Here is a 56,811-nt window from a genome sequence, read left to right on the forward strand (position 1 = left end):
ACACCGTGCCGTTGGAACTGACGCAGTCGGCGGCGGCCGACGGGCTCACGGTCACGGCGATGGTCGGCACGGCCGCCACCATGAACGTCAGTGCCGGCAGCCAGACTTTAATCAGTGAGCGGGACACCGCACCTGGCTCGGAAATCCATCATCGGCTGCCGAATGGCCGCAAGTTCCCCTCGCACTTGCGGATTGGCATCCAGATAGGCCGAAATCTGCTCGGTACGCTGCTCTTTCGGCTGCCCCTTCAGGCTGGTGAAGAAGGCGTTGACGGCAGGATGGGTGAACATGTAGGCCGACATCGATGCCGAGACTCCGGACATGATCCCGGTCATATCGCCGACCGAGCAGTACGGCGGCGGCGGTGGCGGCGGCGGATCCTCGGCGATCGCGCCCGGAGCCGTGGCCAACAAGGCGCCCGCGGCGATGGCCGTCGCAACTGCAGATCGAACGAAAACGGACATACCCGCTCCTTTACGTAGTCGGCTCTGACGCAAGCTGGATACCACGCTGGTCACCCCCGGCCACCGCGGTCACGGTCCGGCCGATCGCGGTCCGGCCGTTCTCGATCCGGTAGATCTTGGTTCGGGCGCGACGGCCCCTCGTCGAGCAGCGCTCCGGAATCATCGTTATCGCAGTACCATTCGAAATCGCACCATGGATAGGTGCTCTGAGGCGGTCCTTCTTGGTAAAAAGCCCCAGCCGACGCAGGGACCAAGAAAGACACAGTCACCCCGACTGTCAAGACCGAGAGATAAAACGCCTGGCGCATCACCATCTCCTACCAAGAATGTCGCAACGGCTCGCCAAGTGCAGGAGATATCCGCTGCGTGCGCACCCGCTCGCAGCCCATCCCGACTGTGCTGATCAGAACCTAGTGGGGCGACAGCGGGCAAACATCACCCACAATGGGGGAAATGGTCAGGCGGACACCCAACGCGGCCGCCGCCGCACCCCCGCTATGGGGGGCGACTACTCCCGTTGTGCGACATTAGGATTCACTGGGTCGTGAAATTGGGGGGCCGACATGTCAGCGCTGGAGAACAACTGGTCCGAGCCCGCTGCGCGCGCGATTCCCCCCGAAGGCTATTTCGAACTCGAACGCGGACGGTACGGTCCGGCTTTTCCGCGCACTCCAGCCTGCTACGGCTTCTCGATCATCGCCAAGGTCAAGGCCGGTCGCGAAGACGCCGTTCGCGCCCACGGCAAGCAGATCGAGGAGGCGGTCGCCGCCAGTCCCGATGTCTTGGCACCGCTGCGTCTGCACTACCTGCGCTGGGTCCTCTTCGACGTCGGATCCGGCCTGCACTTCCAGTACCAGGGCATCTTCGACACCGATTTCGACAAATACACCGAAGACGCCGTCCGACTGTTCAGCGCGACCGGAATCACCACGGTCTTCACCAATCTCGAGGGCTTTCCCGACGACTGGCAGACCAACTCGCAGGCGTTCATCGAGTTCGTCCGCGAGCATCACCATCCCAGCTTCTTGGAATACGGCGAATACCCGTACGTCACCGCTGAAGAGATCAAGAAGGCTCTGCGACTCAAGGCCGCATTCTCCGACATGCTCGACCAGATGCAGTGACACTCGACCTCGACGATATTCAGCACATCCTGCTGACCCGGACGCCGGCGATGACGGGACGCTATGAGTTTCTGTCGTTCGACACCGCTGCAGGCGGCCGAGCCTGGCTAACGGAATTGCTGGACCGGGTGCAATCGGCCGCGGACGCGCACGACACCATGGCGGACGCCAAGCGCTGGATCACGTTGGCATTCACACATAACGGCCTACGCGCGCTCGGTGTGCCCCCGAGTGCGCTGGCCTCCTTTCCCGACGAGTTCCGCGAGGGCATGGCCGCGCGCGCCGACATCCTGGGCGACACCGGCCCCAACGCGCCGCAGCACTGGGTTGGGGGGTTGGCCGGCGATGATGTACATGCGATCGCGATCCTCTTTGCTCGCGATGAGGCCGAACACCGCAGGTGCATCGGCGAACACGACAACCTGCTGGCTCGCTGCGACGGCGTGCGCAGCGTCTCGTTTCTCGACCTGAACGCCACCCCACCGTTCAACTACGCTCACGACCACTTCGGCTTTCGGGACCGGCTCTCGCAACCGGTGATGAAGGGGTCGGGCGAAGAACCGACACCGGGCTCCGGTGCACCGCTGGAGCCCGGCGAGTTCATCCTCGGCTATCCCGATGAGGACGGACCGGTCCACAACCTGCCGCAGCCCGAAGTGCTGGCACGCAACGGCAGCTATCTGGCATACCGCCGGTTGCAGGAACACGTCGGGGCGTTTCGCACCTACCTGAGCGACAACGCGACCACCCCGCAGGAGCAGGATCTGCTGGCCGCCAAGTTCATGGGTCGATGGCGTAGCGGCGCGCCACTGGTGCTGGCACCCACCATCGACGATCCCGAGCTCGGCGCAGACCCGATGCGTAACAACGATTTCAACTACGGTGAGATGGATCCACTCGGCTACGCCTGCCCACTGGGCTCCCATGCCCGTCGGCTGAACCCGCGCGACACCGCACACTACATGAATCGGCGCCGGATGATACGTCGCGGCGCGACCTATGGGCCGGCCCTGCCGGACGGCGCTCCCGAAGATGGTGTCGACCGCGGCATCGCGGCATTCATCATCTGCGCCAGTCTCGTTCGGCAGTTCGAGTTCGCACAGAACGTCTGGATCAACGACACGAGCTTCCATGAACTGGGCAACGAGCACGATCCCATCTGCGGGACGCAGGACGGCACCCTGGATTTCACCGTACCCAGGCGCCCGATACGGAAGGTGCACAAGGGCATCCCGGCCTTTACCACCCTCCGGGGCGGCGCGTACTTCTTTCTGCCCGGATTGCGCGCTTTGCGCTACCTCGCTGGGCTCGGGGATCGGGAGATGCCGTGACAACCCCGCGCGCTGCCCGCACCTACAACCAGGACCATGTTGCCCGCCGTCCCGGTCGAGGCAGGCGCATCAGTATCTATTGGACGTGGAGTTACCCCTGGGAGGCCCAGCGTGATCCGGCGGCGATGGCCAACCGCTACTCCACCATGACGGAAGTCCGCAATGCGGTCTATCCCGCCTACGAGACGCCCGAGTTCGAGGCGGACAGATTCCTCCAAGGTATCGCGGGCACACTGGAACTGTTCCACCGCTCGACACTGAGTTTTCAGGGTGTGGCCGCCGAGGTGACGGGCCAGCCGGTGGCGGTCTTCCAACGGGTCGACCAGGCCGGATATCCCCAGCCGATCGATGAACGGATCCTCGCCGACGCCGACACGCTGATGGTCTTCGGGCTTGACCACCTCACGTGCGGGTCGGAGTCGGGCGCTGCCGAGGTTGAAGCAATCCGAAGCTGGCTCCGGCGGGCGGGCACGTGCCTGCTGTTGGCCCCGCATCACGACGTGGGCTTCACCGAAGATCTGCTGCAACGACAGTTGGAGTACGAGCATCACGGTGACCCACTCGTGCCCCGTCAGCAGCGATTCAGTGCGTACACGCGTTCGTTGATGCGGGAATTGGGGATTCCGGTGCACAATATCTGGGGCTTGCGGCCGGCGGTAATCGCCGGCACCGCAGACATTGCACCGCTCACCGTTGCCCACGACCTCGATGGGCCGGGTCTGCTCCGTGGCGTTCCGACGTTGAGTTTCCACCCACATCTCCCCCACTACCAGCTCACCGCCCGAGAGGGCGACGGCCTGCGTGTGCTGGGCCGCCAACCGGTGGACCCGAATCGGCCACATCCATTCACCGCCGCGGGCAACACCGAGTTCAACGCGGTGATCTGGATGCCGCCGTCCGGCGACCGAACCGGCGACATCGTGATGATCGACTCGACGCACTTCACGACGCTGTTCGGCGGCACCGACAGTTTGCGCAATTTATGGCGAAACATCGCCGGCATGCCGGTCTAGCGAGTCAATTCGGGAGCAGACCAATGCGTTTCGCCTCGGCAACCGCCTCGGCGCGGGAGGCCGCAGCGAGCTTTCGGTAGATCGAAGCCACCTGACTCTTCACGGTTTCCCGGCCGATCATCAAGTCCTCGGCTATGCGCTGCAACGAGAAATGCGTCGCCAGATAGGGCAACAGTCGTAGCTCGGCGGTAGTCAGGGGTTTGTGGTCCCCGCCGGCCGCCAACATCCGAACCCGCTCCAGCCGGCGAAGCAACGCGACCGCATCGGGTTCGCGCCGGCCCGCGCGGTCACCCTTGTCGAGGTGCCGCAGCATCACGTCGCGGTCCCCGATGACTGCCGCAGACCATGCCAACAGGCCGTGTCCGAGCAGCGCGGTGCGCGCCGCGAGGTCGCCCAGATTATTCAGCAGGCGTTCGGTGATGGCGATCGACAACCGCGCTGCGGTAACCTCGCCGGCGCGTGCCTCACTCACCGCACTGGCGGAGTAGACGACGATCATCGGAACCACGTCGCTCAATTCATGGGCATCAACGATCCGCCGGGCGGCGGTGCAACGTGCCAGGCAGCCGGCGTCATCGCCCTCTCCGAGATCCAACAACCCCAAGTGCGCCAACGCGGCGGCCTCGAAGCCGGGCAGATCACCGAGCAACGGCAGCGCCGATTCAAGCAACGCCCGCGCTCGATCATTGCGTCCCAGCATGGATTCCGCGGCGCCCTTCATCACCGTCGCCGCGGCCCACCACGGATTCACCTGGTAGTCGCCGGCCGCACGAACCGTGTCGGCATGCCGTACCGTGTCGTGCACGCCGCCGACCCCGGTCATCGAACTCACCAGGGCGGCAGCGACTCTGACCGAGGGCGTGCAGTCGGCCAGCGGTTGTCCCCGGTCGGCTCTGCTCGCCAGCACGAGCGAGCGTTGGATCAGCGCCGCATCGCCGGTGGTGACCCCGAGCCACGCGCTGGCTATCGCGGCGTCGGGGTACTCAGCCACGATCCGCTCGTCCAGCAGACGCACGCGCCGGGCCAGCAGACCGGCCCGGCCGTCGAATCCGAGTCGGACCGCGTCACGGCCCACCAACGCCGCCGCGTACCGCCGATCGCCGACGGCCAACGCCTGCACCACTGCTGCGTCGAGGTCGCCCTGGCGTTCCAGCATCCGTGCGGCCCGCCCGGCCAGCACCCGGTAGCGGGACTGGTCCCCCGCTCGCAGCCGGGACCGCAGCAGGTCCCCGAGCAGACTGTGAAATCGGTACCACACACGTTCGGCGCCAATTGGAACCAGAAAGTGGTTGCCGGACGATCGGATCGATTCCAGCAGCCGCCCCGAGTCGCTGCGGCCGAGCACCTCATCCAGGCAGTCGCCGGAAAGCCGGTCCAGAATCGATGATTCCACCAAAAACGTCAGCGTGTCGGAATCGAGTCGACTCAGCACCTCCTCCACCAGGTAGCCGGCAACCAGTGGATCGCTGCCGGTCAGCGCGGCAGCATCGGCGCGGTCCCGCGTCGACATCGCCGCCAGCACCACCCCGGCCGCCCAGCCCTCGCACTTGTCCAGCACCGAGCGCAATACGGCGCCGTCGTCGCACCGACCTCCGACGGCGGTGAAGGCCTGCGTCGCCTCGTCTTCGGAGAGCGTCAACTCGGCGATCCCGATCTCGACCAGTCCGCCGCCGAGCCGGCGGCGGGCCAAAGGCACCGCCGGTGTGCTTCGACCCACCAGGACCGCCGTCAGCGTGGCCGGGCCCTCGGCGATCAACGCGGCCAGCGCAGCGCGGGCCGGCGACGCCGACAGTTCGTGGACATCGTCCACCACCACCACCAGCGGCTCGCAGTCCTCCAGCGCCTCGACCAGGGCCGGCACCAGCTGGGTGAGCGGATCGCGCCCCGGGCCGCGCAGGTAACGCAGCGCCGCCGGGTTCAGTGGCCGGACCCGATCCACCGCGGCGGCAATGTGCAGCAGCAGATGGATCGGATCCTCGTCGAGGGGGTCGAGTCGCAGCCAGGCGAACGGCCGCGGGTCGGCGTCATCCCACTGGGCGACCGCCGTCGTCTTGCCATAGCCCGCGGGTGCTTGCACCGTGACCAGGTCCCCGCCCCGGGTACCGAGTAACGACTTCACTATGGCGGTCCGGGCCACGACCCCCTCGGGCGTACCGGGCCGCCCGAGCGTGGCAGCCGGGATATGCGGCTGCCAATCCCCCGCGGTCACGAGGAAATCGTATCCATCCGACGGCGGCCGCCGCGCGATTACGCACGACCCGAGGATTTCCTGGAGAGTCCCTGGGAGTCCCCTGCCAATGCACGTTGTCGCACCCACTTGGCACGATGGTGTAATGGCCCGCCCCGTCGATCCGCTGGCCCGCTTCGGCGAGCTCACCCGGCACTGGTTCGCGGGCACCTTCGTGGCCCCGACACCAGCCCAGGCCCAGGCCTGGGCGGCGATCGCCGACGGCGACAACACGCTGGTCATAGCCCCTACCGGGTCGGGCAAGACGCTCGCGGCGTTCCTGTGGGCCATCGACCGGCTGGCACATTCCGACGGCGACGCCGCGGAAACCACACCGAGCACCCGGGTGCTCTACGTTTCGCCGTTGAAGGCACTGGCGGTCGACGTCGAACGCAACCTGCGCACCCCGCTGACCGGCATTTCGCGCATCGCGGAACGCGACGGGGTCGCGCCGCCGAGCATCAGCGTCGGAGTCCGCTCCGGCGACACCCCGCCGAACCGCCGCCGGGAACTCATCGCCAAGCCGCCCGACATCCTGATCACCACGCCCGAATCGTTGTTCTTGATGCTGACCTCGGCGGCCCGCGGGGCGCTGGCCGGGGTGCAGACGGTCATCGTCGACGAGGTGCACGCGGTCGCGGGCACCAAGCGGGGTGCGCACCTGGCGCTCTCGCTGGAACGCCTCGACGCGCTGCTGGACCGGCCCGCCCAACGGATCGGCCTCTCGGCCACCGTGCGCCCGGCCGAGGAGGTGGCGCGGTTCCTGTCCGGCGCCACCCGCACCACCATCGTCGCGCCGCCGGCGACCAAGACCTTCGAGCTCAGCGTGCAGGTCCCCGTGCCGGACATGGCCAACCTGGAGGACAACTCCATCTGGCCCGATGTCGAGGAACGCATCGTCGACCTCATCGAGGCGCACAACTCGTCGATCGTGTTCGCCAACTCACGGCGGCTGGCCGAACGGCTCACCGCCCGGCTCAACGAGATTCATGCCGAGCGGCTCGGACTGGGCCCCGACGCCGCGGACGGCACCAACCCCGATGTCGCGGGCGGCGCGCCCGCCTACATCATGGCCAGCGGCCAAACCTCGGGCGCCGAACCGGTGCTGGCGCGGGCCCACCACGGGTCGGTCTCCAAGGAAACCCGCGCCGAGGTCGAGAACGCGCTCAAGATCGGTAGCCTCAAGGCCGTCGTCGCCACCTCGAGCCTCGAGCTGGGAATCGACATGGGTGCAGTCGATCTCGTCATCCAGGTCGAGACGCCCCCGTCGGTGGCCAGCGGTCTGCAACGCATCGGCCGGGCCGGGCATCAGGTCGGGGAGATCAGCCAGGGCGTCTTGCTGCCCAAGCACCGCACCGACCTGATCGGGTGCGGGGTCACCGTGCAGCGCATGCTGGCCGGGCAGATCGAGGCCATGCGGGTACCGACCAACCCGCTGGACATCCTGGCCCAACACACGATCGCGGCGTGCGCGCTGGAACCGCTGGACGCCGACGACTGGTTCGACACGGTCCGGCGCAGCGCACCGTTTGCGACGCTGCCGCGCAGCGCCTTCGAAGCCACCCTGGACCTGTTGAGCGGCAAGTTCCCGTCGACGGAGTTCGCCGAACTGCGCCCGCGCATCGTCTATGACCGCGACACCGGCGCGCTGACAGCGCGACCCGGCGCGCAACGGTTGGCGGTGACCTCCGGCGGTGCGATTCCTGACCGCGGGCTGTTCACGGTGTATCTGGCCAGCAGCGCGGACACCGAGAAGCCCTCTCGGGTCGGCGAACTCGATGAGGAGATGGTCTACGAGTCGCGGCCCGGCGACGTGATCTCCTTGGGCGCCACCAGCTGGCGCATCACCGAGATCACCCACGACCGGGTGCTGGTGATCCCGGCTCCCGGCCAGCCCGCCCGGCTGCCCTTCTGGCGCGGCGACGGCATCGGCCGCCCGGCCGAACTCGGTGCCGCGATCGGCGCGTTCACCGGGGAGCTGGCCCGGCTGGACCGGCCCGCGTTCGAGCAGCGTTGCGGGGCGATCGGTTTCGACGGCTATGCGACCGACAACCTGTGGCAGCTACTCGACGAGCAACGCGGTGCGACCGGCACGGTGCCGTCGGACACCGCGCTGCTGGTGGAGCGCTTTCGCGATGAACTCGGCGACTGGCGCGTCATCCTGCACTCCCCCTACGGGCTGCGTGTGCACGGTCCGCTGGCACTCGCGGTCGGCAAGCGGCTGTATGACCGCTACGGCATCGACGAAAAGCCGACCGCCTCCGACGACGGCATCATCGTCCGGCTGCCCGATGCCTTAAACGGCCAAGAAACCGCCCCGGGCGCAGAGATCTTCGTGTTCGACCCCGACGAGATCGAACCCCTGGTCACCGCGGAGGTCGGCGGCTCGGCGCTGTTCGCGGCGCGCTTCCGTGAGTGCGCGGCCCGCGCGCTGCTGCTGCCGCGGCGGCATCCGGGCAAGCGTTCACCGCTGTGGCATCAGCGCCAACGCGCCGCGCAGTTGCTGGACGTGGCCCGGCACTACCCCGACTTTCCGATCGTGCTCGAGGCGGTCCGGGAATGCCTGCAGGACGTCTACGACGTCCCGAGCCTGACCGCGCTGATGACCCGCATCGCGAGCCGCCGGGTGCGGATCGCCGAGATCGAGACCGTCACGCCCTCCCCGTTCGCGGCGTCGTTGCTGTTCGGCTACGTGGGTGCCTTCATGTACGAGGGCGACAGCCCGCTCGCCGAACGCCGCGCCGCCGCACTGGCTTTGGACCCCACGCTGTTGGCCGAACTGTTGGGCCGCATCGAGCTGCGCGAGCTGCTCGACGCCGAGGTCATCGCCTCGACCGCCCGTCAACTGCAGCATCTCACCCCGGAGCGGGCCGTGCGCGACGCCGAGGGTGTCGCCGACCTGCTGCGGCTGCTGGGCCCGCTGACCGCCGACGAGATCGCGGACCGCGCGGCCGGCGTCGAGGTGACCGAGTGGCTCGACAGTCTGCGCGGCGCAAAACGGGCGGTGCCCGTCTCCTACGCCGACCGGCAGTGGTGGGTCGCGGTGGAGGACATCGCGCGGTTGCGCGACGGGGTCGGCGTGGCGGTGCCGGTCGGGGTGGCGGCGGCGTTCCTCGAACCGGTCCTCGACCCGCTCGGTGAGCTGCTGGGACGCTACGCGCGCACCCGCGGGCCGTTCACCACCGCCGACGCGGCGGCCCGGTTCGGGCTGGGCCCGCGGGTGGCCGCCGATGTGCTGGGCCGCCTCGCGGTCGACGGCAAACTGGTACGCGGCGAGTTCGTCGACGCACCCACCGACGTGCCACACGGGGATCAGTGGTGCGACGCCGAGGTGCTGCGCATCCTGCGCCGCCGGTCACTGGCCGCGCTGCGGGCCCAGATCGAGCCGGTGAGCACGTCCGCGTACGCCCGGTTCCTGCAGTCGTGGCAGCAGGTCGGCGGTCCGGGAGCCGGGGCACACACCCACACCGTGGTCGGCGTCGACGGCCTGGCCACCGTGATCGACCAGCTCGCCGGGCTGCCGATGCCGGCATCCGCGGTCGAGCCGCTGATCTTCGGTCAACGTGTCCGCGACTATCAGCCGGCGATGCTGGACGAGCTGCTGGCTTCCGGTGAGGTGGTGTGGTCGGGTGCCGGAGCCTTGGCCGCCGCCGACGGCTGGATCGCGTTTCACGGCGCCGACACCGCGCCGCTGTCGCTGCGGCCGCCGAGCGAGATCGACCTGACCGCGGCGCACCGGGGCATCCTGGCCGCCCTCGAGGGCACCGGCGCGTACTTCTTCCGCCAGTTGGCCGTCGATGGTGTCGACACCGAGACGCTCAAAGCGGCGCTGTGGGAACTGATCTGGGCGGGCCATGTCACCGGGGACACGTTCGCCCCGGTTCGGGCACTGCTGTCGGGCGATCGTCGGTCCGGGTCCCGCCGGGCCGCCACCCCGGCGCACCGGCAGCGCCGCGCGCCCCGGATGAAGAGCTACCGCATCGGGGTGAACGTCGGCGCGCATCCCCGCGATGTCGACCCCACCGTGGCCGGGCGCTGGTCGTTGCTGCCGATCGCCGAGACGGATTCGACGCTGCGCGCGCACTTTCAGGCCGATCAGTTGCTGGCCCGCCACGGCGTCCTCACCCGGGGTGCCGTGACCGCCGAGAACACTCCGGGCGGCTTCGCGATGCTCTACAAGGTGCTGGCCGTCCTCGAGGATGCGGGCCGCTGCCAACGCGGATACTTCGTCGAATCGCTCGGGGGCGCCCAGTTCGCGACGGCGACCACGGTGGACCGGCTGCGGGGCTTCGCCGACAACATCGACGACGAGCGCACCATCGGTGGCACCTCGGTGCTGGCGGCCACCGACCCCGCCAATCCGTACGGCGCCGCGCTGCCGTGGCCCAGCCGGGCCGCCGACACCGACTCCGCGCACCGCCCGGGCCGCAAGGCCGGTGCACTGGTGGCCCTCGTCGACGGCGCGCTGGCGTGGTTCATCGAGCGCGGCGGCCGCTCGCTGCTGACCTTCACCGGTGACGCCGGGGTCCACAACGCGGCCGCCGCAGCGTTGGCCGAACTGGTGACCCAGCGGCGCATTCCAGGACTGCTGGTGGAGCGCATCGACGGTGTGCCGGTTCTCACCGACCGCGATTCGGCGGCCTCGGCCGCGCTGATCGCCGCCGGGTTTTCCCGCACCCCGCGTGGACTGCGGCTGCGCTGATGCCCGAGGGCGACACCATCTTTCGGGCGGCCGGCCAGTTGCGCGCCGCGCTGGTGGGCAAGGTGCTGACCCGCTGCGATGTGCGGGTTCCGCAATACGCCACGGTGGATCTGAGCGGGCACGTCGTCGACGAGGTGCTCAGTCGCGGCAAGCATCTGTTCATCCGCGCCGGCGCATTCAGCGTCCACTCGCACTTGAAGATGGACGGCAGCTGGCAGACCGGGCGGGTGCGCGTCGCGCCGCACCGGATTCGGATCATCCTGGAAACCACCGACTCACACGCGGTGGGCGTCGACCTCGGGGTGCTGGAGATCCTGCCCCGCGACCACGACCTCGACGTCGTCGCGCAGCTGGGTCCGGACCTGTTGGGTCCGGACTGGTCCGCGGAGGTCGCCGCGGCGAATCTGCTGGCCGATCCGGGCCGACCGATCGGCGAGACACTGCTGGATCAGCGCGTGCTGGCCGGCATCGGCAACGTCTACGCCAACGAACTGTGCTTCGTCTTCGGGCTGCGGCCGCACACCGCGGTCGGCGAGGTGGCCGATGCCCTCCGGTTGGCGAAGCGGGCCCAACAGATGTTGTGGGCCAACCGACTCCGGGTGCAACGCTGCACCACCGGCGACACCCACCGCGGCCGCGAACTGTGGGTGTACGGCCGCGCCGGCGAGCCGTGCCGTCGGTGCGGGACGCCGATCCGCCACGACAGCGGTGGCGACCGGGTCACCTACTGGTGCCCGACGTGTCAGCGCTGAGTCAGACGGTGCACTCGGTGGCCGCCACCTGGGTGGCGATCACACAGGCCGAGGCGTTGGACAGTTTCCAGGCCCCGTCCTGGTTCACCCAGAAGATGTCGTGGGTGCGGGTTCCCATCACCGGCACCGACACCGCGAGCTGCGCGTCCACCCGATCGCCGTTGAGCGTGGGGTTCTGCACCCGCCAATCGAACAATGCGCTGTAGCGGTTCATCTGATTGGCGATGTTGTTGGCGGTGGGCACCGCGGCTTGACCGCCCTGCAACTCGGCGGCGCGCTGCGCGTCGGAGGCACCGGTGTTCAGCACCAGCTGCAGCTGCGACGTCAATTGGTCGGCTGTCGGGACCGCCGGGGCCGGGTCGGCCAACGCCACGCCCGCTCCACTCAAGGCTCCCGCGGCCAACACCGTCATCGCCGCCACCACTGCACGCATCTATTTGCCTCTCGTCCCGGTCAGGTCAGCGCTCACCAAACCACCTCGGACCCCGCTCGACAAGACCTACCCCAGTTACGTCAAAAGTGACAAAACTGCGCCCGGCTTCTCTCATAATCCCGACATGGTCTCGCTCATCGTTCACTTCGTGCTCGGCATTGCCGTCATCGCCTGGATCGTCCGCGCCAACCCACAGATCTTCGCCCGGGTCGAGGCGGAGCCACTGTTCTCGAAAATGGAGGTCACCTACTACGCGATCGGCATCGCCTCGATTGCGCTCGGCTACTACTTCAACCATCAGTTCGTGGCGACCTACGCCGTCGAGGGCGGCAATCCCATCTGGGGCCAGGGCAGCTGGCAGCAGTTCATCGCGCTCGGCTACACCAACCCCGCGGCGGCCTCGGCCAGCCAGGACTACACGATCATCAACGTGATCCTGCTGCCGCTGTTCACCATCGCCGACGGGCTACGTCGCGGCGTCAAGCACCCGTGGCTGTTCTTCGTGAGCAGTCTGTTCACCAGCTGCGCGTTCGCCTACGCGTTCTACTTCGCCACGATCGAGCGACAGCACCGCCAGCAGAACCTGCAGGCTCGCCGAGCGGCTGTCTAGGCACCCGTTTCCAGCCCGCGGATCACACCGGCAGCGCGAGCCGGAAGATCTTGCGCACCACCGACCCGAACTGCTTCGACAGCGACCCCGCGTTGTACGGAATCCCGTAGCGCTCGCAGATGTCGCGGACCTCATCCGAGATCTCCGCGTACCGATGCGCCGGCAGATCCGGAAACAGGTGGTGTTCGATCTGGAACGACAGGTTGCCGCTCAGGATGTGGAACAGCTTGCCGCCGGTCAGGTTTGCCGAGCCGAGGATCTGCCGGAAGTACCACTGCCCGCGGGTCTCGGCCTTGGTCTCCTCGACACTGAATTCACTGGTGCCGTCCGGGAAGTGGCCGCAGAAGATGATCATGAAAGCCCACACGTTGCGCATCAGGTTGGCCGTCATGTTCCCGGCGAACACCAGCGGCGCGAACGGCCCGGCCAGCAGCGGGAACGCCGCGTAGTCCTTGAGGGTCTGGTTCCTGGTCTTGCGCCAGATCTCCTCCAGCACTTCGCGTTTGTCGGTAATCCGGACCTCACCGGCGAGGATGCGTTCCGACTCCATCTCGTGCAGCGCCACCCCGTACTGGAACAGCACCATCAACAGGAACGCATAGACCGGGTTGCCCAGGAAGTACGGACGCCACTTCTGGTCGTCGCTCATCCGCAGGATGCCGTAGCCGATGTCGCGGTCCATGCCGACGATGTTGGTGTAGGTGTGGTGCATGTAGTTGTGCGAATGCCGCCACTGGTCGGCCGGGCAGGCGGTGTCCCACTCGAAGTCCCGACCCTGCAGCGACGGATCGCCCATCCAGTCGTACTGACCGTGCATGACGTTGTGCCCGATCTCCATGTTGTCGATGATTTTCGACAGACCGAGCAGCGCGGTGCCGGCCAGCCAAAACGGCGGGAAGATGCCGGCGAAAAGCAGTGCGCGGCCGCCGATCTCGAGCCCCCGCTGAGCCTTGACCATCCGGCGGATGTAGCCGGCGTCACGCTCACCGAGGTCGGCGATCACGCGCTCCTTGATGGCGTCGAGTTCGGCGCCGAACGCCTCCACCTGTTCGGGAGTCAGCCGCACCGTGGTGCCGCCGACCTGCTTCTCGATCACGCGATCGGCAGTGGGGGTGTTGATGACAGTGGTCATGATTGCCTCCTGGTCTGTTCTGAAGTGGCTACAGCGCGAGTTCGATGTCGCCGACAGGGACCGAGACGCAGATGCGGACGTCCTCGTCGTCGACGGTGGAAACCGCGCCGGTGGTCAGGTTCTTCACCGCACCACGGGTCTTGCGGCGCGTGCAGCTGTTGCAGATGCCCATGCGGCAGCCGCTCTCGGGCGTCAGGCCCGCGTCTTCGGCCTGCACCAGCAGCGGCCGACCGTCGTCCTCGACGGTGAGGTCGCTGTCCGTGAATGCGATCCGCCCACCGGGGGCCTGCTCCGATACGGCGAAGACCGGCGGCACGAAGCTTTCCGACCGGGCCTCGGGATGGTGGGCACGCACCGCGTCGACGAGGGTCTGCGGGCCGCAGACGTAAACCGCATCGGGTGCGGCCATCGCGGTCTGCAGGTGTCGGGCATCGAGGCGACCGGCGAGATCGCCGGAGCCTGAGCGGGTGTAGCCGTACAACACCCGGACATCGGTCATGGCGTTCAGTTCGTCGGCGTAGCAGACGTCCTGCGGGCCGCGGGCGTAGTGCACGAACGCCATCTCGTCGGCACCCCCGCGGGACCGCAGCGTCCGCAGCATCGAGAGCACCGGCGTGATGCCGCTGCCGCCCGAGACGAACAGCACCCGGCGCGCCGCCGGGTCCAGCGTGAAGTCGCCGGCGGGGGCGCCGAGCCCCACGACCAGGCCGGGACGGGCGTGTTCGCGCAGAAAGGTCGAGACCCGACCGCCCTGGTGGGCGCCGACGGTCAGTTCGATCAGCGCGGCGCCCTCGGCGTTGGCCGGCGAGTAGCACCGGGTATGGCGCCGACCGTCGATCTCGACCGTGACGCTGAGGTGTTGACCAGCCCGAAAGTCGGAGCACAACTGTGCGCCCAGGCGGTTCGGCTCCAAGGTCAGGGTGACGCTGCGGGACGTCTGCCGACGCACGGCCAGCACCGTGGCCCTGGCCTCGCGATTCGTCCAGGCAGGGTCCACCAGCTCGGTGTAACTGTCGACGCCGTGCGGTCCGGTCAGCACGCTCATCAGCGGTGATCGCAGCACCTTGTCGCGAATTCCGGGGTTCAGCAATTCAGTGAACATATGTACACCGTGACGTAGCGGGCGGCGCCGCGTCAATGAATTCGGGGCCCGTTGTGGTAGGTTTCACACTCAGTGAACAGTCGTACTCCCAAATCACATTCTTCGCGGTCGGGCCGCTCGCACGGCTCCCGATCCCGCGACGTCGTCTCGCGGATCGAACGCAAGGAAGCCACCCGCCGCGCGATCGTCGAGGCCGCGCTCAAACTGCTCGCCGAGGACAGCTTCAGCGCCCTGAGCCTGCGGGAGGTCGCCCGCGCGGCCGGGATCGCGCCGACGGCGTTCTACCGGCACTTCGACTCCATGGAAGCCCTGGGCCTGGTGCTGATCGACGAGTCGTTCCGCACGCTGCGCGACATGTTGCGCGGGGCGCGGGCCGGCAAGCTCGATCCGACCCGCATCATCGACTCGTCGGTCGACATCGTGATCAGCGGCGTCACCGAACGTCCCGATCACTGGCGCTTCATCACCCGGGAACGCTCCAGCGGGGTTGCGGTGCTGCGTTATGCGATCCGCACCGAGATCCGGCTGATCACCTCCGAGCTGGCCATCGACCTCACCCGGTTTCCGGGCCTGTCGGGCTGGAGCAGCGAGGATCTGAACATCCTCGCGATGCTGTTCGTCAACGCGATGATCTCGATCGCCGAAGCCCTGGAGGACGCCGCGGACGCCGCCGCCATCGAGGAGATCCGCCGGATTGCCATCAAGCAACTCCGGCTCATCACGGTCGGCGTGAACGGCTGGCGCAGCGGCGACTGACGTCACCGCCGGGCTCGCCGAGCGCGCGCTCAGGGCGTCCGCGCGCTCACGAACCGCCGCCGGAGGCCGGTGAGCGGATCGTCGAACTCCAGCGCGTGGGCCACCAGCCGCAGGGGTGTCGAGAAATCGTCCGGCGCAACCTCTTCGATCGTCGGATACAACGGATCGCCGACGATGGGCAGGCCGATCGAGGCCAGGTGCACCCGCAGTTGATGGGTCCGGCCGGTCTTCGGGGTCAGCCGGTACCGGTCGCCGCCGAGCGCCTCCACCAGCGTCTCGGCGTTGGGCTCGCCGGCCTCGATCCCGGCCTGCAGCACCCCGCGGTGTTTGACAATCCGGTTGCGGATCACCGTCGGCAGTTCCACCCCTGGATTCCCTTGCGCCACCGCAAGATAGGTCTTGTGCACCGCGGCGCGGGTGAACATCGTCTGATAGGCACCGCGGACCTCGCGACGGGTCGTGAACAGCAGCACACCGGCGGTCAACCGGTCCAGTCGGTGCACCGGACTCAGCTCGGGCAGCTCGAGTTCGCGACGCAACCGCACCACCGCCGTCTGCACCACGTGCCGACCCCGCGGCATGGTGGCCAAAAAGTGCGGCTTGTCCACCACCACGATGTCGTTGTCCCGGTACAGGATCGGGATGTCGAACGGGACCTCGACCTCCGCGGGCAGGTCCCGGTACAGGTAGACGTGCGAGTTGGGCGGCAGCACCGTGCCCGCCGTCACGACGCTGCCGTCGGCGGCGCGCACCTCGCCACCGAGCACCTTGGCCGCGGCCGCCTCGCCGAACCGGTCGGCCAGTTCGACCAGCACGGCACCGCCGCGCAGTCGCACCCGGGCCGGCCCGATGCCGTCCCGCGCCGGCAGCGGTGCGGGTCTGCGCCGACGGCTAATTGAGCGGCACCGGTTCGAGGATCTCGGCACGCGCCTCGGGGGCCGACGCCCGCAGCGCATCGGCGGACTCGTCGTCGGGTTGGGCCTGCGACTGCACCTCGGCCTCGACGCGGGCGATGTAGGTCGCCACCTCGCGCTCCACCTCGGCCTCGGTCCAACCCAGATACGGGGCCACCACCTCGGCCACCTCGCGGGCGCAGTCGACGCCGCGGTGCGGGTACTCGATGGAGATCCGCATCCGGCGCGCCAGGATGTCCTCGAGGTGCAGCGCGCCCTCGGCGGCGGCGGCATAGGCCGCCTCGACCTTGAGGTACACCGGCGCCTCGGTGATCGGTTCGAGCAACCCGCGGTCGTCGGCGGCCAGCGCCAACACCTCATCGATCAGCGAGCCGTAACGGTCCAGCAGATGTCGAATCCGGTACGGGTGCAGTCCGTTTCGCTCACCCACATGCTCGGTCTGGTTGATCAGCGCGAAGTATCCGTCGGCGCCGACCAACGGGACCTTCTCGGTGATCGAGGGCGCCACCCGGGTCGGGACGAACTCCGCCGCGGCGTCGATCGCGTCGGCCGCCATCACCCGGTAGGTGGTGTATTTGCCGCCCGCGATCGCGACCAGTCCGGGTGCGGGCACCGCCACCGCGTGCTCGCGGGACAGTTTCGAGGTCTCGTCGCTCTCCCCGGCCAGCAGCGGACGCAAACCGGCGTACACGCCGTCGATGTCGTCGTGCGTCAGCGGGGTCGCCAGCACGGTGTTGACGTGGTCGAGGATGTAGTCGATGTCGGCCTTGGTGGCGGCCGGGTGGGCCAAGTCGAGATTCCAGTCGGTGTCGGTGGTTCCGATGATCCAGTGCGTGCCCCACGGGATCACGAACAGCACCGACTTCTCGGTACGCAGGATGATCGCGACCTCGCTGACGACGCGGTCGCGCGGCACCACGATGTGCACCCCCTTGGAGGCCCGCACCCGAAACCGGCCGCGCTGCTTGGACAGTGCCTGGATCTCGTCGGTCCACACCCCGGTGGCGTTGACCACGACGTGCCCGTGCACCTCGGTGACCGCTCCGTCCTCGGAGTCTCGGATCCGCACGCCGATGACGCGGTCTCCCTCGCGCAGCAGCGAGACCACCTGGGTCGAGGTCCGCACCACGGCGCCGTAGTGGGCCGCGGTGCGCGCCACGGTCATGGTGTGGCGGGCGTCGTCGACGACGGTGTCGAAGTAGCGGATGCCACCGATCAACGAGCTGCGCTTCAGGCCGGGGGCCAGCCGCAGTGCCCCGGACTTGGTCAAATGCTTCTGTGCGGGAACCGATTTCGCCCCGCCGAGCTGATCGTAGAGGAAGATGCCCGCCGCCATGTACGGCCGCTCCCACCAGCGGTTGGTCAACGGGAACAGGAACGGCAACGGCTTGACCAGGTGCGGCGCCAGCGTCGTCAGCGACAGCTCGCGTTCATAGAGCGCCTCGCGCACCAACCCGAACTCGAGCTGTTCGAGGTAGCGCAGCCCACCGTGGAACATCTTCGAGGACCGGCTCGAGGTGCCGGAGGCGAAGTCGCGCGCCTCCACCAGGGCCACTCGCAGCCCGCGGGTGGCGGCGTCCAGGGCCGCTCCCGCGCCCACCACCCCGCCGCCGATGACGACGACATCGAACTGCTCGGCACCGAGGCGTTCCCACGCCCGGGCGCGCTGGGCCGGGTTCACCACCGATTCCGTCTCCGGATCGCTCACCGGATCTCCTAGCTACTCGGGCAGTACCGGTCTCAGGCTACGTGCTGACCGCGTCGGCTGTCCTGCGCGAGGGTGCGCAGACCCGGTGCGCGCAGCGGCGTGTCGGCCGGGGACACGCCCGCTCGCGGAGGATCGGGGGAATGGGGGGAGGCCTCAGTCCAGGTCATCGTGGGCCATCAGGCGGCGGGCGGCCTCCACGATCGAGCCCGACAACGACGGGTACACCGACAGCGTCTGCGCCAGATCCGTCACCGAGATGCGGTTCTGCACCGCCAGCGCGATCGGCAGGATCAGCTCCGAGGCGATCGGCGCCACCACCACCCCGCCGATCACCACACCGGTGGCGGGTCGGCAGAAGATCTTGACGAAACCGTGCCGCAGCAGCGACATCTTGGCGCGCGCGTTGGTGTTCAGCGGCAGCATCAGGGTGCGGGCCGGCACGCTGCCGTCGTCGATCGCGCTCTGCGGGATGCCGACCGCACCGATCTCGGGGCGCGTGAACGTCGCTGCGGCGACCGTCCGCAACCGGATCGGGGACACCCCCTCGCCGAGCGCGTGGTACATCGCGATGCGGCCCTGCATGGCCGCCACCGACGCCAACGGCAACAGGCCGGTGCAGTCACCGGCGGCATAGATACCGGCCGCCGGAGTGCGGGAGACCCGGTCGACCGGGATGTAGCCGCCGGGGTTGAGTTCGACCCCGACGCGCTCGAGCCCGAGGCCGGCGGTGTTGGGCACCGAGCCGACCGTCATCAGCGCGTGGCTGCCCTCCACGGTTCTGCCGTCGGCGATGTTGACCCGGACTCCGGTCGGGGTCCGCTGCACGGAATTGGCCCGGGCGTTCTTGACCAGCGTGACCCCGCGTTCGGCGAACACCTCCTCGAGCACCGCGGCGGCGTCGCTGTCCTCGTGCGGCAGGATCTGGTCCCGGCTGGCGACCACGGTGACCGTGACGCCGAGTTCGGTGTAGGCGTTGCAGAACTCCGCGCCGGTCACCCCGGAGCCCACGATGATCAGGTGCTCGGGCAGCTCATCGAGGTCATAGAGCTGCCGCCAGTTCAGGATGCGCACCCCGTCGGGTTCGGCGTTGGGCAACACCCGCGGGCGGGCCCCGGTCGCGATGAGCACGACGTCGGCCTTGAGCACGCCGGTCCGGCCGTCGGCCGTGGTCACCTTGACCCGGTGGTGTGCCATCCCCGCGATGTCGTCCACCAACTCGGCGCGCCCGTTGATCACCGTCACCCCGTTGTTGAGCAACTGGTTACCGATGTCGGCCGATTGGGACGCCGCGAGCGTCATCGCGCGGTTGTTGAGCTGACTCAAGGTGATCTTGGCGGCCTCGATGCCGAGGTCGAAGCCCAGGCCGGCGGCGCGCCGCAGTTCGGTGCGCACCCCGGTCGAGGCGATGAAGGCCTTGGACGGCACGCAGTCGAAGAGCACGGCGGCGCCGCCGATCCCGTCGGAGTCGACCACGGTGACGTGGTTGGCGTCCTTTCCGTACCCCGCGGCCACCAGTGCCGCCTCATAGCCGGCCGGCCCGCCGCCGACGATCACGATGCGCCTCACCACAGCTGCTCCACGGCAATTAACCTAGGCCAACCCGGGCCCCGGCGTGGCGTGGGTGTGGATGTCGGCCGACCTTCGATCGCAGGCCGTCTAAGCTTTCCCCGTGCCGCTCTACGCTGCCTACGGGTCCAACATGCATCCAGAGCAGATGCTGGAACGGGCGCCGCACTCGCCCATGGCCGGAACCGGCTGGTTGCACGGCTGGCGCCTGACGTTCGGCGGTGAGGACCTGGGCTGGGAAGGTGCGCTGGCCACCGTCGTCCAGGACCCGCAGTCGAAGGTCTTCGTGGTGCTCTACGACATGACCAAGGAAGACGAGGAGAACCTCGACCGCTGGGAGGGCTCCGAACTCGGCGTGCACAAGAAGATCCGGTGCCGGGTGCAGCGGGAGTCCTCGGACACCACCACCGATCCCGTGCTGGCCTGGCTCTACGTGGTCGACGCCTGGGAGGGCGGCATCCCGTCGGCCCGCTACCTGGGCGTGATGGCCGAGGCCGCCGAGATCGCCGGGGCACCGCCGGAGTACGTGCACCAGCTGCGGACCCGGCCGGCCAGCAACATCGGGCCGGGCACCTAGGCGCCCACCCCGATCGAGTCAGACGTCACGCAGGGAAAGTGCGAGTAACCTCCGGCGTGAGTTCTGCCTCGATGCACGTCAGGTCTAAAACGCGGCGCTCTGATCCACGATGTTGGCCATCACCCGCACCCCGACGGCCAACGCGCGCTCGTCGAGGTCGAAGTTCGGCTGATGCAGATCCAGCTGGGGACCGTCGCCGCTCCACACCCCCAGCCGCGCCATGGCCCCCGGGATTTCCTCGAGGTACCAGGAGAAGTCTTCACCGCCGCCGGATTGCCGGGTGTCGGCCAGGGTGTCCGGGCCCAGCGCCTCGATCGCGTGCGTCATGATCCGGGTCGAGACTTCCTCGTTGACCACCGGCGGCACCCCGCGGCGGTATTGCAGGGTGTGTTCGATACCGAGCGGGGCAAGCAGACCCGAAACCGTCTCGGCGACCAGGTTTTCCAGCTCGAGCCAGGTCTCGCGGCTGGCGGTGCGTACGGTCCCGGCCAGCGTGCCGGTCTGCGGGATCGCGTTGGCGGCGACCCCGGCCCGGACCGCGCCCCACACCATCACGGTGCTGTGCCGCGGATCGACCCGCCGCGACAACACCCCGGGCAGCCCGGTGATCAGGGTGCCGAGACCGTACACCAGGTCGCCGGTCAGGTGCGGCCGCGACGTGTGGCCGCCCGATGAGTTCAGGGTGATCTCGATCGAGTCGGCCGCCGACGTGATGGGCCCCGGCGTCGTCGCCACCCGACCGACCGCCAGCCGCGGGTCGCAGTGCAACGCGAAGATGCGCGACACGCCGTTGAGCGCCCCGGCGGCGATCGCGTCGATCGCCCCGCCCGGCATCAGTTCCTCGGCGGCCTGAAACAGCAGCCGCACCCCGACCGGCAGTTCCGGCGCGGCGGCCAGCGCCAGTCCGGTGCCCAGCAGGATCGCGGTGTGGCCGTCGTGGCCGCAGGCGTGGGCGACGTTGGGCACCAACGAGGAGTAGACCGCACCGGTCCGCTCGGCCATCGGCAGGCCGTCCATGTCGGCGCGCAGTGCGATCCGCGGCCGATGTTCGGGGCCGATGTCGCAGGTCAGGCCGGTGCCACCGGGCAGCACCTTGGGGTTCAGGCCGGCGTTGGCCAGCCGTTCGGCCACGAACTGGGTGGTTTCGAATTCCTGGCGGCCCAGCTCGGGATGGCGGTGCAGGTGCCGGCGCCAGGCGACCAGGTCGTCGAAATTGGCCGCCAACCAGGCTTCGGCGGCCTCGGCGGCGCTCACCGAATTCATGAGGCCCGCCGCTGCAGCAGCTCGAGCACCCGGTCGGCCTGCTCGGGCGTCTCGGCCAGTCGCACGACGGTGCGGGCCAGCAGCACCGCTCCGTCGATGACGGCCCGGTCGCCGCTGGGGCTGGCGGCGGCCGCGGTGAAGGCCGGTTGATGCACCGAGGCGCCGCCGGCCTCGACCCCGATGATCGGATGGATGCCCGGCAGCAGCTGGGTGACGTTGCCCATGTCGGTGCTGCCGAGCGGGAATGCGGCCTCGACGTCGCTGGGCAGCGGCGAGCGGCCGGCGCGTTGCATCTCGGCCCGGAACGCCTCGGCCAGCCAGCGGTCCGGGCTCAGCTCCCGGTACACCGGGGAGACCGGGACCACGTCGTACTCGCAGCCGGTGCCGACCGCCCCGGCCAGGAAACAGCCCGCCACCTTGTCCTCCAGGTCACGCAGCGCGTCGGTGTCGTCGGCGCGCAGGGTGTATCGCAGCTCGGCGCGGGCCGGAACGATGTTGGGTGCCTGTCCCCCGTCGGTGACGATGCCGTGCATCATCTGACCGGGCCGCAGATGCTGGCGAAGCAGGCCGATCGCGACCTGCGTGACGGTCACCGCGTCGGCGGCGTTGACACCCAGAAACGGCGCCACGGCCGCGTGCGCCTCGCGGCCGTGATAGGTCGCCGTCACCTCCGTGAGCGCCAGCGAACGCGCCGCCGCGATGTCGAGCGGGCCCGGGTGCACCATCACCGCCGCGGCGATGTCGTCGAACACGCCCGCCTCCAGCAGCAGCGCCTTCCCGCCGCCGGACTCCTCGGCCGGGGTGCCGATCAGCACGACGGTCAAGCCCAGTTCGTCGGCCACCTCGGCGAGCGCGAGGGCCGCCCCGACGGCCGCGGCCGCGATGATGTTGTGTCCGCAGGCGTGTCCGATCTCGGGCAGCGCGTCGTATTCGGCGCACACCCCGATGGTCAGCGGACCGCTGCCGAACGACGCCCGGAACGCGGTCGGCAGACCGCCGGCGCCCGGCTGCACCGCAAAGCCGCGTTCGGCCACCAGAACCTGGGCCTTGGCGCTGCTGCGGTGCTCGTCGAAGGCCAGCTCGGGTTCGGCGTGGATGGCGTGCGAGAGCGCGATCAGGTCATTGCGATAACGCCGGACGGTGTCCTCGACGGCCTCGGCGCACGACGATGCGGAGACAGTGGACATCATTGCAGTATCGCACTGGCCGGTTAGGCTCACTGCCCGTGACCGCCGATCCCTCCCGGTTGGCGACCGACGCCGCCGCCGCCATCGCCGAACGCACCGGCGTCGCCCACCACGATGTCGCGGTGGTGCTCGGCTCCGGCTGGGCCCCCGCCGCGCAGACGCTCGGCGAGCCGACCACCGCGATCGGGATGTCCGAGCTGCCCGGCTTCACCCCGCCGAGCGCGGCCGGCCACCGCGGCCAGGTGCTGTCGTTGCGGGTCGGGGCGCAGCGGGTGTTGGTGCTGCTCGGACGCATCCACGCCTACGAGGGTCACGATCTGGCACATGTGGTGCACCCGGTGCGCGCGGCGTGCGCGGCCGGCGCGGGCACCGTGGTGTTGACCAACGCCGCCGGCGGTCTGCGCGCGGACCACGCGGTCGGTCAGCCGGTGCTGATCAGCGACCACCTCAACCTCACCGCACGCTCCCCGCTGGTCGGTGCGCAATTCGTCGACCTCGTGGACGCGTATTCGCCGCGCCTGCGGGCGCTGGCCCGCGACATCGACCCATCGCTGACCGAGGGCGTGTACGCCGGTCTGCCCGGGCCGCACTACGAGACCCCGGCCGAGATCCGGATGCTGCGCACCCTCGGCGCCGACCTGGTCGGCATGTCGACGGTGCACGAGACGATCGCGGCGCGCGCCGCCGGAGCGCAGGTGCTGGCCATCTCGTTGGTGACCAATCTGGCCGCCGGGATGACGGGTGCGCCGCTGAGTCACACCGAGGTGCTCGAGGCGGGGCGTCAGTCGGCCACCGCGATGGGCGCCCTGCTCGCGGCGGTGCTGGCCCGACTCTGACGGCCGAACCCGCGCCAGCGGCGCGACGAACAACATCGCCGGGAAGCCGGGGTCTGCTGCACAATCGGGCCCATGCTGACTTTCGGTACCGCCGGGTTGCGCGGCCCCATGCGCCCAGGACCCGACGGGATGAACGTCGCCACCGTCACGACCGCGACCTGGGCGGTGGCCCAGGTCCTCAAGGAGCGACGGCTGGGCGGCTCGACCGTCGTGGTGGGACGCGACGCCCGGCACCAGTCCGCGGACTTCGCCCTGGCCACCGCGGAAGTTTTTGCCGCCGAGGGATTTTCGGTCGCGCTGCTGCCGGACCCGCTGCCCACCCCGGTGCTGGCCTTCGCGGTGCGCGAACTGAATGCGGCCGCCGGGGTGCAGATCACGGCGTCGCACAACCCGGCCGGCGACAACGGCTACAAGGTGTACTTCGAGGGCGGCATCCAGATCGTGTCCCCCACCGACGCCGAGATCGAGGCCGCGATCGCCGCGGCGCCGCCCGTCGACGCCATCGGCCGGACACCGGTGCTGCCGACCGGAACCGAGCTGTGGCAGCGCTACGTGGCGGCCGCCGCCGACGTGCGCCGCGGCCAGGGCGCGGTGCGGGTGGCGTTGACGCCGATGCACGGCGTGGGTGGCCACACGGCGTTGGCGGCCCTGCGCCGGGCCGGCATCGACGACGTGCACGTGGTGACCGACCAGTTCGAGCCCGACCCCGACTTCCCGACCGTGGCATTCCCCAACCCGGAGGAGCCCGGGGCCGCCGACGCGGTGCTGGCGCTGGCGGCCGAGATCCGGGCCGATCTGGCCATCGCGCTCGACCCCGACGCCGACCGGTGCGCGGTCGGTGTTCCCACCCCGGCCGGTTGGCGCATGCTCTCGGGCGACGAAACGGGGTGGCTACTGGGCGATTACGTGTTGTCGCAGCTGGCCGCGGACAGCCGCGCCGACTGCGTGGTGGCCAGCACGGTGGTGTCCTCGCGACTGCTGGGTGACATCGCGGCCGCCTACGGCGCCGTCCACGTCGAAACCCTGACCGGCTTCAAATGGCTGGCGCGCGCCGACGCCGACCTACCCGGCAAGCGACTGGTCTATGCCTACGAGGAGGCCATCGGGCACTGCGTGGATCCGGCGACGGTGCGCGACAAGGACGGCATCAGCGCCGCGGTGCTGGCCTGCGATCTGGTGGCGACGCTGGCCGCCGCGGGCCGCACCCCGCTCGATGTCCTCGACGAGCTGGCCCGCCGCCACGGCGTGCACCTGACGTCGGCGGTCTCGCTGCGGGTTCCGGACGCCGCCCCCGCGATGGCCGCGCTGCGCGCCGATCCGCCGCCCACCTTGGCCGGCTCCGCCGTCGTCGTCGCGGATCTGCTCGAGCGCGCCGGCCACGACAGCACCGACGCGGTGGTGCTGTCGGCCGTGCGCGGGGAGGCGGAGCTACGCATGACCGTGCGGCCGTCGGGCACCGAACCGAAACTCAAGTTCTACCTTGAGGTCAGCTGCGCGCCGGCCGAGGACCTCGAGGCAGCCCGCGCGTCGGCCGACGAACTCCGGGGCGCTCTCGTCGCCGCCGCGTACCAACTCGGTGCGCGGCTGATCGGCGGTTAGCGGGGCCCGAATTGTCGGTCGCCCGCGTCGCCCAATCCGGGGACGATATAGGCGATTTCGTTGAGGCCCTGGTCGATGGTGGCGGTGAACAGCCGGGCCGCGGGCGCCACTTTTTCCACCGCCGCCACGCCCTCGGGCGCGGCCACCACGCACACCAGCGTGATATCGGTGGCGCCGCGGGACTGCAGCAGCCCCAGCGTGTGGACCATGGAACCACCGGTGGCCAGCATCGGGTCGAGCACCATCACCGGGCGGTCGCCCAGGTCCGCGGGCAACGATTCCAGGTACGGCGTGGGCAGCAGCGTCCGCTCGTCGCGAGCCACGCCGACGAAGCCCACCTGCGCCTCCGGAATCAGCGCGTGCGCCTGATCCACCATGCCGAGGCCGGCCCGCAGCACCGGCACCAGCAGCGGCGGGTTGGCCAGTCGACAGCCCGTGGTGGGCGCCATCGGGGTCTGCACCGTGGTCTCGGTGCACGCGACGTCCCGGGTCGCCTCGTAGACCAGCATCAGCGTCAGGTCGCGCAGCGCCGCGCGGAAGCCGGCGTTGCCGGTGCGTTCGTCGCGCAGCGTGGTCAACCGCGCCGCGGCCAACGGATGATCCACGACGCAAACGTGCATAACCGAGAACCCTAAACGGTCTGGGGCGTGCGGGGACGCAAGAAACGCGCGGCCGCCAACCCCAGCACGAGGATGACGAGCGGCGGCAGCACCCACAACAGCGCCAGGAGCATCCCGGCGGACCCCGAACCGCTCAGCGACAGGCCCAGCGCCAGCACGAACAGCGCCGCGGTCGCGCCCACCGCGACGGCGGTGGCCGTCGTCGCGATGACCGCCGACCGGAAGATGCCGTGATAGCGCGCGCCGGTCGCCCACAGCAGCGCCAGCGGGATTCCGGCATAACCGAGACCGGCCCAGTTCAGCTGGCCGTAGCCGAACGAATGCAGCGCCGGGCGCAGCACCAGCACCGCGGCGATAGCGGCGATGACCACGCCGATGACCGCGATCCGGCGGGAATTCGGTGTCTGCATGGGGCCATTGTGGACCCGTGTGACACCGGGTGTTGGGCATGGGGTGCGCCCGGCGCCAGCCGGCGTCGTTATTCTGTGCCGCATGGCTGCTGACCTCGTACCGATCCGCCTCGGCGTGACCGCGGGCGACCTGTACACCCTGTGGGCCCCGCGCTGGCGCGAAGGTGGAGACGAGTGGGAGGCATTCCTCGGCGAGGGTGAGGACCTCTACGGCTTCGCCTCCGTCGCCGATCTGGTGGCGTTCGTGCGCAGCGGTGCGGACAACGATCTGTCCGACCATCCCGCCTGGCAGCGGATCACCGAGGCCAACGCGCACCGACTCGATCCGGCCGAGGACCGTCAGTTCGACCTGATCTCGGTGGAGGAACTGCTCGCCGAGAAACCCACCGAGGACAGCGTGAACCTGCTGGCCCGCACGCTGGCGGTGGTGTCCTCGCTGGGCTCGGTGTGCGAACTGCCCACGGTCACCAAGTTCTTCAACGGCAACCCGACGCTGGCCGCGGTCAACGGCGGGGCCGCGGAGTTCGCCGGCAAGGCCGGGCTCAAGCGGTGGAACAACATCGCTGCCGTGGTGGGGCGCAACTGGGACAACGTGGTCGCCGCCATCGACGAGATCGTGACCACCCCCGACGTCGACAGCACACTCGCGGCCAAGGCGGCCGCGGAACTGGCCGAACCGGCGCCGCCCGCCGAGGACGACGACCTCGATGACCTCGCGGCCTCCGCGCCGGACGAGCTCGACACCGTCGCGGCCGCGCCCGCGCCGCGCGCGACCGGCGACACCGTCGTGCTCGGGGATGACGACGACTTCTGGGCCAAGGTGGGCATCGACCCCGTCCGGGTGATGACCAGCGGCGGCACGTTCTACACGCTGCGCTGCTACTTCGACGACCGGCCCATTTTCCTCGGCCGCAACGGCCGGGTCAGCGTGTTCAGTTCGGAACGCGCGCTGGCCCGCTACCTGGCCGACGAGCACGACCACGACCTGTCGGACCTGAGCACCTACGACGACATTCGCACCGCGGCCACCGACGGCTCGCTCGACATCGACATCACCGAGGACAACGTCTACGTGCTGACCGATCTGGCCGACGACCTGGCCGACGGTCCCGAGCACGTCGACCGCGATCAGCTCGAGTTGGTGGTCGAATTCCTGCGCGACCTCGGCGACTACTCCGAGGAGGACACCGTCGACAAGGCGCTGGCCCCCGACGCGCCGCTGGGCCGCTACGTGGCCTATGTGCTCGACGGTGCCGGGGTCAAACCCGCCGCGCCGTACGCCGAGGCGGCCTCCCAGTTCGAGAAGCTGGAACGCTTCGTCGAATCCCGCCTGCGCAGCGAGTGATTTCGGCGCGGTTTCCCGCGCTGCGCGCCGGTTAGCGCGCCGAAATCACCCGACGAGGACGGCGTAGCGGGGCTTGATCACGTCGTCGATGATCGCGAGCCGCTCATCGAAGGGGATGAACGCCGACTTCATCGCGTTGATGGTGAACCGCTCCAGATCGCTCCAGCCGTAGCCGAAGGCCTCGACCAGACGCGCCATCTCCTGGCTCATGGTGGTGTCGCTGATCAGCCGGTTGTCGGTGTTGACGGTGACCCGGAACCGCAACCGCGCCAGCTTGTCGAACGGGTGCTCGGCGATCGAGCGGGCCGCGCCGGTCTGCACGTTCGACGTCGGACACATCTCCAGCGGGATGCGCCTGTCCCGCAGGAGTGCGGCCAGCCGCCCCAGCCGTACCGACCCGTCCTCGCCCACGCTGATGTCGTCGACGATGCGGACGCCGTGGCCGAGCCGGTCGGCGCCGCAGAACGCGATGGCCTCGTGGATGGACGGCAGCCCGAACGCCTCGCCGGCGTGAATCGTGAAGCGCGCGTTGTTGTCCCGCATGTACTCGAAGGCGTCGAGGTGCCGCGACGGCGGATACCCGGCTTCGGCGCCGGCGATGTCGAAGCCCACCACCCCCTGGTCGCGGAATCGGATGGCCAGCTCGGCGATCTCCCGGGACCGGGCGGCGTGGCGCATCGCGGTCACCAGGCAGCGCACCACGATGGTGCGGCCCAGCGCGGCGGCCGCGGCCATCCCGTCGACGAATCCGGCCAGCACCGCATCGACCACCTCGTCGAGCGACAGGCCGCCGTCGATGTGCAGTTCGGGGGCGAATCGCACCTCGGCGTAGACCACGTTGTCGGCGGCCAGATCCGCCACGCACTCGCGGGCGACCCGGTGCAGCGCCTCGGTGGTCTGCATCACCCCGACGGTGTGCGCGAACGGCTCGAGATAGCGCACCAACGACCCGCTGTGGGCCGCGGTGCGGAAGAACTCGGTCAGCGGCGCCAATTCGGTGGCGGGCAGCCCGTCATACCCGAACTGATCGGCCAACTCGAGCACGGTGGCGGGGCGCAGGCCGCCGTCGAGGTGGTCATGCAGCAGGGCCTTGGGGGCGTGGTGGATCCGGTCCAGACTCAGCGGCGTTCTCATGCCACCATCATCCGCGACGAGGCGGGTCAGCCGAGGCGATCGATCAGCAACGGCAGCTCGGGCGGCGCGGTGTCGCCGACGGACCAGGCGTCGTCGAGCTCGGCCAGCGCCGCGGGCAACCGGTCCGGGGTGTCGGTGTAGAGCGTGAACACGGTCTCGCCGGCGGTGACCGGGTCTCCCGGCCTGCGGTGGATGCGCACTCCGGCGCCGGCCTGCACCGGCGCGCCGGGTTCGGCGCGCCCGGCGCCCAGTCGCCACGCGGCCATCGCCACCGCCATCGCGTCGACGTCGGTCAGTACGCCGCCGCGCGCCGCGGTGACCGTCTCGGTGGCCGCGCCCAGCGGCAGCCCGGCGCGCAGGTCCCCGCCCTGGGCCGCGACGAGGCGCTCGAACCGATCCATGGCCGATCCGTCCCGCAGCGTTTCGGCCGGGTCGACGCCGTCGATCCCGGCGGCGTCCAGCATCTCGGCGGCCAGCGCCAACGTGAGCTCGACGACGTCGCCCGGTCCCCCGCCGGCCAGCACCTCGAGCGATTCGACCACCTCGACCGCGTTGCCGACGGTGTACCCCAGCGGCCGGTTCATGTCGGTGAGCAGGGCGCGGGTCGGAACCCCGCTGGCGGTGCCGAGGTCCACCATGGTCCGGGCCAGCGCGCGTGATTCGGCCTCGGTCTTCAAGAACGCGCCGCGACCCACCTTGACGTCGAGCACCAGCGCCCGCGCACCTTCGGCCAGTTTCTTGCTCATCACCGAGCTCGCGATCAACGGCAGCGACTCGACGGTGCCGGTGATGTCGCGCAGCGCGTAGATCTTGCGGTCGGCCGGCGCCAGCTCACCGGCCGCGAAGATGGCGGCTCCGAGCTCGCAAAGCTGTTGTCGAATTTGGTTTTTCGAGAGCTCGGCGGTGAAACCGGGGATCGCCTCCAGCTTGTCCAGGGTGCCGCCGGTGTGACCGAGGCCACGCCCGGCGGCCTGTGGGACGGCACCGCCGCAGGCCATCACGACGGGCAGCAGGGCAATGGTGATCTTGTCGCCGACCCCACCGGTGGAGTGCTTGTCGACCAACGCCAGCGGCTTGCCGTCCCGCCGCAGATCGGTGAAGTCGAAGCGTTGCCCGGAGGCGACCATCGCCGCCGTCCACCGGGTGATCTCGGCCGTGGTCATCCCGCGCAGATAGATCGCCATCAGCAGCGCCGACATCTGTTCCTCGGCGATGCGGCCTTGGGTGTAGCCGTCGATCACCCAATCGATCTGGGCGTCGCAGAGTTCCCCGCCGTCGCGTTTGACCGCGATGACGGACGGGGCATCCAGGGGCGGCGGGGCCGTGGTCGAGGCGTCGATACCGGCCGATCCTAGCGACGCTCGAGGTCGTGCGGCCCGAAGGCGTCGGGCAGCAACTCCCGCAGCGGGCGCGGGCCCCGCGGGTGGTCGATCAGCATCTCGGGGCCGCCGTGCTCGAGCAGCACCTGCCGACAGCGCCCGCACGGCATCAGCGCCTCACCGTCGGGCCCCACACACGCCAGCGCCACCAGCCGGCCACCACCGCCGGCGCGCAGGGCACAGACCACAGCGCACTCGGCACAGAGACCTAGGCCATATGAGACATTCTCCACATTGCATCCGACGACGATTCGATGATCGTCAACCAGCGCCGCCGCGCCGACCGGGAACCGCGAATACGGTGCGTACGCCCCCGCCCTGACCTCGATCGCTTTGTCGCGCAACGATTTCCAATCGACATCAGCAGTCATGACCGCACCTCGTATTCAACAACACACCGGCCACAGCCGCTCCGCTTCGATCGCCGTTATCCATTAGGGCACCCTAACTTTTCGGCCCGACCGGGCGTTTCCGGCCCGACGGGGATTCGGTCGTTACTGAGAATGGGATTAGAGTTCATCCGACGGTTTCGCTCGTGGTTCACAGTGGTAACGAGCGATATTCGAGACACCGCGACGCCGGCGTTGCCGACATGCCACGGCGTCCACGAAGGCGTTGGAGGCGCTGATGACAACAGCGGCACAAGCGGAGCCGGCGCACACCGACCGGCCGCGCCGCCGCACCCTGTATCGGGGCGACCCAGGCATGTGGTCCTGGGTGCTGCACCGCATCACAGGTGCGACGATCTTCTTCTTTCTGTTCGTGCACGTGCTCGACACTGCCCTGGTCCGGGTCAGCCCGCAGGTCTATAACGAAGTCATCGAGACCTACAAGACCCCGATCGTCGGGTTGCTCGAGGTCGGGCTGGTCGCGGCGGTGCTGTTCCATGCGCTGAACGGCCTGCGCGTGATCCTGGTCGACTTCTGGGCCGAGGGTCCGCGCCATCAGCGCAAGATGCTCGTCGGGGTCGGCGTCATCTGGTTGGTGGTCATGGTCCCGGCCCTGGTGGTGCTGGGCATGCATATGGCGGAGAGGTTCCTGTGAGCAGCGTCGAGCAGCCCCGCATTCGGCCGGTGGCCCCGGTCCTGGAGAAGAGCTACGACCGGCCGGCCGGCCTGGACAACCCGCGCGCGCCGCGGCGGGCCGGCGGGATGCCCAACTTCGAGAAGTACGCCTGGTTGTTCATGCGGTTCTCCGGCATCGCGCTGGTGTTCCTGGCACTGGGCCACCTGTTCATCATGCTGATGTGGCAGGACGGCGTGTACCGGATCGACTTCAACTACGTCGCGCAACGCTGGGCTTCGCCGTTCTGGCAGACCTGGGATCTGCTGCTGTTGTGGCTGGCCCAACTGCACGGCGGCAACGGGATGCGCACGATCATCGCCGACTACACCCGCAAGGACTCCACCCGGTTCTGGCTCAACTCCTTGCTGGCGCTGTCCATGATCTTCACCCTGGTACTCGGTACCTATGTCCTGCTGACCTTCGACGCCAACATCGCCTGAGTATGAGGTTTTCATGATTCAAGAGCATCGCTATGACGTCGTCATCGTCGGTGCCGGCGGCGCGGGTATGCGCGCCGCCGTCGAGGCCGGACCCCGCGCGCGGACGGCCGTACTGACCAAGCTGTACCCGACGCGCAGCCACACCGGCGCCGCGCAGGGCGGGATGTGTGCCGCCCTGGCCAACGTCGAGGAAGACAACTGGGAGTGGCACACCTTCGACACCGTCAAGGGCGGCGACTACCTCGCCGACCAGGACGCGGTGGAGATCATGGCCAAGGAGGCCATCGACGCGGTGCTGGACCTGGAAAAGATGGGGATGCCGTTCAACCGCACCCCCGAGGGCCGCATCGACCAGCGTCGCTTCGGCGGGCACACCCGCGACCACGGCAAGGCCCCGGTGCGTCGCGCCTGTTATGCCGCCGACCGCACCGGCCACATGATCCTGCAGACGCTGTACCAAAACTGCGTCAAGCACGATGTGGAGTTCTTCAACGAGTTCTACGCGCTGGACCTGATCCTGTCCGAGACCCCCAGCGGGCCGGTGGCCACCGGAATCGTCGCCTATGAACTGGCGACCGGCGACGTGCACGTGTTCCACGCCAAGGCGATTGTCTTCGCCACCGGCGGATCGGGGCGGATGTACAAGACCACCTCGAATGCGCACACCCTGACCGGCGACGGCATGGCCGTGGTGTTCCGCAAGGGACTTCCGCTGGAGGACATGGAATTTCACCAGTTCCACCCGACCGGCCTGGCCGGTCTCGGCATCCTGATCTCGGAGGCCGTGCGCGGCGAGGGCGGCCGACTGCTCAACGCCGACGGTGAGCGGTTCATGGAGCGCTACGCGCCCACCATCGTCGACCTGGCGCCCCGCGACATCGTCGCGCGTTCCATGGTGCTCGAGGTGCTCGAGGGTCGCGGCGCCGGGCCGAACAAGGACTACGTCTACATCGACGTGCGCCACCTCGGCGCGGACGTGCTGGAAGCCAAGCTGCCCGACATCACCGAATTCGCCCGCACCTACCTCGGTGTGGACCCGGTCACGGAACTGGTGCCCGTCTACCCGACGTGTCACTACGTGATGGGCGGCATCCCGACCACCGTCACCGGACAGGTGTTGCGCGACAACAACAACACCGTGCCCGGCCTGTACGCCGCCGGCGAATGCGCGTGCGTCTCGGTGCACGGCGCAAACCGGTTGGGCACCAACTCACTGCTGGACATCAACGTGTTCGGCCGGCGCGCGGGCATCGCCGCGGCCGAGTACGCCGCCGACAACGACTTCGTCGACCTGCCGCCGAAGCCCGAGGAAATGGTGACCGGCTGGGTGTCCCACATCCTTTCCGATCACGGCCACGAGCGGGTCGCCGACATCCGCGGGGCGTTGCAGCAGTCGATGGACAACAACGCCGCGGTGTTCCGCACCGAGGAGACCCTCAAGCAGGCGCTCACCGACATCCATGCCCTCAAGGAGCGCTACTCCCGAATCACCGTGCACGACAAGGGCAAGCGGTACAACAGCGACCTGCTGGAGGCCATCGAGCTCGGCTTCCTACTCGAGTTGGCCGAGGTCACCGTGGTGGGCGCGTTGAACCGCAAGGAATCTCGCGGCGGCCACGCCCGCGAGGACTATCCCAACCGTGACGACACCAACTACCTGCGTCACACCATGGCCTACAAGCAAGGCGAGGATCTGCTTTCCGACATCCGGCTGGATTACAAGCCCGTGGTCCAGACCCGGTACGAGCCAATGGAACGGAAGTACTGACCATGAGTGCACCCGTGATCGACAAGCCCGAGGCCGGCGACCCGCCACTGCCGCCCGTGCCCGACGAGGCCGTCATGGTGACGTTGAAGATCGCCCGGTTCAATCCCGAGAACCCGGACGCGGCCGGCTATCAGAGCTTCCGCGTGCCGTGCCTGCCCACCGACCGGCTGCTGAACCTGCTGACCTACGTCAAGAGCTACCTGGACGGCACCCTGACGTTCCGGCGCTCCTGCGCCCACGGGGTCTGCGGCTCGGATGCCATGCGGATCAACGGCGTCAACCGGTTGGCGTGCAAGGTGCTCATGCGCGACATGCTGCCCAAGAAGGCCGGCAAGCAACTGACCATCACCATCGAGCCGATCCGCGGATTGCCCGTGGAGAAGGACCTCGTGGTGAACATGGAGCCGTTCTTCGACGCGTTCCGCGCGGTCAAGCCGTTTCTGATCACCAGCGGCAATCCGCCCACCCGCGAACGGATTCAGAGCCAGACCGACCGCGCCCGGTACGACGACACCACCAAGTGCATCCTGTGCGCGTGCTGCACCACCAGCTGCCCGGTGTTCTGGAGCGAGGGGTCCTACTTCGGGCCCGCGGCCATCGTCAACGCCCACCGGTTCATCTTCGACTCGCGTGACGAGGCCGCCGCCGAGCGCCTCGACATCCTCAACGAGGTCGACGGGGTGTGGCGTTGCCGCACCACGTTCAACTGCACCGAGGCCTGCCCGCGCGGCATCGAGGTCACCAAGGCGATCCAGGAGGTCAAGCGCGCACTGATGTTCGCGCGCTAGATCCTGGTCGGCCTTCCTGCACGCTGGGTCAACAAACACGTTACGGTCCCAAGCATGGCCGGCCTGTCTGAACTGCTGTCCGAAGAACGCATAGCCCTCGACGTGGTGGCCGGTGGCTGGCGGGAGGCGATCCGGGCCGCCGGCGCGCTGTTGGAACAGGCGGGCATCGCCGAATCCGCCTACACCGACTCGATGATCGCCAATGTCGAGAGCAACGGCCCCTACATCGTGGTCGCCCCCGGTTTCGCTTTCGCGCATGCCCGGCCGGCGGCGGCCGTGCACCGCACCGGCATGTCCTGGGTGCGGCTGGCCGATCCAGTTGAATTCGGCCACCAAACAAACGACCCGGTGACGCTGGTGGTGGCGCTGGCCGCCACCGACGCCGGCGCCCACACGGCCGCCATGGCGGAGCTGGCCAAGGTGCTCGGCGACCCGGCCCGCCGCTCGGCGCTGGATACCGCGAGCACCCCCGCCGAGTTGCTGGGAGTGCTCGGCGGCACCGCCACCCCGGCCCCCGCCGCCGCCGCGAAGGAGGGGTCGAACCTGATCCTGACGGTGTGCGGCAACGGACTGGGCACCAGCCTGTTTCTCAAGAGCACCCTCGAACAGGTGCTGCAGCGCTGGGGCTGGGACCGGTTCATCACCGTCGAGGCCACCGACACCATCTCCGCGAAGGGTAAGGCCGCCGGCGCCGACCTGATCCTGACCTCGGGCGAGATCGCCAAGACGCTCGGCGATGTCGGGATTCCGGTCAAGGTCATCGAGAACTTCAGCTCCACCACCGAGGTCGACGCCGCAATGCGCGCCTCCTACGACGTCTAGGAGAACCGATGGACTGGTTGGTCAGCGTCGCCGAATTCCTCGTCAACGAGATTCTGGCGGTCCCCGCTTACCTGATCGGCATCATCACCGCCGTCGGGTTGCTCGCACTGCGCAAGAACGTCGGGCAGGTGGTCGGCGGCGCGTTGAAGGCCACGCTCGGCTTCATGCTGCTCAACGCCGGCGCGGTGCTGGTGGTCGGTTCGCTGGAACCGCTGGGAGTGATGATCCAGGGCGCCACCGGCAGCCAGGGCGTCGTGCCCACCAACGAGGCGATCGTCGGGATCGCACAGAACGAGTTCGGCGCGCAGGTGGCCTGGCTGATGATTCTGGGCTTCGGCTTCAGCCTGCTGTTGGCGCGCTTCACACCCCTGCATTACGTCTTCCTCACGGGCCACCACATGCTGTTCATGGCCACGCTGCTGACCATCGTGCTGGCCACGGCCGGGTTCTCCACCACGGTCGTCGTCGTGGTTGGCGGCATCCTGCTGGGCGTGCTGCTGGTGTCGTTGCCGGCGATCTCGCAGCCCTGGACCAAGCGGATCACCGGTGACAACAGCATCGCGATCGGGCACTTCGGCACGCTGGGCTACATCTCCGCCGGCATCACCGGCCGCTTCGTGGGCGGCAAGAAGAGCAGGTCCACCGAGGATCTCAAACTGCCCGAATCGCTGCGCTTCCTGCGTGATTCGATGGTCACCACCGCGCTGTCGATGGTGCTGATCTATCTGGCGGTCTCGCTGATCTACCTGGTCAGGGTCGGGCCGGAGACCGCGTTCGCGGCGTTTGCCGACGACACCGGCGCCGGGGCCGCCTCCGATGTGGGCAACTACCTGATGATGGGTGTCACCGAGGGCCTCGGCTTCGGCGTGGCCGTCGCGGTGATCCTGTTCGGCGTGCGCACCATCCTCGGTGAGCTGGTGCCGGCCTTCCAGGGCATCGCCAAGCGGGTCGTGCCAGGCGCGGTGCCCGCCCTCGACGCGCCCATCGTGTTCCCCTACGCCCAGAACGCGGTGCTGGTCGGATTCATCTCGAGCTTCACCGCCGGCCTGGTGGGGCTGGCCGTCCTGGCGGCGTGGCTGGGCCCGGCGTTCGGCTGGGTGCTGGTGTTGCCGGGGCTGGTGCCGCACTTCTTCACCGGCGGCGCGGCCGGGGTGTACGGCAACGCCACCGGCGGTCGCCGCGGCGCGATCGCGGGCGGCTTCGTCAACGGCCTGCTGATCACCTTCCTGCCCGCGATCCTGGTGGGTGTGCTGGGCGCGCTCGGCGAGGAGAACACCACCTTCGGCGACACCGACTTCGGTTGGTACGGAATTCTGATGGGCAACGCCGCCAAGCTCGGCGCGGTGTGGGGCGTGGTGGTGATGCTGCTGATCAGCGCCATCCTGCTGGGGCTGGCGATCCTCGTGCAGAAGCGACTCGTCGAGACCGGCTGGGACCCCTCGCCGGGGCGCGCCGCGCCCACCGGGGCACAGCCGGACGACGAGGCCGTGGTGCCCAGCGCCGGGCGCAGCTATCCGAAGATCGCGCCGCCGGCCGGCGCTCCGACCCCGCCGCCGCCACCCGGCTGACCGCCCGGCCCGCCGGTGACTGTCACACATCGGCGGGCAATCTCGTCCAAGGGGTATGACTGAAACCCGAATCGCTCCCCTGCCCCCCAAGCAGGCCGGCCTGCTCACCCGCGCCATGTACCGGTTCGCCAGGCGCCGGTTCGGTGAGGTCCCCGAGCCGTTCGCGGTGGCGGCACACCACCCCCGGCTCTTGGTCGCCAACGCTGTGCACGAGATGCTGCTGCAGCGCGGCTCGAACAAGCTGCCCGCCAGCGTTCGCGAACTCGCGGTGTTCTGGACCGCCCGCACCGTCGGCTGCTCGTGGTGCGTGGATTTCGGCGCCATGCTGCAGCGCCTGGACGGCCTCGACGTCGACCGGTTGAAGTCGATTGACGACTACGCCACCTCGCCGCGGTTCAGTGCCGACGAACGCGCCGCGATCGCCTACGCCGACGCCATCACCACCGACCCGCACACCGTCACCGACGAGCAGGTCGGCGACCTGCGGCGGCGGTTCGGCGACGACGGGGTGATCGAGCTGACCTATCAGATCGGCGTGGAGAACATGCGGGCCCGGATGTACTCCGCGCTCGGCATCACCGAGCAGGGCTTCAGTTCCGGCGATGCCTGCCGGGTGCCCTGGGCCTGACCGCGCGGTCGCGCAGCGGTGAGCCGGCGAACTTGTCCGGGTTCGCGACATCCCATACCGCCCAGACCTTTCCGTCCTTGACGGTCACGGCGGCGATGTGCGGTGCCATTTCGGAATTGTCGGGGTCGGCCGGCAGCCCCGGCGTGAACGAACCCAGCTCGCCGTTGATCAAGGCCGGTCGACTCGAGGTCACGAAGCCCGGTCCGTACCGTCGGGCCAGGCCGAGCAGGAACCGGGCCACCTTGTCGGGACCGACGATGACACGCGCCGCGGTGGGCGCTCGGCGGTTCGCGTCGCCGGTGAAGCTGACCTCCGGGTGCAACAGTGAGACCACATCGGCCAGATCCCCGGCCGCGATCGCCGCCATCAGCTTTCCGACGGCCTCGTCATGGCGCGGATCCGGCGGCGGGGGCGCTGCCTGCGCCACCGCGCGACGCGCCCGGGTTGCCAGTTGGCGCGCGGCCGAGGCGGTGGCCCCCAGCACCTCGGCGACCTCGGCGAAGGGCACCCCGAAGCCGTCGTGCAGCACGAAGGCCACCCGCTGATCCGGGGAAAGCCGTTCCAGCACAACCATTGCCGCGTACCGGGCGTCCTCCGAAGCGACGACGGCGGCCAACGGATCCTCGGCCCCGAGTTCGACCACCACCGGTTCGGGCAGCCAGGTGCCGACGTAGCGTTCCCGCCGGTGGGTGGCCGACCGCAGCCAGTCCAGGGACAGCCGGCTCACCACCGTCGTCAACCAGGCCCGCAGGTCGGCGATGTCGCCTCGGCGGTCGCCCAGTCCGGCCCACCGCAACCAGGCCTCCTGCACCATGTCCTCGGCGTCGGCGACCGTGCCGGTGAGCCGGTAGGCCACCGCCAACAGCTGGGGCCGAATCGCCTCGAATTCGGCCGCTCGCGCGCTCGCGGTCACCCGCCCAGCGTATTCCGTCGTTGCACCGACGGCCGCACCGCGGCGACCGTACTATCCCTGAGCATGGCAATCGCCGAACCGCCGGCCCGGCCGCGCTCGGACAAGGGGCTGCAGGCCGACGCCCTCGGTTTGGCCGGCAACATCGTCATCGGACTGGCCGCCACCGCACCGGCCTACAGCCTGGCCGCCACTCTCGGTTACATCGTGCTCGCGGTCGGCGAGAAGGCGCCGTCGATGTTCGTGCTCGCCTTCATCCCGATGCTGATGGTCGCGTTCGCCTACCGTGAGCTGGCGCGCGACACCCCCGACTGCGGTACCACGTTCACCTGGGCCACCAAGGCGTTCGGGCCGTGGATCGGCTGGATCGGCGGCTGGGGCCTGGCGGTCTCGGCGATCATCGTGCTGGCCAACGTCGCCGAGATCGCGGCCATCTACCTGTTTCGGTTCGTCGGGCTCGATTCGCTCGCCGAGTCGCTGACCGCCAAGGTCCTGCTCGGATCGTTCTTCATCATCGCCATGACCGCGGTCAGTGCCCGCGGCATCGTGCTGTCCGAACGCATTCAGAGCGTGCTGATGGCCATCCAGTTCCTGGTGCTGATCGGCTTCAGCGTCATCGCCCTGGTGCGGGTGTTCAGCGGCACCGCCGGCGAGCAGGCGATCACGCCGTCGTGGAGTTGGCTGTGGCCATCGGGCCTGGACGCGAGTTCCATCGCGGCCGCGGTGATCCTGTGCATCTTCATCTACTGGGGCTGGGACGCCTGCCTGGCCGTCGGCGAGGAGACCAGGGATTCGGCGAACACCCCCGGCCGCGCCGCGATCATCACGACGCTCATCCTGGTGGCCAGCTATGTGCTGGTCGCCTACGCGATCCAGTCGTTCGCGGGTTTCGGTGACACCGGGATCGGCCTGAACAATCCGGACAACGTCGACGACGTGCTGACGGTGCTCGGCGGACCGGTCGCGGGGACGGTGGCGGCCGCGCTGTTGTTGTTGACGGTCTCGGTGTCGGCGCTGTCCTCGACCCAGACCACCATCCTGCCCACGGCGCGGGGCACCCTGTCGATGGCGGTCTACGAGGCCATCCCCAAACGCTTCTCGTTCGTGCATCCGCGTTACATGACACCGACATTCGGCACCATCGTGATGGGGATCTCCGCGCTGGGGTTCTTCTTCCTGTTGAGCTTCATCAGCCAGAATGCGCTGGCCGATTCGATCGCCTCGCTGGGCCTCGCGGTGGCGTTCTACTACATGATCACCGCGTTCGCCTGCGTCTGGTATTTCCGCCGCACGCTGTTGGAATCCACCCGAAACCTGTTCATGCGGGGCGTCTTTCCACTACTCGGCGGCACCGCGATGGTGTGGGCGTTCTTTCAGAGCGCGATCGATATGATCGACCCGGCATACGGCTCCACCGCGTTCGGATCGATCGGCGGGGTCTTCGTCTTCGGCGTCGGCATGCTCGTACTCGGCGTTCCGCTGATGCTGCTGTGCTTCGCGTTCGGCACCAAGCGCTTCTTCCGCGGCGAGACCCTGACGGCCGAAACCCAGGTCAAGGTACCGGACATCTACTGAAAATGCGGGGGCTGCAATGCATTTAACCGTTGGTTACCTGGCAACACCGACCGGCGACGACGGCGTGGCCCTGGCCGCCGCGCTGGCCCGCACCTTCGGCGCGACTGTCGACGTGGTCCTGGTGATCCGGCATGAACTGCCCGACGGCAGCCCCGGCCGGGCGCAGTATCAGCAGCTGCTGGTGGAACGCGGGCAGCGCTGGGTCGCCGGCGCGGCCGGCGCCTTGGCCGCCGGCAACGTCGCAGCCGGCGCCCACGTGCTGGTGGGTGAGTCGTTCGCCGAGACGCTGATGGGCTTCGCCCGGGACCACGACTCGGACCTGATCGTCGTCGGGGGCGCGCGGGACAGCATCTTCCGGGGCCATGCCATCGGACCAGTTGCCAGTGCGCTGCTGCACAGTTCGACCATTCCGGTGGCGTTGGCGCCCCGGAACTACGCCGAGGAACCACCCGAGTCGCTGACCGCGGTCACCGCGGCGGTGCCCACCAGGCCCGGCGACGACAACCCGTTGCCGTTCGCGATCGCCCTGGCCGGCGCGGCCGGCCTGCCGATTCGGATGGTCTCGCTGGTGTCCGCCGAGAACCTCGCCGAGGCCGAGAACCTGGCCGAACTGCGCGCGCTGCAGATCGCCGCGGCCGAGCAGAACCTCGAAGTCGCCGCGAGCGCCCTGCCCAACGCACCGGAGGTCGAATCCCTTGTCGCCGAGGGCATGACACTGGAGTCGGCGCTCAAGAAGCTGACCTGGGCACCGTCGGATGTGCTGGTGGTCGGGTCGAGCCGATTCGGCGCGCCCAAGCGGATCTTCCTCGGTTCGACGGCCTCGCGCATCCTGGCCGGTACCGACGCGCCGGTGATCGTCATCCCCCGCGACTGACCGGGCTCGACGGCGGGCGGACACTCAGCGTTTGGTGAAAATCGTTCGGTGCCAGTCCTTGTCCGCTACCCCGGTGATGTCGCTCATCACGTGTTTGATCGTCAGGTACTCCTCGAAGGAGTAATCGCTCATGTCCTTGCCGAAGCCCGAGGCGCCGACGCCGCCGTGCGGCATCTCGCTGATGATCGGGATGTGGTCGTTGATCCAGACGCATCCGGCGTCGATCTCCCGGGAGGCCCGCTGGGCGCGGTAGACGTCGCGGGTCCAGGCCGAGGCCGCCAGGCCGTATTCGGTGTCGTTGGCCTGCCGCAGTGCGTCGTCGTCGTCGGTGAACGACCGCACCGTCAGCACCGGTCCGAAGATCTCGTCGCGGTAGACCTCGGAATTCTCGTCGACATCGGCGATCAGGGTCGGCGCGTAGAACGAGCCCGGCAGGTCGGGAACGCTGCCGCCGGTGACGATCCGACCGCCCTGGCCCGGGGCGCGCGCCACCATGCCCGCGACCTTGTCCCGGTGGGCCGTCGAGATCAGGGGCCCGAGGTCGGTATCGGGATCGTGCGGATCTCCGACCACCACCTTGCCCATCACCTCGGCCACCCCGGCGACGAAATCGTCGTAGAGTTCGCGCGCCACGATCGCTCGCGTCGCGGCGGTGCAGTCCTGACCGGTGTTGATCAGCGACCCGGCCACCGCGCCCTGCACCGCGGCGTCGAGGTCGGCGTCGGCGAACACCACGAACGGAGCCTTGCCGCCGAGTTCGAGTTGGGCGCGGTGCCCGTGGACCGCGGCCGCGGCCATCACCTTGCGGCCCACGGCCGTCGACCCGGTGAAGGTCACGACGTCGACGCCCGGATGCCCGGCCAGCGCGGCGCCGACATCGGTCCCGGCACCGGTCACCACGTTGAGCGCACCGGCGGGCAGGCCGGCCTCGGCTGCCAGGTGGGCCAGGGTCAGCGTGGTCAGCGGCGTGATCTCGGCAGGCTTGATGACCACGGTGCAGCCGGCGGCCAGCGCCGGGATCACCTTCCACACCGCCATCTGCAGCGGATAGTTCCACGGTGTGATGGTGGCGACCACGCCGAGCGCCTCGCGCCGGATGCTCGAGGTGTGGTCCGCGGAGTACTCGGCGGCGGCCTTGCCTTCCAAACGTCTTGCCGCACCGGCGAAGAACGCGACGTTGTCGATGCTGCCCGGCAGGTCGAACTCGGTCGCCAGCCGCACCGGTTTACCGGTCTGGCTGACCTCCTCGGCAATGAACAAATCGGCGTTGGCCGCCATCAACTCCGCCAACTTCCCCAGCACGCCCGCGCGCTCGACCGGGGCGGCCCGGGACCACTCGCGCAGCGCCGCCCGCGCCGCGCCGACCGCGCGATCCACCTCGGCGGTGGTGGCCATCGCCACGTGTGCGACGACGGACCCGGTGGCCGGGTTCACGACGGGATGGGGCCGCCCGTCCGCGCCGCTCACCGCCCCGTCGATCCAACTGCCTGCCACTGTCCGGGTCTGGCCGGATGCCGTCGCGGTCATGCGCCCAACGCTAGTGCACGACGACGCCTCCAGCCCACCGAAGTCGCTACGTAATCGTGCGACAAAGACGGCCGGAACTTTCGATACTGACCGAATTGGTTGCCCATGACAACTGATTCCGTGCACAATCAACCCATGTCCGAATCGCCCACCTCATCGTCTTCCGGGCCGCCGCGCGTGAACGGATCGGTGCCCACCATGCAACTCGACGACCTTTCGAAGGCCATCATCGAGAAGTTGCAGGAGGATGGCCGCCGTTCCTATGCCGGCATCGGCAAAGCGGTCGGGCTGTCCGAGGCCGCGGTGCGGCAACGCGTCCAACGGCTGGTCGACGCGGGCGTGATGCAGATCGTGGCGGTCACCGACCCCATGCAGCTGGGCTTCGCGCGGCAGGCCATGATCGGCATCCGCTGCACCGGCGACACCCGCAGGGTGGCCGAGCAGCTCGCCGCCATCGACGCGGTCGACTACGTGGTGCTCACCGCCGGATCCTTCGACGCGATCGCCGAGGTGGTCTGCGAGGACGACGACAACCTGCTGGAGCTGCTGAACACCCAGATTCGCGCGGTCCCGGGAGTGATCTCCACCGAGACGCTGGTTTATCTGAAACTCGTCAAGCAGCAATACAATTGGGGTACCCGATGACATCACTGTCCGCCAAGGCCGACCGCCACCTGTGGGGCCACTTCGCCCGCCACGGCGCCGGCATCACACCGCCGATCATCACTCGCGGTGAGGGCGTGCACATCTGGGACGACACCGGCAAGCGCTACATCGACGGGCTCTCGGGGCTGTTCGTCGTGCAGGTCGGACACGGTCGCGCCGAGCTCGCCGAGGCCGCGGCCAAACAGGCCGAAACGCTGGCCTTCTTCCCGCTGTGGAGTTATGCCACCGCCCCCGCGATCGAGCTGGCCGACCGGCTGGCCGGCTACGCACCGGGTGATCTCAACCGGGTGTTCTTCACCACCGGCGGCGGCGAGGCCGTCGAATCCGCCTGGAAGCTGGCCAAGCAGTACTTCAAGTTGACCGGCAAACCCGGTAAGCACAAGGTGATTTCGCGTGCGATCGCCTACCACGGCACCCCGCAGGGCGCCCTGGCGATCACCGGCATCCCGGCCTTCAAGGCACCGTTCGAACCGCTGACGCCGGGCGGGTTCCGGGTGCCCAACACCAACTTCTACCGGGCCCCGGAGCGCTATCACACCGACATCAAGGCGTTTGGGGAGTACTGCGCCGACCGGATCGCCGAGGCCATCGAGTACGAGGGCCCCGACACCGTGGCGGCGGTCTTCCTCGAACCGGTGCAGAATGCCGGCGGCTGCTTCCCCCCGCCACCGGGATACTTCGAGCGGGTACGTGCGATCTGCGACGAGTACGACGTCCTGCTGGTCTCCGACGAGGTGATCTGCGCCTACGGCCGCATCGGGTCGATGTTCGCCTGTGACGACTTCGATTACGTGCCGGACATCATCACCTGCGCCAAGGGATTGACGTCCGGATACTCGCCGATCGGCGCGATGATCGCCAGCGACCGGCTCTTCGAGCCGTTCCACGACGGCAAGACCGTGTTCGCCCACGGCTACACCTTCGGCGGCCACCCGGTGTCGTCGGCGGTGGCGCTGGCCAATCTCGACATCTTCGAGCGCGAGGGACTCAACGACCACGTCAAGCACATGGCGCCGGCGTTCCGTTCGACGCTGGAGAAGTTGCTCGATCTGCCGATCGTCGGCGATGTGCGCGGCGAGGGGTTCTTCTACGGGATCGAACTGGTGAAGGACAAGGGCACCCGCGAGACGTTCGACGACGAGGAGTCCGAGCGGTTGCTGCGCGGGTTCCTCACCCCGGCGTTGTGGGAGGCCGGGCTGTACTGCCGCGCGGATGATCGCGGCGACCCGGTGGTGCAGCTGGCACCGCCGCTGATCTCGGGGCAGGCCGAGTTCGACGCCATTTACGAAGTCCTGCACGGGGTACTGACCGAGGCGGCCGGGCGACTGTAGCGGCACCGGCAGCCGCTGTCACACCCGCAACACAAACCACTTCAGTCACAGCGCGCCTCCACGAACCGGGCGGCTGTCGGGCTTAATCTGCACCCCGATGGCCAGAACACGAATCACCGGCGTGGGTGCGTTGCTGCGGGGCACCGCCCTGGCGGCCGCACTGCTCTTGGGCGCCGCACCCGCGGTGGCGGTCGCCGACCCCGGCAGCGGCCCGGCCTGCCCCTACCGGGTGCACACCCCGCCGGCCGTCGACGCCTCCGAGGTGCCCAGACCCGGGCAGGCGCCGCCGCCCCCGCTGCCCGTTCCGGTCAAGCCGGTCGGCGGCGACGCGCTCGGCAGCTGCGGTCTGGTCACCGCCCCCGATACCGCACCGGTGCCCGAGGACGTGTCGGCCGAGGCCTGGCTGGTGGCCGACCTCGACACCGGCGACGTGATCGCCGCCAAGGATCCGCACGGCCGGCACCGGCCCGCCTCGATCGTCAAGGTGCTCACGGCCATGGCCGCGCTCGACGAACTCAACCTCAACAAGCGCGTGCCGGGCACACAGGACGATGCCAATCAGGAGGGCACCCGCGTCGGGGTGGCCCCCGGCGGCCTGTACACCATCAACGACCTGCTGCACGGCCTGATGATGCACTCCGGCAACGACGCCGCCCACGCGCTGGCCGTGCAACTCGGCGGGATGGATCCCGCCCTCGGCAAGCTCAACACCCTGGCCAGCAAGCTGGGCGGCCGCGACACCCGGGCGGCGACGCCGTCCGGGCTGGACGGCCCCGGGATGAGCACCTCGGTCTACGACATGGCCCTGTTCTACCGATACGCCTGGGACAACCCCACTTTCGCAGAGATCGTGGCAACCAAGACCTACGACTTCCCGGGCCGCGACGGCAACCCGCCGTACGAGATCTACAACGACAACAAGCTGCTGGAGAACTATCCCGGCGCCCTCGGCGGCAAGACCGGCTACACCGACGACGCCGGGCAGACCTTCGTCGGCGCCGCCGAACGCGACGGCCGCCGGCTCGTGGCGGTGCTGATGCGCGGGTCCCGGGTCCCCATCGCGCCCTGGGAGCAGGCCGCCCGCCTCCTCGACTACGGCTTCGGGACCCCGCCCGGCACCCAGGTGGGCACCCTGGTGGACCCCGACCCCGCGCTGTCGACACCCAAGCGCGCCGCGGACGCGGCGGTCGCGGCCCACGCGGCGGGCGTGCTGCCCGAGGCAGACAGCGCCCCGGTCCGGGTCGGGGTCGCGGTGGTCGGCAGCATCATCGTGTTCGGGTTGATCATGGCCGCCCGGTCGATGAACCGCAGGCCGCAGTACTGACAGCGGGGCTCACCACGGCCCGATGACGTGCTCGAGCACCGCCAGCGCCACGGCGGCGAGGACGGCGAGCGCAGACCCCGCGACGAGCGTCCACGCGGTCACCCGCTCGGCACGCGCGCGGGCCAACAGCGCGCCCGCGACCGCACCCGCCGCCCCGAGCACCACGATTCCACCGACGGCCAGATAGAACAGCGCGGCCAGCGCGGCCGTCGGCGCGGCGGCGAACCCGCTGACGTAGCCGTGGAACGGCACCGGGAACCGGTACAGCGCGGCGACGAGTCCAGCTGCCGGTGGCGCGCCCAGCACCGCCGCGGCGGCACCCAGCAGGCTGTGACGGATCATGTCCACGCACCCTAGCGGCCGGACCGGGAAATCCTGGGCTACGTTGATGCATGGTCCAGATCTCGGATCCGCTGATCCTGCCCTGCGGCACCGTGTTGCCCAACCGCATCGCCAAGGCCGCCATGAGCGAACAACTCGCCAACCGCAGGCACGCGCCCGACCATCGGCTCCGCGAACTGTACGGCCGCTGGTCCAAGTCCGGTGCGGGACTGCTGATCACGGGCAACGTGATGATCGAACCCGGCGCGGTCAGCGAACCACGCCAGGCCGTCCTCGACAGCGCAGAGCACCTGGCGGCCTTCGCGCGGTGGGCGCGGGCGGCCACCGACAACGCCACCGGCGTCTGGATGCAGATCAACCACGCGGGCCGGCAGATCCCGCGGTACCTGCGCCGCCGGCCGACGGCGCCGTCGGCGGTGCCGATGTCCGGCGGCCTGGGCATGTACGGCTTGCCGCGCGAGCTCTCCGCCGCCGAGATCACCGACCTGATCGCCGGTTTCGCGAACACGGCGCAGTTGGCGATCCGGGCCGGCTTCACCGGCATCGAGATCCACGCCGCACACGGGTACCTGATCAGCCAGTTCCTGTCACCGGCGACCAACACCCGCACCGACGAATGGGGCGGATCACCCGAGCGCCGCCGCCGCTTCCTGCTGGCGGTCGTCGAGGCGGTCCGCGCCGCGATCGGGCCCGACGTACCGCTGGGGGTGAAGATCAACTCGGCGGACTTTCAACGCGGCGGCTTCTCCGAGGACGAGTCGCTGGCCGCGCTGGAAGCACTCGGCGCCCTGGGAAAAACCCATCTCGACTTGGTCGAGATCTCGGGCGGCACCTTCGAATCCGGCGCCATGGTCGGCCTCGCCGAGCAGCCGACCCGCGCCAGCACCCGCGCCCGGGAGGCCTACTTCCTGCGGTTCGCCGAACGGGCTCGCGAGCGCATCTCCACCCCGATCATGCTGACCGGCGGGTTTCGCAGCCGCGCGGGCATGCAGGCGGCGCTCGATGCCGGGGTGAACGTCATCGGGCTGGCCCGGCCGATGGCCCTGGCGCCGGAGTTCCCCCGACGGCTGCTCGACGGCACCGGCGCCGACTTCGATCAGGGGGCCGAGAGCGGCGCGCGGCGCGGGCCGGTGTTCCTGCGCGCCGCCGCCGATGTCATGTGGCACACCGAACAGCTCGGCCGGATCGCGCGCCGCCGTGAGCCCGATCCACGCAGCAACGCCACCGCGAGCCTGGCCCGGATGCTGGCCGGGCACGGCGTGTCCGCACTGGCGTGCCGGCTCTCGCGCTGAGCGCTCTATTCGGCGGGGCCCCAGTTGCGCAGCAGCGCCTCGGCGCCCTCGCACAGCGCGCCCACCACGGCGGCCGCCGGGGCCGGGCGGCGCACCGATCCCACGCCCTGCCCGGCGTTGACCGGCGATCCGCGCAGTACCCGCTCGGGAAGGTGTGGGGGCCAACGGTATCCGGCGGCGATGTCGTACTGCCGGGTCAACTCGGTGGCGTCGCCCGCAGCGGTAAGCAGCGCTTCGCGCGCGGAGGCCGACGTCAACGCCTCGGCGCAGGCCGCGAAGGCGGTGCCCACCCACGCCCCCGCTGCGCCGGCCGCCAGCACCGCGGCCACCGCGCGCGGTGTCGCGATTCCGCCCGCGGCCAGCACCGGCGCGTCGACGACGTCGAGCACCTCGGCCAGCAGCGGCAGGGTGCCCACCGCCGGCTCGCCGTGCCCGCCGCCCTCGGCGCCGCGCGCCACGACGACGTCCACGCCGGCGGCCACGGCGTCGCGGGCACCGGCGACGGTGGCCACCTGGCTCGCCGTCGGAACCCCGGCCGCCTGGGCCGCCCGCACCCAGGTCCAGTCATCGCCGAAACTGACGCACAGCAACGTGGGCCGCGCGGCCAGCGCGACCTCGAGCAGTTCCGGTTCGGCCGCCATCACCCAGTGCACCAACCCGATGCCGAACGGCCGGTCCAGCCCGTCGAGCTGGGCCACCTCGGCGCGCAGCGACGCGGCCGTCGCCGAGCTGCCCATCCCGATCATGCCGAGCCCGCCGGCGCGCGAGACCGCCGCGGCCAGCCGGCCGCCGGCCGCACCTCCCATCGGGGCGTTGACAATCGGCGCGTCCAGACCAAGCGCCCGCGACCAGGGCGTCGCCAGCGCCATCAGCGCTCCGGCTTACGCTGCAGCAGCCGCGAAAGCCCCAGCGCGCCAAAGGCTCCCACGACGGCGGCCAGCGCCGCCTGCTCGGGACCCAGACCCTTGCGGGTGATCACCCGGCTGTTGATCACGGCCGGGGCCGGCGCCGGGATCACGTCTTCGGTGAGGTTTTCCTTGGCGGTCGCCGCCCAGGCCGTCGCGAACAGCACCAGCCGGGCCGTGATGTAGGCGAACACCATGAGGCCCAGCACCGGACCGAACGTCGCGCCGGCCGGGCCGGTGACCACCGACTTGAGGTAGATCGAGGCCACCTGCTTGAAGATCTCGAAACCGACGGCGGCGATCAGGCCGGCCCGGACGCTGCTACGCAAAGTGGCCGATTCGCGCGGCAACCGGGCGATGATCCAGGTGAACAACATCCACGACACGACCAGCGCCAGCAGCGTCGAGGCGATCCACAGCACCGGGCCCAGCACGGTGGCGTCGTGAATGCCCAACCAGCCCAGCACGTTCTCCATCACCGAGGCGTTACCCAACGTGGTCAACGCGACGGTGATGACGATGGCCACGAACGCCGACAGCAGCGCCGCCAGGTCCGAGAGCTTGGTCCGCAGGAACCCCGGGCGCTCCCCCCGGTACAGACCCCACATCTGCGACAGCGCCTCGCGCAGATTTGCCATCCAGCCCAACCCCGCCCAGGCCGCGGTCGCCAGGCCGATCACGCCGACCGAGGTGCGCGAGGAGATGGCCGAATCCATCAGGTCGATGAGTTGCCCGCCGAGATCACCGCTGACCGTTTGGCGAATGGTGTTCTCGACCTGCTCCAGCAGATCCGGTCGGCTGGCCAACACGAAGCCGCCCGCGGCGAATCCGATCATGATCAACGGAAACAGCGCGAAGATCGTGAAATAAGTGATGCCGGCGGCGTAGAAGTCGCCCTTGCTGTCGTTGTAGCGCTGCTGCGCGCGCATCACGTGGTCGAACCAGGGCAGCCGAGCGCGTAGGCGATCGAGGATTCCGGGCTTGGCGTCCGATTCGGCCGGCTCGGTCATAGCCTGTGTCCTATTCCTACGACGGTTGCGGAAGAAAGCCCAGCCGCTCGTATACCCGGTTCAGCGTGTTTGCAGACACTTCCCGCGCCCGGTCCGCACCGGCGGCCAGGACGGACTCCAATTCGGCTGGATCGGCCAGTAATTCGTCCACCCGGGTCTTGATCGGGCCGACGAACTCCACCACGGCCTCGGCGGTGTCCTTCTTCAGGTCGCCGTAGCCGCGGCCGTCGTAGCCACGCACGAGCGCGTCGATGTCGGCGCCCGTCACCGCCGACTGGATGGTCAGCAGGTTGGACACCCCGGGCTTGGCGTCGGGATCGAACCGGATCTCCCGGTCGCTGTCGGTGACGGCCGAACGGATCTTCTTGGCGGTCTTGGCCGGATCGTCGAGCAGGGCGACGAGCCCGGCCTCGGTGGCCGCGGACTTGCTCATCTTCGCCGTCGGATCCTGCAGGTCGTAGATCTTGGCGGTGGCCTTCGGGATCAGCGCCTCGGGCACCACGAACGTGTCGGGGAACCGCGCATTGAAGCGCTGGGCCACGTCCCGGGTGAGCTCGAGATGCTGGCGCTGATCCTCGCCGACCGGAACCAGATCGGTGTCGTAGAGCAGGATGTCGGCGGCCATCAACACCGGGTAGGTGAACAGCCCCACGGTGGTGGCGTCGCTGCCGTGCCGGGCCGACTTGTCCTTGAACTGCGTCATCCGAGACGCCTGCCCGAAACCGGTGAAACACCCCAGCGCCCAAGCCAACTGGGCGTGGGCGGGCACGTGACTCTGAACGAAGATGGCGCTGCGCGCGGGATCGATGCCCAACGCCAGATACTGCGCGGCGGTCACCAGCGTACGGCGCCGCAGCACCTCCGGCTCGAGCTCCTGGGGCACGGTGATGGCGTGCAGGTCGACCACGCAGAAGAAGGCCTCGAACTCGTCCTGCATTCCCACCCATTGGTTGATCGCGCCCAGCGCGTTGCCGAGGTGCAGGGAATCGGAGGTGGGTTGGACGCCGGAGAACACCACTCGGCGGGCCGCGCTGCTGTCGCTCATGATGCGGCCATCTTTTCATCCGCGAATTCGACGGTCACCGGCGCGTGGTCCGACCAGCGCAGCGCGTAGGCGGCCGGCCGCTCGGTGCCGGCGGTCACGGCCCGGGCGGCCAGCGCGGGGGTGACCAGGTGGTAGTCGATGCGCCAGCCGGCGTCGTTGTCGAACGCCTTGCCGCGCCAGGACCACCAGCTGTACGGACCGGGCCCCTCGGGATGCAGCGCGCGCACGACGTCGACCCAGCCCGTGGCCAGCAGATCGGTGACCCACTGCCGTTCCTCGGGCAGGAATCCCGACTTCTTCAGGTTGCCCTTCCAGTTCTTGATGTCGTTCTCGGTGTGGGCGACGTTCCAGTCCCCGCACAGCAGCGCGTCCCGGCCGGTCGCGCGCAGTTGGGCCATCCGGTGGGCGATCGCGGTCATGAAGCGTTCCTTCTCCAGCTGGCGGTCGGTCTGGGCCTCGCCGGTCGGCACGTACAGGCTCGCGACGGTCAGGCCCGCGGTGTCGACTTCGAGGTAGCGGCCGTGCAACGCGAATTCGTCGGCGCCACAGCCGATGCGCACCTCGTCGAAGGGGGTGCGGGACAGCACGGCGACGCCGTTGCGGCCCTTGAGATGCGGGTCCGCCGACGCCAGGTGCCAGCCGTCGGCGATGGCCGGGGCCAGCGCTTCGGCCAGTTGCTCATCGTCCGCGCGCGTCTCCTGCAGGCAGATCACGTCCGCGCGGGTTTCCTTCAACCAGGCCAGCAAACCAAGATTGTCGGTTGAGCGCTGCTTGACGGCGGCCCGGATGCCGTTGACGTTGACGGTCGTGACGATCACGAGGCCCCACCCTAACCAACGCGTCGGACGCCGCCCGGCCGCAGGCGAGCCGGTACCGGGGGTACCGGATAGTTGCTAAAGTCGGGTCATGACGTTCCGTCGCGCCCCCATTCATCTGGGCACCGGTGAACCGGTCCTGATGCTGCATCCGTTCCTGTGCTCGCAGCAGGTCTGGTCCACGGTCGGGCAGAAGCTCGCCGAGACCGGGCGCTACGAGGTCTTCGCCCCGACGATGGTCGGCCACCACGGCGGACCCGACGCCGGGACGTGGTTCTTGAACACCGAACTGCTCGCCGATCACGTCGAACGACAACTCGACGAACTGGGCTGGGACACCGCCCACATCGTGGGTAATTCGCTGGGCGGCTGGGTCGCGTTCGAGCTGGAACGACGCGGCCGGGCCCGCACCCTGACCGGCATCGCCCCGGCCGGCGGCTGGACGCAGTGGTCACCGGTCAAGTTCGAGACCGTGGCGAAGTTCATTGCCGGCGGTCCGGTCCTGCTGGCCGCGCGCCTGCTGGGGCCCCGGATCCTTCGGCTGCCCTTCGCCCGCCGGGTGGCCACGCTGGCGGTCAGCGGTCCCGCCGACGGGCCCACCGACGCCGACCTGGTGGACCTCGTCGCGGACGCCACGCACTGCCGCGCCTACTTCGCGCTGCTGGTCAAGACCCTGATGTTGCCGGGACTGCTGGAGCTTTCCGAGATCGAGGTCCCGACCCACCTGGTGGTCTGCGAGAAGGACCGGGTCTTCCCCGCCGTGCGCGGCCACCGGCACTTCCTCGACAATCTGCCCCCCACCTCGCGCACCACCCGCCTCGACGGGGTCGGACACATCCCGATGCTGGAGGCTCCGGACCTCGTCGCGGACCTGCTGATCGCCTTCCTCGACGAGCACTCCGCGCCGGGCCCCGAACAGCGCCGGGCCTGACCCCACCGGACGTTTCGCGGGTGGCTGAAGCGTGCCTGCTGGCCGACACTCGGTCGGTTGGGATATTCTGCGTATCGGTCATGAGTGCCAGCAACAAGCCCCGGCTTGCTGGCCGGCAACCCTCCAACCGCGGTGGGGTGCCCCGGGTGATGACCAGGTTGAGTAGTCACTGGACCAACCATCCAGTGGGTTACACGGCAAGCGCGGGTCCGGTACGCGGGCCCCAAGAGTAGACAGGGAAACCTGATGCGGCCCGATATGTGTCACTGCTGCTGAACCGACGCGCACCCGTGCGCGTCGATCCGTCGTGCCAGCGCCGACGGACAAGCATCCGAGACCAGCTACCGAAGGACACCACCCCATGAGCAACAAAACCGATGATCACAGCGCCTCCTGGTCGTTCGAGACCAAGCAGGTCCACGCCGGCCAGACGCCCGATGCCGCCACCAATGCGCGGGCCCTGCCGATCTACGCGACCACCTCCTACACGTTCGACAGCACCGACCACGCCGCGGCCCTGTTCAGCCTGGCCGAACCCGGCAACATCTACACCCGGATCATGAACCCGACGACCGATGTCGTCGAGCAGCGCGTCGCGGCCCTCGAGGGCGGCGTCGCGGCGCTGTTCCTGGCATCGGGTCAGGCCGCCTCGACCATCTCGATCCTCAACATCGCCGCGGCCGGCGATCACGTCGTGTCCTCCCCGCGCCTGTACGGCGGCACCTATAACCTCTTCCAGCACTCGCTGCCGAAGCTCGGTGTCGAGGTCACCTTCGTCGAGAATCCCGATGATCCGGAGTCCTGGCGGGCGGCGGTGCGGCCCAACACCAAGGCCTTCTTCGCCGAGACCATCTCCAACCCGCAGATCGACATCCTCGACATCCCCGCGGTCTCGGCGGTGGCCCACGACAACGGCGTGCCGTTGATCGTGGACAACACCATCGCCACGCCGTACCTGATCCAACCGCTGGCGCTCGGCGCCGACATCGTCGTGCATTCGGCCACCAAGTACCTCGGCGGCCACGGCACCGCGATCGCCGGGGTGCTCGTCGACGGCGGCACCTTCGACTGGACCAGCGGACGATTCCCCGGGTTCACGACGCCGGACCCCAGCTACCACGGTGTGGTGTTCGCCGAACTCGGCGCACCGGCCTACGCGCTGAAGGCCCGGGTGCAGTTGCTGCGCGACCTCGGCTCGGCCGCCTCCCCGTTCAACGCCTTCCTGGTGGCGCAGGGCCTGGAAACGCTGAGCCTGCGGATGGAACGCCACGTGGAGAATGCGCAATGCGTCGCCAAGTACCTGGCCGACCACGAGGGCGTCACCAGCGTCAACTACGCCGGACTGCCGGATTCACCCTGGTATGACCTCGGAAAGAAGCTGGCGCCCAGGGGCACCGGCGCGGTGCTGGCCTTCGAGTTGGCCGGCGGAGTCGCCGCCGGCAAGGCATTCGTCGACGCGCTCACCTTGCACAGCCACGTCGCCAACATCGGCGACGTGCGGTCGCTGGTGATCCATCCGGCCTCCACCACGCATCAGCAGCTCTCGCCCGAGGAGCAGCTCAGCAGCGGGGTCACCCCGGGCCTGGTGCGCCTGGCGGTCGGCATCGAGGGCATCGACGACATCCTGGCCGACCTCGAGCGTGGCTTCGCCGCCGCCGGAGCCGTGGGGCACCCGGACCCCCAAGCCGTGGCGGCGTTTTGAGTGAGCCGGACATGACCATCTCCGAAGAGCGCGTATTCGCGCACGCCGTCCTGCCCCCCGAGGGTGAGACCGCGATCGTCAACATCGGTGCACTCGAGCTGGAAAGCGGTGTGGTGCTCGACGACGTCAGCATCGCCGTCCAGCGCTGGGGCGAGCTGTCCCCGGCTCGCGACAACGTCGTCATGGTGCTGCATGCGCTCACCGGCGATTCGCACATCACCGGCCCGGCCGGACCGGGGCACCCGACCCCGGGCTGGTGGGACGGCATCGCCGGGCCGGGCGCGCCGATCGACACCGACCGCTGGTGCGCGGTGGCGACCAATGTGCTGGGCGGCTGCCGCGGTTCGACCGGACCGAGTTCGCGCAAGCGCGATGGATTGCCATGGGGCTCACGCTTTCCGGTGATCACCATCCGCGACCAGGTCAACGCCGACATCGCCGCGCTGGCCGCCCTCGGCATCACCGAGGTCGCCACCGTGATGGGCGGCTCGATGGGCGGTGCCCGAGCGCTGGAATGGATTGTCGGACATCCCGATACGGTGCGCACCGGGCTGGTGCTGGCGGTCGGCGCGCGCGCCACGGCCGATCAGATCGGCACCCAGAGCACTCAGATCGCGGCCATCAAGGCCGACCCGGACTGGCAGGGTGGCGACTACTACGAGACCGGCCGCAGCCCGGATGCCGGGCTGCAGATCGCGCGCAGGTTCGCACACCTGACCTACCGTGGCGAGGTCGAGCTGGACACCCGGTTCGGCAACATCGCGCAGGGCGACGAGGACCCGCTGACCGGCGGTCGGTACGCGGTGGAGAGCTATCTGGAGTATCAGGGCGCCAAGCTGCGCGCCCGGTTCGACGCCGGCAGCTATGTGACACTCTCCGACGCGCTCTCGAGCCACGACGTGGGTCGTGGACGCGGCGGGGTGGCCGCGGCGCTGCGGTCCTGTTCGGTCCCCACGGTGGTGGGCGGCATCACCTCCGACCGGCTCTATCCGCTGCGGTTGCAGCAGGAGCTGGCCGATCTGCTGCCCGGCTGCGAGGGGCTCAACGTGGTCGAGTCGATCAGCGGCCACGACGGATTCCTGGTCGAGATGGAACCCATCGGCGCCCTGATCCGGCAGACGCTGGAATTGGCGTCCCGGTGATCGCGCAAGACCCCGCACGGTCGCTGTCCTTCGGTTCGGAGGCCGCCGCCTACGAGCGGGGCCGCCCGTCGTATCCCCCGGACGCCATCGATTGGCTGCTGCCGCCGGGCGCGCGCGATGTGCTCGACCTCGGCGCCGGCACCGGCAAGCTGACCACCCGGCTGGTGGAACGCGGACTGAACGTGGTGGCGGTCGACCCGATCGCGGAGATGCTCGAGGTGCTCAGCAATGCGCTGCCCGAGACCCCGGCGCTGCTCGGCACGGCCGAGGAGATTCCGCTGCCGGACAACAGCGTCGACGCCGTCCTCGTCGCACAGGCCTGGCACTGGGTCGACCCGGCGCGCGCCATCCCCGAGGTGGCCCGGGTGCTGCGGCCCGGCGGTCGGCTGGGCCTGGTGTGGAACACCCGCGACGAGCGGCTGGGCTGGGTCAAGGATCTCGGGGCCATCATCGGCCCCGAACACGACCCGTTCAGCCAGTCGGTGCCGCTGCCGGAACCGTTCCGCGACGTGCAGCGCCATCAGGTGGAGTGGACCAACTACCTGACGCCGCAGGCGGTGGTGGACCTGGTGGCCTCCCGCAGCTACTGCATCACCTCACCGGCACGGGTGCGCACCCAGACGCTGGATCGGGTCCGCGAACTGCTGGCCACCCACCCGGCACTGGCGAACTCCACCGGCGTCGCCCTGCCGTACGTGACGGTGTGTATCCGGGCGACGCTGGCGGGTTGACCAATCTAGCCGCCCCGGCCCCGCTTTGCATCGATCTGATTGAGCAGCATTCCGAACCCGTTGGCGCGCAACGAAATCCGTAGCTGCTTGCTGGGATCGTGGCCATCGAGCCAGCGCCACAACACCTGCTGCTGCCGCAGCGCGGACTGCGATTCCGCGTGCAGGATACGAAGCAAAGTGGCCAACGTGGCCGGCGACTCGCCCCCGGATAGATCCGTCGAACTATCTAATAGTGCCCCCATGGGGGCATCTTAGTGACCCCGACCGCCGCCGCACCGCCGGATTCTCTGTGGATCGACTAAGACGTTCCGAGCGGATCGATGGTCGAGGCCGCGTACATCACCACCGTCGCCACCGAAGCGGTGGTGACGAAATCGATGCCCTTGGTGCGCACTCCGAGCAGGCCGGCGCGATCCTCGCTGAGCAGGAGCCGCAACCCGGCGGCCACCGCCACCCCGACCCCGATGAGCAGCGCGCCGCGGCGCCAGAAGCCGGCGGCCACCAGCACGAAGGCGATCGCGAACGTCGCGACCACCGTCAGGATCGGCCATTGGTCGCGCAGCGCCGACCGCAGCGTCATTGCCGCGACTCGGCGCGTTCGACCACGTTGGTCAGCAGGAACGCGCGGGTCAGCGGCCCGACACCGCCCGGATTCGGCGAGACGTGCCCGGCCACGTCCCAGACGCCGGGATGCACGTCGCCGGTAAGCTTGCCGTCGACCCGACTCACGCCGACGTCGACCACCGCCGCACCCGGACGGACCATGTCCGCGGTCACCAGGTGCGGCACCCCGACCGCCGCGATGATGATGTCGGCCTGCCGTGTCAGTGCGGGCAGGTCACGAGTTCCGGTGTGGCACAACGTCACTGTCGCGTTCTCCGAACGACGGGTCAACAGCAGACCCAGCGGTCGGCCCACGGTCACGCCGCGGCCGATCACCACGACGTGCGCGCCGGCGAGTTCGACGTCGTAGCGGCGCAGCAGGTGCACGATGCCGCGTGGGGTGCACGGCAGCGGCGCCTGCTTGCCCAGCACCAGCCGGCCGAGGTTGGTGGGGTGTAACCCGTCGGCGTCCTTGTCCGGGTCGACCCGTTCCAGCGCGGCGTTCTCGTCCAGGTGCTTGGGCAGCGGCAACTGCACGATGTAGCCCGTGCACTCCGGGTTGGCGTTGAGCTCGTCGATGGTGTCCTCGAGTTGCGCCGCGGTGCTGTCGGCGGGCAGATCGCGGCGCAACGAGGTGATGCCGACCTTCGCGCAGTCGGCGTGTTTGCCGCGCACATAGGCCTGCGACCCGGGGTCGTCACCGACCAGGATGGTGCCCAGCCCCGGGGTGATCCCGGCCTGCGCCAACTTCGCCACCCGCTCCTTGAGGTCGACGAAGATTTCGTCGCGCGTGGCCTTACCGTCCAGAACTGTTGCACCCACC

The 56,811-nt window shown here is 69.2% G+C and carries 52 protein-coding genes, 2 pseudogenes and 1 riboswitch (1 of these 55 running past the window's edge); of the genes and pseudogenes, 28 read left to right on the forward strand and 26 right to left on the reverse strand.

What is annotated here, in order from left to right; all coding sequences use genetic code 11:
• A protein-coding gene (locus RCP80_RS18045) for a hypothetical protein (RefSeq protein ID WP_308478980.1) crosses the window boundary here: on the reverse strand, positions 1–127 show its start. The gene continues 215 nt to the left of window position 1, outside the view; only the first 127 of its 342 coding nucleotides appear in the window; its start codon is at positions 125–127; the stop codon falls past the left edge of the window.
• Complete coding sequence (locus RCP80_RS18050) at positions 108–464, reverse strand: heme-binding protein (RefSeq protein ID WP_308478981.1); 357 nt, start codon at positions 462–464, stop codon at positions 108–110. Before RCP80_RS18050 ends, RCP80_RS18045 begins: the two co-directional genes overlap by 20 nt.
• A 563-nt stretch (positions 465–1,027) precedes the next feature.
• On the opposite strand from RCP80_RS18050, the gene RCP80_RS18055 reads away from it, so the two are divergent.
• From RCP80_RS18055 to RCP80_RS18065, 3 genes are read left to right on the forward strand one after another with little or no spacing between them, the layout of a single operon-like run.
• A complete protein-coding gene (locus RCP80_RS18055; protein WP_308478982.1) occupies positions 1,028–1,588 on the forward strand; it encodes a hypothetical protein in 561 nt (186 codons plus the stop codon).
• Complete coding sequence (locus RCP80_RS18060; protein ID WP_308478983.1) at positions 1,585–2,919, forward strand: Dyp-type peroxidase; 1,335 nt, start codon at positions 1,585–1,587, stop codon at positions 2,917–2,919. Before RCP80_RS18055 ends, RCP80_RS18060 begins: the two co-directional genes overlap by 4 nt.
• Entirely contained in the window at positions 2,916–3,932 is a 1,017-nt protein-coding gene (locus RCP80_RS18065; RefSeq protein WP_308478984.1) for a hypothetical protein, read from the forward strand. The genes RCP80_RS18060 and RCP80_RS18065 overlap by 4 nt, the downstream gene beginning before the upstream one ends.
• A gap of 4 nt (positions 3,933–3,936) precedes the next feature.
• Here the strand turns inward: RCP80_RS18065 and RCP80_RS18070 are convergent, their stop codons facing one another.
• Positions 3,937–6,141, reverse strand: a complete 2,205-nt coding sequence (locus RCP80_RS18070; RefSeq protein WP_308478985.1) for a winged helix-turn-helix domain-containing protein — start codon at positions 6,139–6,141, stop codon at positions 3,937–3,939.
• A gap of 124 nt (positions 6,142–6,265) precedes the next feature.
• Here RCP80_RS18070 and RCP80_RS18075 point away from each other — a divergent pair, with 124 nt between their 5' ends.
• Positions 6,266–10,861 (forward strand): ATP-dependent helicase, encoded by a 4,596-nt coding sequence (locus tag RCP80_RS18075; protein WP_308478986.1) that lies wholly within the window; start codon positions 6,266–6,268, stop codon positions 10,859–10,861.
• The gene (gene nei2 / locus RCP80_RS18080) at positions 10,861–11,613 is read left to right on the forward strand and encodes an endonuclease VIII Nei2 (RefSeq protein WP_308478987.1); all 753 of its coding nucleotides are present in this window, start codon (positions 10,861–10,863) and stop codon (positions 11,611–11,613) included. Before RCP80_RS18075 ends, nei2 begins: the two co-directional genes overlap by 1 nt.
• Before the next feature lies 1 nt (position 11,614).
• On the opposite strand, the gene RCP80_RS18085 is transcribed toward nei2, so the two are convergent.
• On the reverse strand, positions 11,615–12,046 hold the full coding sequence (locus tag RCP80_RS18085) for an MTB12 C-terminal domain-containing protein (protein ID WP_308478988.1): 432 nt from the start codon (positions 12,044–12,046) through the stop codon (positions 11,615–11,617).
• A gap of 124 nt (positions 12,047–12,170) precedes the next feature.
• Here RCP80_RS18085 and RCP80_RS18090 point away from each other — a divergent pair, with 124 nt between their 5' ends.
• Positions 12,171–12,656: a DUF2834 domain-containing protein gene (locus RCP80_RS18090; RefSeq protein WP_308478989.1), complete on the forward strand. Its 486-nt coding sequence runs from the start codon at positions 12,171–12,173 to the stop codon at positions 12,654–12,656.
• Positions 12,657–12,678: 22 nt separating this feature from the next.
• Here the strand turns inward: RCP80_RS18090 and RCP80_RS18095 are convergent, their stop codons facing one another.
• Together RCP80_RS18095 and RCP80_RS18100 are read right to left on the reverse strand one after the other, a co-directional pair.
• On the reverse strand, positions 12,679–13,788 hold the full coding sequence (locus RCP80_RS18095; protein ID WP_308478990.1) for a fatty acid desaturase family protein: 1,110 nt from the start codon (positions 13,786–13,788) through the stop codon (positions 12,679–12,681).
• Positions 13,789–13,816: 28 nt separating this feature from the next.
• Positions 13,817–14,890, reverse strand: a complete 1,074-nt coding sequence (locus RCP80_RS18100; protein WP_308478991.1) for a flavin reductase family protein — start codon at positions 14,888–14,890, stop codon at positions 13,817–13,819.
• A 72-nt stretch (positions 14,891–14,962) separates the two neighbouring features.
• Here RCP80_RS18100 and RCP80_RS18105 point away from each other — a divergent pair, with 72 nt between their 5' ends.
• A complete protein-coding gene (locus RCP80_RS18105) occupies positions 14,963–15,646 on the forward strand; it encodes a TetR family transcriptional regulator (RefSeq protein ID WP_308478992.1) in 684 nt (227 codons plus the stop codon).
• 29 nt (positions 15,647–15,675) lie between these two features.
• On the opposite strand, the gene RCP80_RS18110 is transcribed toward RCP80_RS18105, so the two are convergent.
• The 3 genes from RCP80_RS18110 to RCP80_RS18120 form a co-directional block, all read right to left on the reverse strand.
• Complete coding sequence (locus RCP80_RS18110; protein WP_308478993.1) at positions 15,676–16,461, reverse strand: pseudouridine synthase; 786 nt, start codon at positions 16,459–16,461, stop codon at positions 15,676–15,678.
• A gap of 76 nt (positions 16,462–16,537) precedes the next feature.
• The gene (locus RCP80_RS18115) at positions 16,538–18,268 is read right to left on the reverse strand and encodes a glycerol-3-phosphate dehydrogenase/oxidase (RefSeq protein ID WP_308478994.1); all 1,731 of its coding nucleotides are present in this window, start codon (positions 18,266–18,268) and stop codon (positions 16,538–16,540) included.
• Between the two features lie 153 nt (positions 18,269–18,421).
• Positions 18,422–19,837, reverse strand: a complete 1,416-nt coding sequence (locus RCP80_RS18120; RefSeq protein WP_308478995.1) for an NAD(P)H-quinone dehydrogenase — start codon at positions 19,835–19,837, stop codon at positions 18,422–18,424.
• 100 nt (positions 19,838–19,937) lie between these two features.
• Between RCP80_RS18120 and RCP80_RS18125 the strand changes: the two genes are divergently transcribed.
• The gene (locus tag RCP80_RS18125; RefSeq protein ID WP_308478996.1) at positions 19,938–20,411 is read left to right on the forward strand and encodes a gamma-glutamylcyclotransferase family protein; all 474 of its coding nucleotides are present in this window, start codon (positions 19,938–19,940) and stop codon (positions 20,409–20,411) included.
• A gap of 84 nt (positions 20,412–20,495) precedes the next feature.
• On the opposite strand, the gene RCP80_RS18130 is transcribed toward RCP80_RS18125, so the two are convergent.
• Both RCP80_RS18130 and RCP80_RS18135 read right to left on the reverse strand, forming a co-directional pair.
• Positions 20,496–21,674 carry a M20 family metallopeptidase gene (locus tag RCP80_RS18130; RefSeq protein ID WP_373693372.1) on the reverse strand — a complete coding sequence of 393 codons (1,179 nt, stop codon included), beginning with the start codon at positions 21,672–21,674 and terminating at the stop codon, positions 20,496–20,498.
• Positions 21,671–22,861 carry a M20 family metallopeptidase gene (locus RCP80_RS18135; protein WP_308478997.1) on the reverse strand — a complete coding sequence of 397 codons (1,191 nt, stop codon included), beginning with the start codon at positions 22,859–22,861 and terminating at the stop codon, positions 21,671–21,673. Before RCP80_RS18135 ends, RCP80_RS18130 begins: the two co-directional genes overlap by 4 nt.
• Positions 22,862–22,899: 38 nt before the next feature.
• Between RCP80_RS18135 and RCP80_RS18140 the strand changes: the two genes are divergently transcribed.
• Both RCP80_RS18140 and RCP80_RS18145 read left to right on the forward strand, forming a co-directional pair.
• Positions 22,900–23,697 carry a purine-nucleoside phosphorylase gene (locus RCP80_RS18140; protein WP_308478998.1) on the forward strand — a complete coding sequence of 266 codons (798 nt, stop codon included), beginning with the start codon at positions 22,900–22,902 and terminating at the stop codon, positions 23,695–23,697.
• Positions 23,698–23,772: 75 nt separating this feature from the next.
• Positions 23,773–25,296, forward strand: a pseudogene (locus tag RCP80_RS18145) (phospho-sugar mutase); the annotation flags it as partial.
• On the opposite strand, the gene upp reads toward RCP80_RS18145, so the two are convergent.
• Positions 25,293–25,916, reverse strand: coding sequence for a uracil phosphoribosyltransferase (gene upp / locus RCP80_RS18150; RefSeq protein ID WP_308478999.1), 624 nt, complete (start codon positions 25,914–25,916; stop codon positions 25,293–25,295). The pseudogene RCP80_RS18145 and the gene upp sit on opposite strands and share 4 nt — an antisense overlap.
• An 11-nt stretch (positions 25,917–25,927) precedes the next feature.
• Positions 25,928–26,326, reverse strand: a complete 399-nt coding sequence (locus RCP80_RS18155; protein WP_308479000.1) for a hypothetical protein — start codon at positions 26,324–26,326, stop codon at positions 25,928–25,930.
• A gap of 82 nt (positions 26,327–26,408) precedes the next feature.
• On the opposite strand from RCP80_RS18155, the gene satS reads away from it, so the two are divergent.
• Complete coding sequence (gene satS / locus RCP80_RS18160; protein WP_308479001.1) at positions 26,409–27,671, forward strand: protein export chaperone SatS; 1,263 nt, start codon at positions 26,409–26,411, stop codon at positions 27,669–27,671.
• A 45-nt stretch (positions 27,672–27,716) separates the two neighbouring features.
• Here satS and RCP80_RS18165 read toward each other — a convergent pair whose 3' ends face one another.
• The 3 genes from RCP80_RS18165 to RCP80_RS18175 are packed head-to-tail and all read right to left on the reverse strand — an operon-like array spanning position 27,717 to position 30,555.
• Positions 27,717–28,805 carry an adenosine deaminase gene (locus RCP80_RS18165; RefSeq protein WP_308479002.1) on the reverse strand — a complete coding sequence of 363 codons (1,089 nt, stop codon included), beginning with the start codon at positions 28,803–28,805 and terminating at the stop codon, positions 27,717–27,719.
• Between the two features lie 26 nt (positions 28,806–28,831).
• Positions 28,832–30,145 (reverse strand): thymidine phosphorylase, encoded by a 1,314-nt coding sequence (locus tag RCP80_RS18170; RefSeq protein ID WP_308482913.1) that lies wholly within the window; start codon positions 30,143–30,145, stop codon positions 28,832–28,834.
• Between the two features lie 11 nt (positions 30,146–30,156).
• Positions 30,157–30,555, reverse strand: a complete 399-nt coding sequence (locus RCP80_RS18175) for a cytidine deaminase (RefSeq protein ID WP_308479003.1) — start codon at positions 30,553–30,555, stop codon at positions 30,157–30,159.
• A 256-nt stretch (positions 30,556–30,811) separates the two neighbouring features.
• On the opposite strand from RCP80_RS18175, the gene sdhC reads away from it, so the two are divergent.
• The 7 genes and pseudogenes from sdhC to RCP80_RS18210 all read left to right on the forward strand — a co-directional run.
• Complete coding sequence (gene sdhC / locus RCP80_RS18180; protein ID WP_308479004.1) at positions 30,812–31,228, forward strand: succinate dehydrogenase, cytochrome b556 subunit; 417 nt, start codon at positions 30,812–30,814, stop codon at positions 31,226–31,228.
• Positions 31,225–31,689: a succinate dehydrogenase hydrophobic membrane anchor subunit gene (locus RCP80_RS18185; RefSeq protein WP_308479005.1), complete on the forward strand. Its 465-nt coding sequence runs from the start codon at positions 31,225–31,227 to the stop codon at positions 31,687–31,689. Before sdhC ends, RCP80_RS18185 begins: the two co-directional genes overlap by 4 nt.
• 13 nt (positions 31,690–31,702) lie before the next feature.
• Positions 31,703–33,457 (forward strand): succinate dehydrogenase flavoprotein subunit, encoded by a 1,755-nt coding sequence (gene sdhA / locus RCP80_RS18190; protein WP_308479006.1) that lies wholly within the window; start codon positions 31,703–31,705, stop codon positions 33,455–33,457.
• A 2-nt stretch (positions 33,458–33,459) separates the two neighbouring features.
• Positions 33,460–34,245: a succinate dehydrogenase iron-sulfur subunit gene (locus tag RCP80_RS18195; RefSeq protein ID WP_308479007.1), complete on the forward strand. Its 786-nt coding sequence runs from the start codon at positions 33,460–33,462 to the stop codon at positions 34,243–34,245.
• Between the two features lie 54 nt (positions 34,246–34,299).
• The gene (locus RCP80_RS18200) at positions 34,300–35,067 is read left to right on the forward strand and encodes a PTS sugar transporter subunit IIAB (RefSeq protein WP_308479008.1); all 768 of its coding nucleotides are present in this window, start codon (positions 34,300–34,302) and stop codon (positions 35,065–35,067) included.
• An 8-nt stretch (positions 35,068–35,075) separates the two neighbouring features.
• A complete protein-coding gene (locus RCP80_RS18205) occupies positions 35,076–36,635 on the forward strand; it encodes a PTS ascorbate transporter subunit IIC (protein WP_308479009.1) in 1,560 nt (519 codons plus the stop codon).
• Positions 36,636–36,690: 55 nt separating this feature from the next.
• Positions 36,691–37,263, forward strand: a pseudogene (locus RCP80_RS18210) (carboxymuconolactone decarboxylase family protein); the annotation flags it as partial.
• On the opposite strand, the gene RCP80_RS18215 reads toward RCP80_RS18210, so the two are convergent.
• Entirely contained in the window at positions 37,226–38,176 is a 951-nt protein-coding gene (locus RCP80_RS18215) for a sigma-70 family RNA polymerase sigma factor (protein WP_308479011.1), read from the reverse strand. The pseudogene RCP80_RS18210 and the gene RCP80_RS18215 overlap by 38 nt on opposite strands.
• A 63-nt stretch (positions 38,177–38,239) precedes the next feature.
• Between RCP80_RS18215 and RCP80_RS18220 the strand changes: the two genes are divergently transcribed.
• Complete coding sequence (locus RCP80_RS18220) at positions 38,240–39,748, forward strand: APC family permease (RefSeq protein ID WP_308479012.1); 1,509 nt, start codon at positions 38,240–38,242, stop codon at positions 39,746–39,748.
• A 16-nt stretch (positions 39,749–39,764) separates the two neighbouring features.
• Positions 39,765–40,622, forward strand: coding sequence for a universal stress protein (locus RCP80_RS18225; protein ID WP_308479013.1), 858 nt, complete (start codon positions 39,765–39,767; stop codon positions 40,620–40,622).
• Between the two features lie 24 nt (positions 40,623–40,646).
• On the opposite strand, the gene RCP80_RS18230 is transcribed toward RCP80_RS18225, so the two are convergent.
• Positions 40,647–42,149, reverse strand: coding sequence for a gamma-aminobutyraldehyde dehydrogenase (locus RCP80_RS18230; protein ID WP_308479014.1), 1,503 nt, complete (start codon positions 42,147–42,149; stop codon positions 40,647–40,649).
• A 135-nt stretch (positions 42,150–42,284) separates the two neighbouring features.
• Here RCP80_RS18230 and RCP80_RS18235 point away from each other — a divergent pair, with 135 nt between their 5' ends.
• From RCP80_RS18235 to RCP80_RS18245, 3 genes are all read left to right on the forward strand, one after another.
• A complete protein-coding gene (locus RCP80_RS18235) occupies positions 42,285–42,794 on the forward strand; it encodes an Lrp/AsnC family transcriptional regulator (protein ID WP_373693373.1) in 510 nt (169 codons plus the stop codon).
• Positions 42,791–44,146 carry an aspartate aminotransferase family protein gene (locus RCP80_RS18240; protein ID WP_308479015.1) on the forward strand — a complete coding sequence of 452 codons (1,356 nt, stop codon included), beginning with the start codon at positions 42,791–42,793 and terminating at the stop codon, positions 44,144–44,146. The genes RCP80_RS18235 and RCP80_RS18240 overlap by 4 nt, the downstream gene beginning before the upstream one ends.
• A gap of 97 nt (positions 44,147–44,243) precedes the next feature.
• A complete protein-coding gene (locus RCP80_RS18245) occupies positions 44,244–45,470 on the forward strand; it encodes a D-alanyl-D-alanine carboxypeptidase family protein (RefSeq protein ID WP_308479016.1) in 1,227 nt (408 codons plus the stop codon).
• 9 nt (positions 45,471–45,479) lie between these two features.
• On the opposite strand, the gene RCP80_RS18250 is transcribed toward RCP80_RS18245, so the two are convergent.
• Positions 45,480–45,812: a hypothetical protein gene (locus RCP80_RS18250; RefSeq protein ID WP_308479017.1), complete on the reverse strand. Its 333-nt coding sequence runs from the start codon at positions 45,810–45,812 to the stop codon at positions 45,480–45,482.
• A gap of 50 nt (positions 45,813–45,862) precedes the next feature.
• Here RCP80_RS18250 and RCP80_RS18255 point away from each other — a divergent pair, with 50 nt between their 5' ends.
• Positions 45,863–47,104: an NADH:flavin oxidoreductase/NADH oxidase family protein gene (locus RCP80_RS18255; protein ID WP_308479018.1), complete on the forward strand. Its 1,242-nt coding sequence runs from the start codon at positions 45,863–45,865 to the stop codon at positions 47,102–47,104.
• A gap of 5 nt (positions 47,105–47,109) precedes the next feature.
• On the opposite strand, the gene RCP80_RS18260 is transcribed toward RCP80_RS18255, so the two are convergent.
• Genes RCP80_RS18260 through RCP80_RS18275 form a run of 4 tightly spaced genes read right to left on the reverse strand, consistent with a single transcriptional unit; the run spans position 47,110 to position 50,882 of the window.
• On the reverse strand, positions 47,110–47,973 hold the full coding sequence (locus tag RCP80_RS18260) for a nitronate monooxygenase (protein WP_308479019.1): 864 nt from the start codon (positions 47,971–47,973) through the stop codon (positions 47,110–47,112).
• Positions 47,973–49,019: an inner membrane protein YhjD gene (gene yhjD, locus RCP80_RS18265; protein ID WP_308479020.1), complete on the reverse strand. Its 1,047-nt coding sequence runs from the start codon at positions 49,017–49,019 to the stop codon at positions 47,973–47,975. Before yhjD ends, RCP80_RS18260 begins: the two co-directional genes overlap by 1 nt.
• A 16-nt stretch (positions 49,020–49,035) precedes the next feature.
• Positions 49,036–50,064: a tryptophan--tRNA ligase gene (gene trpS, locus RCP80_RS18270; RefSeq protein ID WP_308479021.1), complete on the reverse strand. Its 1,029-nt coding sequence runs from the start codon at positions 50,062–50,064 to the stop codon at positions 49,036–49,038.
• On the reverse strand, positions 50,061–50,882 hold the full coding sequence (locus RCP80_RS18275) for an exodeoxyribonuclease III (protein ID WP_308479022.1): 822 nt from the start codon (positions 50,880–50,882) through the stop codon (positions 50,061–50,063). Before RCP80_RS18275 ends, trpS begins: the two co-directional genes overlap by 4 nt.
• 88 nt (positions 50,883–50,970) lie before the next feature.
• Here RCP80_RS18275 and RCP80_RS18280 point away from each other — a divergent pair, with 88 nt between their 5' ends.
• The 4 genes from RCP80_RS18280 (at position 50,971) to RCP80_RS18295 (ending at position 55,385) form a co-directional block, all read left to right on the forward strand.
• Entirely contained in the window at positions 50,971–51,810 is an 840-nt protein-coding gene (locus RCP80_RS18280; protein ID WP_308479023.1) for an epoxide hydrolase EphH, read from the forward strand.
• Positions 51,811–51,886: 76 nt separating this feature from the next.
• A riboswitch (SAM riboswitch) is annotated at positions 51,887–52,020 on the forward strand.
• Between the two features lie 151 nt (positions 52,021–52,171).
• Positions 52,172–53,512, forward strand: a complete 1,341-nt coding sequence (locus RCP80_RS18285) for a bifunctional o-acetylhomoserine/o-acetylserine sulfhydrylase (RefSeq protein WP_308479024.1) — start codon at positions 52,172–52,174, stop codon at positions 53,510–53,512.
• Positions 53,513–53,523: 11 nt separating this feature from the next.
• The gene (metX, locus tag RCP80_RS18290; protein ID WP_308479025.1) at positions 53,524–54,654 is read left to right on the forward strand and encodes a homoserine O-acetyltransferase MetX; all 1,131 of its coding nucleotides are present in this window, start codon (positions 53,524–53,526) and stop codon (positions 54,652–54,654) included.
• Positions 54,651–55,385: a class I SAM-dependent methyltransferase gene (locus tag RCP80_RS18295; protein ID WP_373693374.1), complete on the forward strand. Its 735-nt coding sequence runs from the start codon at positions 54,651–54,653 to the stop codon at positions 55,383–55,385. Before metX ends, RCP80_RS18295 begins: the two co-directional genes overlap by 4 nt.
• 5 nt (positions 55,386–55,390) lie before the next feature.
• On the opposite strand, the gene RCP80_RS18300 is transcribed toward RCP80_RS18295, so the two are convergent.
• The 3 genes from RCP80_RS18300 to RCP80_RS18310 are packed head-to-tail and all read right to left on the reverse strand — an operon-like array spanning position 55,391 to position 56,810.
• Positions 55,391–55,627 carry a hypothetical protein gene (locus RCP80_RS18300; RefSeq protein ID WP_308479026.1) on the reverse strand — a complete coding sequence of 79 codons (237 nt, stop codon included), beginning with the start codon at positions 55,625–55,627 and terminating at the stop codon, positions 55,391–55,393.
• Positions 55,628–55,683: 56 nt separating this feature from the next.
• The gene (locus RCP80_RS18305) at positions 55,684–55,965 is read right to left on the reverse strand and encodes a DUF3017 domain-containing protein (protein ID WP_308479027.1); all 282 of its coding nucleotides are present in this window, start codon (positions 55,963–55,965) and stop codon (positions 55,684–55,686) included.
• Entirely contained in the window at positions 55,962–56,810 is an 849-nt protein-coding gene (locus RCP80_RS18310) for a bifunctional methylenetetrahydrofolate dehydrogenase/methenyltetrahydrofolate cyclohydrolase (RefSeq protein ID WP_308479028.1), read from the reverse strand. The genes RCP80_RS18305 and RCP80_RS18310 overlap by 4 nt, the downstream gene beginning before the upstream one ends.
• Position 56,811 lies beyond the last annotated feature (1 nt).

The organism is Mycolicibacterium sp. MU0053 (assembly GCF_963378095.1).
GTDB lineage: Bacteria > Actinomycetota > Actinomycetes > Mycobacteriales > Mycobacteriaceae > Mycobacterium > Mycobacterium burgundiense.

Coding starts and splice junctions, on each gene's coding strand:
- RCP80_RS18155 (WP_308479000.1), bottom strand. CDS start 26,326: ATGCAGACACCGAATTCCCGCCGGATCGCGGTCATCGGCGTGGTCATC.
- yhjD (WP_308479020.1), bottom strand. CDS start 49,019: ATGACCGAGCCGGCCGAATCGGACGCCAAGCCCGGAATCCTCGATCGC.
- RCP80_RS18285 (WP_308479024.1), top strand. CDS start 52,172: ATGAGCAACAAAACCGATGATCACAGCGCCTCCTGGTCGTTCGAGACC.
- RCP80_RS18075 (WP_308478986.1), top strand. CDS start 6,266: ATGGCCCGCCCCGTCGATCCGCTGGCCCGCTTCGGCGAGCTCACCCGG.
- RCP80_RS18085 (WP_308478988.1), bottom strand. CDS start 12,046: ATGCGTGCAGTGGTGGCGGCGATGACGGTGTTGGCCGCGGGAGCCTTG.
- RCP80_RS18220 (WP_308479012.1), top strand. CDS start 38,240: ATGGCAATCGCCGAACCGCCGGCCCGGCCGCGCTCGGACAAGGGGCTG.
- RCP80_RS18165 (WP_308479002.1), bottom strand. CDS start 28,805: ATGAGAACGCCGCTGAGTCTGGACCGGATCCACCACGCCCCCAAGGCC.
- upp (WP_308478999.1), bottom strand. CDS start 25,916: ATGCACGTTTGCGTCGTGGATCATCCGTTGGCCGCGGCGCGGTTGACC.
- RCP80_RS18095 (WP_308478990.1), bottom strand. CDS start 13,788: ATGACCACTGTCATCAACACCCCCACTGCCGATCGCGTGATCGAGAAG.
- metX (WP_308479025.1), top strand. CDS start 53,524: ATGACCATCTCCGAAGAGCGCGTATTCGCGCACGCCGTCCTGCCCCCC.
- sdhA (WP_308479006.1), top strand. CDS start 31,703: ATGATTCAAGAGCATCGCTATGACGTCGTCATCGTCGGTGCCGGCGGC.
- trpS (WP_308479021.1), bottom strand. CDS start 50,064: ATGAGCGACAGCAGCGCGGCCCGCCGAGTGGTGTTCTCCGGCGTCCAA.
- RCP80_RS18090 (WP_308478989.1), top strand. CDS start 12,171: ATGGTCTCGCTCATCGTTCACTTCGTGCTCGGCATTGCCGTCATCGCC.
- RCP80_RS18195 (WP_308479007.1), top strand. CDS start 33,460: ATGAGTGCACCCGTGATCGACAAGCCCGAGGCCGGCGACCCGCCACTG.
- RCP80_RS18280 (WP_308479023.1), top strand. CDS start 50,971: ATGACGTTCCGTCGCGCCCCCATTCATCTGGGCACCGGTGAACCGGTC.
- RCP80_RS18260 (WP_308479019.1), bottom strand. CDS start 47,973: ATGGCGCTGGCGACGCCCTGGTCGCGGGCGCTTGGTCTGGACGCGCCG.
- RCP80_RS18200 (WP_308479008.1), top strand. CDS start 34,300: ATGGCCGGCCTGTCTGAACTGCTGTCCGAAGAACGCATAGCCCTCGAC.
- RCP80_RS18235 (WP_373693373.1), top strand. CDS start 42,285: ATGTCCGAATCGCCCACCTCATCGTCTTCCGGGCCGCCGCGCGTGAAC.
- RCP80_RS18245 (WP_308479016.1), top strand. CDS start 44,244: ATGGCCAGAACACGAATCACCGGCGTGGGTGCGTTGCTGCGGGGCACC.
- RCP80_RS18100 (WP_308478991.1), bottom strand. CDS start 14,890: ATGTTCACTGAATTGCTGAACCCCGGAATTCGCGACAAGGTGCTGCGA.
- RCP80_RS18300 (WP_308479026.1), bottom strand. CDS start 55,627: ATGGGGGCACTATTAGATAGTTCGACGGATCTATCCGGGGGCGAGTCG.
- RCP80_RS18250 (WP_308479017.1), bottom strand. CDS start 45,812: ATGATCCGTCACAGCCTGCTGGGTGCCGCCGCGGCGGTGCTGGGCGCG.
- satS (WP_308479001.1), top strand. CDS start 26,409: ATGGCTGCTGACCTCGTACCGATCCGCCTCGGCGTGACCGCGGGCGAC.
- RCP80_RS18135 (WP_308478997.1), bottom strand. CDS start 22,861: ATGTCCACTGTCTCCGCATCGTCGTGCGCCGAGGCCGTCGAGGACACC.
- RCP80_RS18225 (WP_308479013.1), top strand. CDS start 39,765: ATGCATTTAACCGTTGGTTACCTGGCAACACCGACCGGCGACGACGGC.
- RCP80_RS18130 (WP_373693372.1), bottom strand. CDS start 21,674: ATGAATTCGGTGAGCGCCGCCGAGGCCGCCGAAGCCTGGTTGGCGGCC.
- RCP80_RS18050 (WP_308478981.1), bottom strand. CDS start 464: ATGTCCGTTTTCGTTCGATCTGCAGTTGCGACGGCCATCGCCGCGGGC.
- RCP80_RS18175 (WP_308479003.1), bottom strand. CDS start 30,555: ATGACTGCTGATGTCGATTGGAAATCGTTGCGCGACAAAGCGATCGAG.
- RCP80_RS18055 (WP_308478982.1), top strand. CDS start 1,028: ATGTCAGCGCTGGAGAACAACTGGTCCGAGCCCGCTGCGCGCGCGATT.
- RCP80_RS18230 (WP_308479014.1), bottom strand. CDS start 42,149: ATGACCGCGACGGCATCCGGCCAGACCCGGACAGTGGCAGGCAGTTGG.
- RCP80_RS18240 (WP_308479015.1), top strand. CDS start 42,791: ATGACATCACTGTCCGCCAAGGCCGACCGCCACCTGTGGGGCCACTTC.
- RCP80_RS18255 (WP_308479018.1), top strand. CDS start 45,863: ATGGTCCAGATCTCGGATCCGCTGATCCTGCCCTGCGGCACCGTGTTG.
- RCP80_RS18205 (WP_308479009.1), top strand. CDS start 35,076: ATGGACTGGTTGGTCAGCGTCGCCGAATTCCTCGTCAACGAGATTCTG.
- sdhC (WP_308479004.1), top strand. CDS start 30,812: ATGACAACAGCGGCACAAGCGGAGCCGGCGCACACCGACCGGCCGCGC.
- RCP80_RS18305 (WP_308479027.1), bottom strand. CDS start 55,965: ATGACGCTGCGGTCGGCGCTGCGCGACCAATGGCCGATCCTGACGGTG.
- nei2 (WP_308478987.1), top strand. CDS start 10,861: ATGCCCGAGGGCGACACCATCTTTCGGGCGGCCGGCCAGTTGCGCGCC.